At 73.0% G+C, this 48,154-nt stretch carries 33 protein-coding genes and 2 pseudogenes; 19 read left to right on the top strand and 16 right to left on the bottom strand.

What is annotated here, in order from left to right; translation table 11 throughout:
* Window positions 1-191 precede the first annotated feature (191 nt).
* Together IPZ69_RS31015 and IPZ69_RS31010 are read left to right on the top strand one after the other, a co-directional pair.
* Window positions 192-3,092: an AfsR/SARP family transcriptional regulator gene (locus tag IPZ69_RS31015; RefSeq protein ID WP_235457968.1), complete on the top strand. Its 2,901-nt coding sequence runs from the start codon at window positions 192-194 to the stop codon at window positions 3,090-3,092.
* A gap of 563 nt (window positions 3,093-3,655) precedes the next feature.
* A complete protein-coding gene (locus tag IPZ69_RS31010) occupies window positions 3,656-6,736 on the top strand; it encodes a BTAD domain-containing putative transcriptional regulator (protein WP_235457971.1) in 3,081 nt (1,026 codons plus the stop codon).
* A gap of 65 nt (window positions 6,737-6,801) precedes the next feature.
* Here the strand turns inward: IPZ69_RS31010 and IPZ69_RS31005 are convergent, their stop codons facing one another.
* From IPZ69_RS31005 to IPZ69_RS30995, 3 genes are all read right to left on the bottom strand, one after another.
* Window positions 6,802-8,007 carry an MDR family MFS transporter gene (locus tag IPZ69_RS31005; RefSeq protein ID WP_235457967.1) on the bottom strand — a complete coding sequence of 402 codons (1,206 nt, stop codon included), beginning with the start codon at window positions 8,005-8,007 and terminating at the stop codon, window positions 6,802-6,804.
* 59 nt (window positions 8,008-8,066) lie between these two features.
* Window positions 8,067-9,338 carry an ATP-grasp domain-containing protein gene (locus IPZ69_RS31000; protein ID WP_235457966.1) on the bottom strand — a complete coding sequence of 424 codons (1,272 nt, stop codon included), beginning with the start codon at window positions 9,336-9,338 and terminating at the stop codon, window positions 8,067-8,069.
* A 153-nt stretch (window positions 9,339-9,491) separates the two neighbouring features.
* A complete protein-coding gene (locus tag IPZ69_RS30995; RefSeq protein ID WP_235457965.1) occupies window positions 9,492-10,856 on the bottom strand; it encodes an aminotransferase family protein in 1,365 nt (454 codons plus the stop codon).
* A 245-nt stretch (window positions 10,857-11,101) separates the two neighbouring features.
* On the opposite strand from IPZ69_RS30995, the gene IPZ69_RS30990 reads away from it, so the two are divergent.
* Both IPZ69_RS30990 and IPZ69_RS30985 read left to right on the top strand, forming a co-directional pair.
* Window positions 11,102-12,286, top strand: coding sequence for an LLM class flavin-dependent oxidoreductase (locus IPZ69_RS30990; RefSeq protein WP_235457964.1), 1,185 nt, complete (start codon window positions 11,102-11,104; stop codon window positions 12,284-12,286).
* A gap of 26 nt (window positions 12,287-12,312) precedes the next feature.
* On the top strand, window positions 12,313-13,317 hold the full coding sequence (locus IPZ69_RS30985) for an alpha/beta fold hydrolase (protein WP_235457963.1): 1,005 nt from the start codon (window positions 12,313-12,315) through the stop codon (window positions 13,315-13,317).
* Window positions 13,318-13,413: 96 nt separating this feature from the next.
* Here IPZ69_RS30985 and argJ read toward each other — a convergent pair whose 3' ends face one another.
* The 5 genes from argJ to IPZ69_RS30960 all read right to left on the bottom strand — a co-directional run bounded on the left by argJ (window position 13,414) and on the right by IPZ69_RS30960 (window position 20,046).
* A complete protein-coding gene (gene argJ / locus IPZ69_RS30980; RefSeq protein WP_235457962.1) occupies window positions 13,414-14,595 on the bottom strand; it encodes a bifunctional glutamate N-acetyltransferase/amino-acid acetyltransferase ArgJ in 1,182 nt (393 codons plus the stop codon).
* Between the two features lie 159 nt (window positions 14,596-14,754).
* On the bottom strand, window positions 14,755-15,729 hold the full coding sequence (cs1, locus tag IPZ69_RS30975; protein ID WP_235457961.1) for a clavaminate synthase Cs1: 975 nt from the start codon (window positions 15,727-15,729) through the stop codon (window positions 14,755-14,757).
* Window positions 15,726-16,754 carry an agmatinase gene (gene speB, locus IPZ69_RS30970; RefSeq protein ID WP_235457960.1) on the bottom strand — a complete coding sequence of 343 codons (1,029 nt, stop codon included), beginning with the start codon at window positions 16,752-16,754 and terminating at the stop codon, window positions 15,726-15,728. The genes cs1 and speB overlap by 4 nt, the downstream gene beginning before the upstream one ends.
* A 42-nt stretch (window positions 16,755-16,796) precedes the next feature.
* A complete protein-coding gene (locus tag IPZ69_RS30965; RefSeq protein ID WP_235457959.1) occupies window positions 16,797-18,320 on the bottom strand; it encodes an asparagine synthase-related protein in 1,524 nt (507 codons plus the stop codon).
* Between the two features lies 1 nt (window position 18,321).
* Window positions 18,322-20,046 (bottom strand): thiamine pyrophosphate-binding protein, encoded by a 1,725-nt coding sequence (locus tag IPZ69_RS30960; RefSeq protein WP_235457958.1) that lies wholly within the window; start codon window positions 20,044-20,046, stop codon window positions 18,322-18,324.
* 395 nt (window positions 20,047-20,441) lie between these two features.
* Here IPZ69_RS30960 and IPZ69_RS30955 point away from each other — a divergent pair, with 395 nt between their 5' ends.
* The 5 genes from IPZ69_RS30955 (at window position 20,442) to IPZ69_RS30935 (ending at window position 25,616) form a co-directional block, all read left to right on the top strand.
* Window positions 20,442-21,437, top strand: coding sequence for an aldo/keto reductase (locus tag IPZ69_RS30955; protein ID WP_235457957.1), 996 nt, complete (start codon window positions 20,442-20,444; stop codon window positions 21,435-21,437).
* A gap of 170 nt (window positions 21,438-21,607) precedes the next feature.
* Entirely contained in the window at window positions 21,608-22,063 is a 456-nt protein-coding gene (locus IPZ69_RS30950) for a nuclear transport factor 2 family protein (protein WP_235457956.1), read from the top strand.
* A gap of 44 nt (window positions 22,064-22,107) precedes the next feature.
* Complete coding sequence (locus IPZ69_RS30945) at window positions 22,108-23,307, top strand: serine hydroxymethyltransferase (RefSeq protein WP_235457955.1); 1,200 nt, start codon at window positions 22,108-22,110, stop codon at window positions 23,305-23,307.
* Between the two features lie 76 nt (window positions 23,308-23,383).
* Window positions 23,384-23,998 carry a flavin reductase family protein gene (locus tag IPZ69_RS30940; protein WP_235457954.1) on the top strand — a complete coding sequence of 205 codons (615 nt, stop codon included), beginning with the start codon at window positions 23,384-23,386 and terminating at the stop codon, window positions 23,996-23,998.
* Window positions 23,999-24,068: 70 nt separating this feature from the next.
* Window positions 24,069-25,616: a reprolysin-like metallopeptidase gene (locus tag IPZ69_RS30935; RefSeq protein WP_235457953.1), complete on the top strand. Its 1,548-nt coding sequence runs from the start codon at window positions 24,069-24,071 to the stop codon at window positions 25,614-25,616.
* Window positions 25,617-25,688: 72 nt separating this feature from the next.
* On the opposite strand, the gene IPZ69_RS30930 is transcribed toward IPZ69_RS30935, so the two are convergent.
* Window positions 25,689-27,572 carry an ABC transporter ATP-binding protein gene (locus tag IPZ69_RS30930; protein ID WP_235457970.1) on the bottom strand — a complete coding sequence of 628 codons (1,884 nt, stop codon included), beginning with the start codon at window positions 27,570-27,572 and terminating at the stop codon, window positions 25,689-25,691.
* Between the two features lie 210 nt (window positions 27,573-27,782).
* Here IPZ69_RS30930 and IPZ69_RS30925 point away from each other — a divergent pair, with 210 nt between their 5' ends.
* Together IPZ69_RS30925 and IPZ69_RS30920 are read left to right on the top strand one after the other, a co-directional pair.
* A complete protein-coding gene (locus IPZ69_RS30925; protein WP_374294405.1) occupies window positions 27,783-28,757 on the top strand; it encodes a lysylphosphatidylglycerol synthase transmembrane domain-containing protein in 975 nt (324 codons plus the stop codon).
* Window positions 28,758-28,916: 159 nt separating this feature from the next.
* Window positions 28,917-29,681, top strand: coding sequence for a crotonase/enoyl-CoA hydratase family protein (locus IPZ69_RS30920; protein ID WP_235457951.1), 765 nt, complete (start codon window positions 28,917-28,919; stop codon window positions 29,679-29,681).
* On the opposite strand, the pseudogene IPZ69_RS30915 reads toward IPZ69_RS30920, so the two are convergent.
* Window positions 29,680-30,510 (bottom strand): annotated as a pseudogene (locus IPZ69_RS30915) (NAD(P)/FAD-dependent oxidoreductase); the annotation flags it as partial. The gene IPZ69_RS30920 and the pseudogene IPZ69_RS30915 sit on opposite strands and share 2 nt — an antisense overlap.
* A pseudogene (locus IPZ69_RS30910) lies at window positions 30,468-30,791 on the bottom strand (FGGY family carbohydrate kinase); the annotation flags it as partial. The pseudogenes IPZ69_RS30915 and IPZ69_RS30910, both read right to left, overlap by 43 nt.
* A 353-nt stretch (window positions 30,792-31,144) precedes the next feature.
* Between IPZ69_RS30910 and IPZ69_RS30905 the strand changes: the two are divergent.
* Together IPZ69_RS30905 and IPZ69_RS30900 are read left to right on the top strand one after the other, a co-directional pair.
* The gene (locus IPZ69_RS30905; RefSeq protein ID WP_235457950.1) at window positions 31,145-32,272 is read left to right on the top strand and encodes a mechanosensitive ion channel family protein; all 1,128 of its coding nucleotides are present in this window, start codon (window positions 31,145-31,147) and stop codon (window positions 32,270-32,272) included.
* 78 nt (window positions 32,273-32,350) lie between these two features.
* Complete coding sequence (locus IPZ69_RS30900) at window positions 32,351-32,683, top strand: DUF4186 family protein (protein WP_235457949.1); 333 nt, start codon at window positions 32,351-32,353, stop codon at window positions 32,681-32,683.
* Window positions 32,684-32,717: 34 nt separating this feature from the next.
* Here the strand turns inward: IPZ69_RS30900 and IPZ69_RS30895 are convergent, their stop codons facing one another.
* A complete protein-coding gene (locus IPZ69_RS30895) occupies window positions 32,718-34,292 on the bottom strand; it encodes a M1 family metallopeptidase (protein ID WP_235457948.1) in 1,575 nt (524 codons plus the stop codon).
* Window positions 34,293-34,587: 295 nt separating this feature from the next.
* Between IPZ69_RS30895 and IPZ69_RS30890 the strand changes: the two genes are divergently transcribed.
* The 3 genes from IPZ69_RS30890 to IPZ69_RS30880 all read left to right on the top strand — a co-directional run bounded on the left by IPZ69_RS30890 (window position 34,588) and on the right by IPZ69_RS30880 (window position 39,028).
* Window positions 34,588-36,807: an NADP-dependent isocitrate dehydrogenase gene (locus tag IPZ69_RS30890; RefSeq protein ID WP_235457947.1), complete on the top strand. Its 2,220-nt coding sequence runs from the start codon at window positions 34,588-34,590 to the stop codon at window positions 36,805-36,807.
* A gap of 134 nt (window positions 36,808-36,941) precedes the next feature.
* Complete coding sequence (locus IPZ69_RS30885) at window positions 36,942-37,739, top strand: N-formylglutamate amidohydrolase (protein ID WP_235457946.1); 798 nt, start codon at window positions 36,942-36,944, stop codon at window positions 37,737-37,739.
* A gap of 62 nt (window positions 37,740-37,801) precedes the next feature.
* Window positions 37,802-39,028, top strand: a complete 1,227-nt coding sequence (locus IPZ69_RS30880) for a cytochrome P450 (RefSeq protein ID WP_235457945.1) — start codon at window positions 37,802-37,804, stop codon at window positions 39,026-39,028.
* 35 nt (window positions 39,029-39,063) lie between these two features.
* On the opposite strand, the gene IPZ69_RS30875 is transcribed toward IPZ69_RS30880, so the two are convergent.
* From IPZ69_RS30875 to IPZ69_RS30865, 3 genes are read right to left on the bottom strand one after another with little or no spacing between them, the layout of a single operon-like run.
* On the bottom strand, window positions 39,064-39,600 hold the full coding sequence (locus tag IPZ69_RS30875) for a hypothetical protein (RefSeq protein WP_235457969.1): 537 nt from the start codon (window positions 39,598-39,600) through the stop codon (window positions 39,064-39,066).
* A gap of 5 nt (window positions 39,601-39,605) precedes the next feature.
* A complete protein-coding gene (locus IPZ69_RS30870; protein WP_235457944.1) occupies window positions 39,606-40,244 on the bottom strand; it encodes an RNA polymerase sigma factor in 639 nt (212 codons plus the stop codon).
* The gene (locus IPZ69_RS30865; RefSeq protein ID WP_235457943.1) at window positions 40,241-41,680 is read right to left on the bottom strand and encodes a S8/S53 family peptidase; all 1,440 of its coding nucleotides are present in this window, start codon (window positions 41,678-41,680) and stop codon (window positions 40,241-40,243) included. Before IPZ69_RS30865 ends, IPZ69_RS30870 begins: the two co-directional genes overlap by 4 nt.
* Window positions 41,681-41,812: 132 nt before the next feature.
* On the opposite strand from IPZ69_RS30865, the gene IPZ69_RS30860 reads away from it, so the two are divergent.
* The gene (locus tag IPZ69_RS30860) at window positions 41,813-44,416 is read left to right on the top strand and encodes a CHAT domain-containing protein (RefSeq protein ID WP_235457942.1); all 2,604 of its coding nucleotides are present in this window, start codon (window positions 41,813-41,815) and stop codon (window positions 44,414-44,416) included.
* Window positions 44,417-44,426: 10 nt separating this feature from the next.
* On the opposite strand, the gene IPZ69_RS30855 is transcribed toward IPZ69_RS30860, so the two are convergent.
* The gene (locus tag IPZ69_RS30855; protein WP_235457941.1) at window positions 44,427-46,289 is read right to left on the bottom strand and encodes a LuxR family transcriptional regulator AbsR2; all 1,863 of its coding nucleotides are present in this window, start codon (window positions 46,287-46,289) and stop codon (window positions 44,427-44,429) included.
* 76 nt (window positions 46,290-46,365) lie between these two features.
* Between IPZ69_RS30855 and absR1 the strand changes: the two genes are divergently transcribed.
* A complete protein-coding gene (absR1, locus tag IPZ69_RS30850) occupies window positions 46,366-47,493 on the top strand; it encodes a beta-glucuronidase AbsR1 (protein ID WP_235457940.1) in 1,128 nt (375 codons plus the stop codon).
* 226 nt (window positions 47,494-47,719) lie between these two features.
* Complete coding sequence (locus tag IPZ69_RS30845) at window positions 47,720-47,971, top strand: hypothetical protein (protein WP_235457939.1); 252 nt, start codon at window positions 47,720-47,722, stop codon at window positions 47,969-47,971.
* The last annotated feature ends 183 nt before the right edge of the window (window positions 47,972-48,154 follow it).

Below are 48,154 nucleotides of genomic sequence, written 5' to 3'. Positions count from 1 at the left end.
GAAGCAGGTCGACGACGCCGGTCTCGGCACCGAGTAGCGGCGACCCGAACCGACGGGTTCAGGACCGCACGACGGCCTGACGACATGCCCGTCGGTTCGGAGCGCCGGATTGCCGGGGCGTCTCCCCCACGCTCGAATGGCGGTCCAGGACGGCTTCAGTACCTCCCCGCAAGGGCCGGAGGAGTTCAGCCGTGAGCCACGGCCGGGGAGAGAACAGAGTGCGGGAGCAGTGGCGGTTCGCGGTGCTGGGGCCGGTCGGCGCGTGGCGCGAGGGGGCCGAGGTGGATCTCGGGCCGCCGCAGCAGCGCGCCCTGCTGGCGGTGCTGCTGCTGGCGGAGGGTGCCCCGGTGCAGGGCCACGAACTGGTCGACGCCCTGTGGGGAGGCGAGCCGCCCGCCTCGGCGGTGGGTTCCATCCGGACGTACGTGCATCGGCTGCGGAAGCTGCTGGGCCCGTCCGTGATCCGCTCCGCGGGCAACGGCTATCAGGTGCCCGTCGTGCGGGAGGAGTTGGATCTGGTCGCCTTCCGGGACCTGCTCGCCCGGGCGGACCGGGCCCGCGGCGCGGGGGACGCCGACAAAACGGCGCTGCGGCTCCGGGAGGCGCTCGCGCTGTGGCGGGGCACCGCGCTCGCCGACATCCGGGGCGAGTACGCGCAGGCCCAGCGCGAGCGGCTCGGCAAACTGCGGCTGTCCGCCCTGGAGCACCTGCTGACGGCCACGCTCGACCTGGGTCGCCACGAGGAGGCGGCCACGGAGCTGGCCTGGCTGGTCGCCGAGCATCCGTTGGACGAACGCTTCCGCGAGTTGCTGATGCTGGCGCTGTACCGGTGCGGCCGGCAGTCCGCCGCCCTGGCGACGTACCGCGAGGTGCGGACACTGCTCGCCGAGGAACTGGGCATCGACCCCGGCCCCGGACTCCAGCGCATGCACGAGCGCATCCTGCGCGCCGACGCCGGGCTCCTGGTGGCCCCGCGCCCCGGCGCCGCCGAGCGGATCCCGGCGTGCACCGCCCCGTCCGCTCCCCCGCTGCCCGTCCCCGCGCAACTTCCGGGCGCGCTGGCGGTGTTCGTGGGCCGCCGTGATCAACTGGCCCTGGCGGACGAGGTGCTCCCGCGGGCCGACGAGCCGCCCGTCACGGTGACGATCAGCGGCATGGCCGGGGTCGGCAAGACGACCTTCGCCGTGCACTGGGCCCGGCAGGTCGCCGCCCGCTTCCCCGACGGTCAACTCCACGTCAATTTGCGCGGGTTCGACCCATCCGGCCTGCCGGTCGGGCCCGAGCACGCGTTGCGCACCGTACTGCGGTCGCTCGGCGTCGCCCAGCACAGCCTGCCGCACGACGTGGACGCCCTGTCGGCCCTCTACCGCACCCTGCTCGCCGACCGGCGGGTGCTGATCCTGCTGGACGACGCCCGCGACGCCCAGCAGGTACGGCCGCTGCTGCCCTCGGCGCCCGGGTGTCTGGCGATCATCACCAGCCGCAACCTGCTCTCCGGCCTGATCGCCATGGAGGGCGCCCACCCCCTCCGCCTCGACGTGCTGTCGGTGGACGAGGCCCATGCCTTCCTCGCCCGCCGCCTCGGCCACGAGAGGGTGGCCGCCGAACCGGCGGCGGTCCGGGAGATCGTCGAGCGCTGCGCGCGGCTGCCGCTGGCCCTGGCGGTGGCATCGGCCCGCGCGGCCGCCCGGTGCACCTTCCCGCTGGCGACCCTCGCGGCCGAACTCCGCGACAGCCAGGGCAGCCTGGACGCGTTCGACGACGCCGAGCCCGACGCCGCCGCCGACGTGCGCGCCGTGCTCTCGTCGTCGTACCACGATCTGACGCCCGCCGCCGCCCGCCTCTTCCGGCTGCTCTCGCTGCATCCCGGCCCGGACACCTCGCTGCCGGCCGCCGCGAGTCTGATCGGGCTCCCCCCTGCCGACACGCGCCAGTTGCTCGCCGAACTCCTGCGGGCCCACCTCGTGGACGAACCCGTCGCGGGCCGCTACGGCTCGCACGACCTGCTGCGCGCCTACGGCTCCGAGCTCGCCCGCACCACGGAACCGCCCGCCGAGCACCACGCCACGCTCCGCCGTGCGCTCGACCACTATCTGCACAGCGCTCGGGCGGCGGTCGCCCTGCACTCCCCCGAACGGGCCCTGATCCCCCTCGCGCCCGCGGCGGCGGGGGTGTGCGCCGAGGAGTTCGCCGGTGACTCGGCGAAGGCGGTGGCCTGGTTCGCCGCCGAGCAGTCGGTGCTGCGCGCGGCCGTCGAGCGGGCCGCGGCCCACGGCTTCGACGTCCACGCCTGGCAGCTCGCCTGGGCCCTGGACATCCATCTGAACCGGAGCGGTCTGTGGCGGGACGCCGAGGCCGTCCACCTCACGGCCCTGGACGCGGCGCGGCGCCTGGGCGACCCGATCGCGCGGGCCCACGCCCACTCCGGTCTCGCCAAGGCCCTGACGACGCTGGGCCGCGTCGACGAGGCGCGGGCGCACATCGAACGGTCGGTGGAACTCTTCACCGCGTCCGGCGACTTGAGGGCCTGCGCGGAGAGCCACCACGTGCTGTGCTGGGTGGCGGAGTGCCAGGGCGATCTGGAATCCGCGCTCGGCGCCGCGCAGCGGTCGCTCGCGATCCGCCGCGCCGTCCACGACCCCGAAGACCCCGGATCCGACGACGAGCGGGGCAGCAGGGCGACGGCCGGGGCGCTCAACGCGCTCGGCTGGATCCACGGCCTGCTCGGACAGCACCAGGAGGCACTCGACCACTGCCGGCAGGCACTGGCCCTGCACGAGGAACGCGGCCTCGGCTACGGCGTGTGGCACATCTGGAACAGCATCGGCTCCGCCCACCACCACCTCGGGCAGTACGACGAGGCCGTCGCGAGCTTCCGCAAGGCCCTCGCCGGCTACCGGCAGACCGGCTGCCTTCCGATCGCCGAGGCGGGGACCCTGCGCCGGCTCGGCGACACGTACGTGAGCATGGGCCGTCCGGGCGCCGCCCGCGCCGAATGGACGGCGGCCCTGACGATCCTCGAACGGCTGGGCCACGCCGACGCCGAGACCCTGCGCGGCGGCCTCCGGCGGCTTCCGGCGCCGGGCCCGTGACGGTGCGCCCCGGGTCGGCGGGCCGACCGTCTATCGGATGTTGATCGGGCGCTGATCGCCGGCCGCGAGCATGGCGGGGTCGACCGGTACTCGGACCGAAGGGGATCGACAGTCGAGGACTTCGTCCAGCCGATGTGGCAGAGGAGCATGTCCAAGGGGTCATCGACGCCCGGCCGGGGGGCCGGTGGTGTCGGGAACGGAAGGGCAGCGAAGGGGACTTCACGGACAGACTTCGGGGCAGAGGAGAACTCGGGCACCCGTGCCGTTCGCGTCAATGTCCGGGGGGACAAGTATGTGGACGCCCATGCCAGGGGCACGGACAACGGCGCAGGGCACCAGCTGTGGGGATGTTGTGGTACAGACCACCGGCAGTGGAGCACCGGCCGACATCGATCGCGCCACCGCCCTTTCGGAGCCCCCGTCCCGGCCGCATAGGTCGATACATCTGTGAGAAGGATGTGGATCGCCGTGCAGAAAACAGGTACCACTCAAGTTCGGGTGACATGATGAACGATCAACTTCGTGCTGCTGGCCTCCGCTTCGAAACGCTCGGCCCCTTGAGCGTGAGCCACGACGACATACCCGTCGATCTCGGCCCGCCCAGGCAGCGTGCCCTGCTCGCCATACTCCTGATCCATGTGGGCCGGGTGGTTCCCCTCCCCACGATCATCACCGCGATCTGGGGGGCCGATCCGCCCCGCCGGGTCATGGGGACGCTCCAGGCCTACGTCTCCCGCCTGCGCAAACTGCTCCGGCGCCATGACCGGTCCGTTCAGCTCGTCCACCGTCTCAACGGGTATCTCCTGGACGCCGACCCGCAGTTGGTCGACGCCGCGGTATTCGAGGCGCAGGTCCGGGACTGCCGCGAGGCGCTCAAGTCCGGCGATCTGACGGCCGCCCGCGCCCTCGCCTGGTCCGCCCTGGAGTTATGGAACGGCAAGCCCATGGGCGAGCTCTACGAGTACGAGTTCGCGGTCATGGAGGCGGACCGGCTGGAGCAGGTACGCCTGCGTGCGCTCGACGTATGGGCGCAGGCGTGCCTGGGGACGGGAGCCTACGAGGAGGTGGCGGTCCGACTCGGTGAGGAGCTCCGGCTCAATCCCGCGCTGGAGCGGTTGGGCGGGCGGCTGATGAGGGCGCAGTACCACTCCGGGCAGCCCGCGGAGGCCCTGCAGACGTACGAGCGCATGCGCACGGCCGTGGCCGAGGAACTCGGCGTCGACCTCAGCCGGGAGCTGCAGATGCTGCACGGCGAGATCCTCAGGCAGGAACTCGCGGCGTCGCCGGTGGCGGATGCCGAAGTCCCCACGCCTCCTGCGCCCGAGACCGCCGTGACCCCGCCTCCCCCGGCCCCGAACCCGCCGTCGGCGCCCGTGCCGTCGGGCGAGCCGCAGAGCTTCCGGCTCGTGGGCCGCGGCGCGGAACTGGAGCGGCTGGCGGGCCTCATGGAGGAGATCCGCGGCGGCAGCGGCCACGTCGTGCTGGTCTTCGGCGAGCAGGGCATCGGCAAGACCCAGCTGCTGCGCAAGGTGACGCGCTGCCTCGTACCGGCCGAGGCCCGGGTGGTGCGCTCCTACTCCATCTACGCCCCGTCCACCCCGCCCTACTGGACGTGGGAACAGGTGCTCCGGCAGGTGGGTTCCGGGGACGGCGGGCGCGCGCTGACCCCCGCCGATGCGACGGCCCGTGCCGCGTGGACGCCCGAGCAGCACTTCGCCCACCAGATACGGATCTGTCAGGCCGTGCTCTCGGCCGCGGACGAGGCGCCGCTGGTCCTGATCCTGGAGGACCTGCACGCCGCCGACGTGCCCGCGCTGGAGGTGCTCCACGTGCTGGCCAAGCAGATCTGCCACGCCCCGGTCCTCGTGCTGGCCACCCTGCGCGACCACGAGCTGGCGAAGGACGCGGCGATGCGGCGGATGGTGGGGCGCATCCTCCAGGAGAGCACCGCCCGCACGCTCCGGCTGAAGGGGCTCACGCGCGGCGAGAGCCGGGAGTTGATCGCCTCGGTCCGTGGGGTGACGCCCTCGCCCGAGGAGGCGCGCGAGCTGCAGCACGCCTCCAACGGCAATCCGTTCCTGCTCCTCAGCCTGCTGTCCGCGCAGACGACCAGCGGGTACGGGGAGCAGCGGGCGATCCCCTTCGAGGTGCGCGAGGTGCTGCACGAGCGGCTGAGCACCTGTTCGCCGGACACCCGCGAAGTGCTCACCCTGTGCGCGGTGATCGGCACGGAGGTCCGCCGGCCGCTGCTCGCCGAGGTGCTGTCCGCGCGCGGGCTGCCCCAGACCCTCGTCAACGACGCCTTGCAGACCGGCCTGTTGCGCACCGATCCCACCGCCGAGAACCAGCTGTCCTTCACCCACGGTCTGGTGCGCGAGCTCCTGGTCGAGGACGCGCAGCCGCTCACCCGCGCCCAGTGGCACCGGGACGTCGCCGACGTGCTGGCCGCGCAGTTCCGCCCGGAGAACGACACCGCGCAGATCCGCCGCCACTGTCTCGAATCCGCCCGGGTGCTCGGCGCGCACGTGGGCGTGCGTCCCCTGGTCGCTCTCGCGAACCGGGCACAGGAACGCTTCTTCCATGCCCAGGCCCTGCACCGCCTGGAGGACGCCGCGTCCGTCATCGCCGAACTGCCCCGGGACGAGACAACGTTGGCAGTCGAGCTCCACCTGCGTAAACGCATGATGTGGCTGCGGGCCCAGCTGGAGGGCTACAGCTCGCCGCGGGTGGCGGACGCCTTCGGACAGGCCCAGCTGCTGGAGCGGGCCGTCGACAACACTCAGCCCACCGAGCTGATGCACACCCGGGCCATCATGGCGCTCGCCGCCGGCGAGTACGCCCTGGCGGCCGAGACCGGCGGACTGCTCTACGAGCTGGCCGAGCACGGCGGCGGTCAGGAGGCCAGGGCGGCGGCCTGCTACACCGAGGGGGTCACCCTGCACGTGAGCGGCCGCGCCCAGGAGGCGCTCGCCACGCTCAACCGGGGCATGGACATCATCGACGGTCTGCTGGGCGCCTCGGACGGGCCGTCGCGGTCGAGCGCGCTGCTCAACGACCAACGCATCGACTACCGGGCCTATCTGGCGCTCACCCACTGGATCAACGACGATCGCGACCAGGCACAGCACTACCGTGCGGAGCTGCTGCAGCTGACCCAGTCCGACCGCTACGACCGGCCATGGGACCGGGCCTTCGCCCGGTACGTGGACGCCCTGATCGCCGTGTCCGAAGGTGATGTGGAGGGTGCCTGGCGGGCCGGCCGGGCGGGCGTGGACCTCGCGGCCCGCTGCCAACTCGCCTACTGGCACCGCATGCTGGCCGTCCCGCTCGGCTGGGCGGAGGTCCACCAGGGCACGACCGAGACCGGACTGAACCGGATCCGCCGCGCCCTGTGCGAGGCCGCCCAGCACCGGACCCTGCTGCGCCGCACCCTGCACCTCGGCCTGCTGGGCGACGCCCTGCGGCACGTGGGTCGCGCCGACGAGGCCCAACTGGCCCTCCGGTGCGCCGCCGAGGAGATCGAGAAGCGCGGCGAACACGCCTACGCGCGGCCGCAGTGGCCGTACGCCGCACTCCTCGGGGAACACACCAGCGGATCACCGACCGACCCATCGACCGCCGGCGCGTCGCCGGTACTGCGCTAGAGGGGCCGGACGTAGCAACGGGGGAACGTCCGTCCGGTGAGGTGCGCGGCGCCTGCGGCCATCGGTCAGGTCACGGACGCGTCGGCGCTCTCGGACTCCTCGGGGGAGCGCTCCGCCCGGCGCAGCCGGGCCAGCAGCAGATGGGCCGCGGCGGCCACGAGCGACAGGCCCAGACAGGCCACCCAGACGGCGGCCGTGCCGGACACCTGCATCAACTGCCCGCTGAGCAGCGGCGCGAGGGCCACGGACAGGCTCCACACCGACAGGAACCAGCCCTGATAGCCGCCCTGGCCGTCGGGTGGCGCCACGGCGGCCACCAGAGCCATGCAGGTGGGCCAGACCACGATCTCGCCCAGGCTCCACAGCACGACGGTCCCGGCGTACCCCGGCAGGGAGTGCACGACCGGGGTCAGCCCCATGCCGATCCCGGCGGCCACCGTGGCCGCGCCGAGCGCGAACTCGGGCCGTATCCGCCCCGCCAGTCGGCTCAGCGGCAGCTGGAACACGGCGATGACCAGCCCGTTCATCATCATGGCCGTGCCGTAGTCCGCCGGGGACAGCCCGTCGGCCGTCATCGTCAACGGCAGTGCCACCAACGGCTGTTGGAACACCAGCCCGAGCAGCAGCACCGAGCCCAGCAGCACCAGGAACGGCCGGTCACGGTGGACGGACCCGTTCGGCCGGGCGGTGGACCCCACCTCCCCGCCGGCAGCCTCGGGCCGGGTCTCCGGCACCCACCGGTAGACCATGATCCCGGCGACGAGGTTGGCCAGCGCGTTGACCACGAACAGCGTCAGGAAGCCGTGCTCGGCCGCCGTGCCCGCGGTCACGGCGGCGGCGGAGAACCCCAGGTTGGTGGCCCAGTAGATCAGCGAGTAGGCGCGCGGCAGGTCGGCCCGGTCCACCAGGTCGGCGACGGCCGCGGCCCGGGCCGGCCGGGTGGCGTTGAGGCCCACGCCCACCACCAGGGCGCCCGCCAGCACGAGGGCCTTGGTGTGCGCCACGCCGAGCCCCACCATGCCGGTCACGGTCAGGACCTCGCTGGACAGCAGGACCACCCGGCGGCCGAGCCGGTCCGCGAGGATCCCGCCGAGCAGCGAGGCGATCCCGCTGCCGATGCCGAACACGGCGAGCGTCAGCCCGGTGAAGGAGACCGAGTAGCCGAGCTCGCGGGTCAGGTAGATCGCCAGGAACGGCAGCACGAAGCCGCCGGCCGAGGTGATGAGCGTCCCGGCCCACAGCCACCAGTACGGGCGCGGCAGGCCGCCCACGGCGCCGCGCAGCGCCTTCGTGAGCCGGTCCGAGCCGCGTCGCGCCGTGCCGTGCGTGCTCAGTTCCGCTCCTCGTACTCGACGTGCAGCGTCCGGGCGAGGTGGTCGCGGAACTCCACGGCCTCGGCGTCCGACGCGTGCTGGGAGAGCACGATGGCCGGGTACCCGGACCAGTCCGGGTAGGGGCGCAGCACGTCGCCGGGTCCGACGGTGCGCACCACGTAGTCCACCCGCGGGTCCGCCTCCACCTCGTCCAGGCCGTGCACCCGGACGATCCGTCCGCCGCTGCCGACCGGCACCAGGTAGGAGGCCGCCACCCGGCCGTCGGGCTCCGGCTCCCGGCTCCAGCAGTCGGGTTCCTGGCCGAGATGGATGCGCAGCGCCTCGGCGGCCAGGTCGACTCCGCCGCCGACGTGGACGATGTGGTGCATGAAGCCCCCGCCGCCGATGCGCGCGCCCATCTCCAGCACCACCGGGCGCACCCCGCCGACCAGGCGCAGTTCGGTGTGGGTGGTGCCCTCGGTGATGCCGAACGCGTGGTGCGCGCCGATCACTTCGGCCTCGACGGCGGCCAGGATCTCGGCGGGCAGCCGGGCGGGGGCCCGCAGGGTGGACTCCTCGAAGTACGGCCCCGTCAGCTCTCCCTTCCAGCTGATGGCGCCGATCCGCACCCGGCCCCGGTGGACCAGGGACTCCGCGGAGATCTCGGGTCCGTCCAGGTACTCCTCGGCCAGGATGCCGACCTCCCCGGCCGGTTCGTCCCCCTGGCGCAGATGGGTCTCGACGAGGTCCCAGGTGCGGGCGACCTCCCGCTCCAGCCGGTCCTTGTCGTCGACGCGGATCACGCCGAGGCTGGAGAAGCCGTTCGCCGGCTTGACCACCACGGGGAACTGCAGGGTCAGCGCGCTCGTCCAGCTGTCCCGGCGGTCCAGTTCGACGAAGCCCGGCGCGCCCAGGCCCGCGTCCCGCAGCCGCCGCCGCATGCTGCGCTTGTCGCGCACGACCGCGGCCGCCTCCTCGGACAGTCCGGGCAGCCCGAGCCTGCGCGCGGCGCGCGCCACCCACGGCACGACCTTCTCGTTGCCCGCCATGATCCCGCCGAAGGGTCCGCGCCCGTGGCGCTCGACGAGCGCGGCCAGCGCCGCCTCCGGGTCCCCGTCGATGTCCAGGGGCAGCACCTCCACCACCGCGCGGGCACGCCGGGCGGACTCCTCCGTGTCGTCCCCGCGGGGCACGAGGATCAGGTCGACACCGGCGCGCTCGGCGGCCTCGAACACGAAGGGGAGCGTGGACAACTGTCCGACGAGGACGAGTTTCGGGCGCTGGGGCATGGCGGTCTCCAACGGTGCGGGCTGTGTGGACGGGGCTCCCGGCAGGCGCGCGGCCGGCGGGACGGCCCGCGCCAGCCTGTCCCGCCGGGCTTGGCACCCGCTTGCAGAGCATTTGACGTCCCGCCGCCCGGGCCGACGGTCCGTCCCGGGCGGTCAGCGCACGTGCCCGTCCGGACCGGTCCGACCGAGCACCGACCGCAGCCCGTCGGCGAGTTCGTCCGCCTCCTCGCGGGTGAAGACGAGCGGCGGGTTGATCACCAGGGCGTACGGGTTGGTGCGCAGAATGATGCCGGCCTGTTCGCGCAGCGCGTCGGAGACCTCGACGGTGCCCTTCGGCAGCGGCCGGCGGCTCGCCCGGTCGGACGTCAGCTCCACGGCCAGCATCAGGCCCAGCCGGCGCACCTCCCCGACGACGGGCAGCTCGGCCAGTTCGGCGAGCCGCCGCCCCAGGTGGTCGCCGACCGCGGCGGCGTTGGCCGGCAGTCCCTCGCGCTCGATGATGTCCAGGTTGGCGAGCGCCACGGCGCAGGCCGTCGGGTGCCCGGTATAGGTGTAGCCGACGGGGAAGCCCTGGTCGCCGGTCACCCCGGCGGCGATCTCGTCGGTGGTCAGGACGGCACCGTGCGGGATGTACCCGGAGGTGAGGCCCTTGGCCGTGACCATGATGTCGGGAACGACGCCGAAGTGCTCGGCGGCGAACCAGTGCCCGGTGCGCCCGTAGGCCGTGACCACCTCGTCGGAGATCAGCAGGATGCCGTAGGAGCGCAGGAGTTCGGCGACGCGCGGCCAGTAGTCGGCGGGCGGCACCACCGCGCCGCCGCCGCCCATGACGGGCTCGCCGATCATCGCGGCGATCCGCTCCGGGCCGATCCGCTCGATGGTCTCGCGCAGTTCGGCCAGGCAGAAGTCGCTCACGTCGGCGCCGGAGAACAACTCCTGGCGGTAGGGGTGCGGCGGGGTGAGGAAGTGGACGTCGGGCAGCGAGGGTCCGAACCCGTCGTGGTAGACGGGGAATCCGGAGACGCCGCCGCTGCCGTAGCCGATGCCGTGGTAGGCCATCCGGCGGGAGAGGATCGCGGTCCGTCCGGGCTCGCCGCGGCGGTGGTGGTAGAGGCGGGCCATGCGCAGCGCGATCTCGTTGCCCTCGGCGCCGCCGCTGGTGAAGTAGACCCGGCGCAGCGGCTCCGGGGCCAGTACGGACAGCCGCGCGGCCAGTTCCACCGCGCGGTCGTTGCTGAGAGTCCCCCAGGTGTGGAAGTACTCCAGCCGGGTCATCTGCTCGGCCGCGGCGCGGGCGAGTTCGGCGCGCCCGTGGCCCACCTGGGTCACCCCGAGCACGGCCGAGGCGTCGAGGTACTCCCGGCCGTCGGCGTCGCGCACCCGGCTGCCGGAGCCGGAGACCAGCAGGGTCCGGTCGGTGCGGTGCGCGGGCAGGGTCGGGTGGATGAGCGTGGCGCGGTCCGCGTCGGCGAGCGCGGCGCCGACGGCACCGGACGCTCGGGAGATTGCTGAGGTCAAGGCGGGCTCCTTCGCAGCGGCTGGGGCTCGTTCCCAGGGTCGCCACGGCGGCTTGGCGCCCGCTGGACGTCCCGCTGCCGCCTCCGGGGCCGCGCGGCCCGACGGGGCGAGCCGGCCGGGCCCGGCGGACAGGCGGCACGTCAAGCGGTCAGGCGGCACGTCAAACGGATGCCAAGAGCCCGGTGACACCGTCGGGTCGCCGTCCGCCCACGACTCGCGTCGGCGCTGCGACCGAAAGGACCACGGTGAAGTCCATCCTCTTCTACCTGCCCACCGCCGGCAGCCACGACCAGATCCTCCGCGGCATGTCGGGCGTCAACCCGCAGAACTACCAAAACATGCTCTGGCAGCTCACCCGCCAGGCCCAGGCCGCCGACGAACTCGGCTACTGGGGCCTGTCGTTCACCGAGCACCACTTCCACGTCGAGGGCTTCGAGGTCTCCAACAACCCGATCATGCTGGGCCTGTACCTGGCCATGCAGACCAAGCACATCCGGGTCGGACAGATGGCCAACATCCTGCCCTTCCACAACCCGCTGCGGCTCGCCGAGGACCTGGCGATGCTGGACCACATGACCCGCGGCCGCACCTTCGTCGGCATCGCGCGGGGCTTCCAGAAGCGCTGGGCCGAGGTCATGGGCCAGGTGTACGGGGTGGGCGGCGCGCTCTCCGACGCGAGCGACAACGACCGGCGCAACCGCGCGCTCTTCGAGGAGCACTGGGAGATCCTCAAGAAGGCGTGGACGACGGAGACCTTCTCGCACTCCGGGAACCAGTGGACGATCCCGGTGAAGGACCTCGAATTCCCCTACGAGGCGGTGCGGAAGTACGGCCGCGGGGTGGACGAGAACGGCGTGGTCCAGGAGGTCGGCATCGCCCCCAAGCCGTACCAGCGGCCCCATCCCCCGGTGTTCCAGCCGTTCAGCTTCAGCGAGGACACCTTCCGGTTCTGCGCCCGCGAGGGTGTCGTGCCGATCCTGATGAACACCGACGACCGGATCGTCGGCCGTCTGATGGACCTCTACCGGGAGGAGGCCGAGGCCGCCGGGCACGGCACGCTGCGGCGCGGCGAGCGGATCGGCGTGATGAAGGACGTGCTGGTGGCCCGGGACGCCGACGAGGCCCACCACTGGGCGTCGCGCGGCGGCGGCTTCATCTTCGAGAACTGGTTCGGCCCGATGGGCTTCACCGAGGCGCTGCGCAACGTCGGCGAGACCGGCCCCATCGGTTCGGACTACGGGACGCTGGTCGAGCGGGGCCTGGAGTGGGTCGGCACCCCGGACGACATCAACCGCAAGATAGAGAAGCTGGTGAAGACGCACGACCCCGAGTACCTGCTGCAGTGCCAGTACTCCGGCCTGATCCCGCACGACGTGATGCTGCGCAGCCTGGAGCTCTGGGCCACCGAGATCGCCCCCAACTGGCTCTGATCGAAAGCCACCGAAGGAGGCTCGCGGTGGATCACCGCATCTTCGAGATCGCCGAACTGCCGCTGCTCGGCGGCGGGATCCTCGATCACGCCAGGATCGGCTACGCCGTGCACGGGAAGCTGGACGCGGACGGCGCGAACGCCGTGCTGTGCCCGTCCTTCTTCGGCGGCGACCACACCGGCTACGACTGGCTGATCGGGGACGGCCTGCCGCTGGACACCGAACGGTACTGCGTCATCGTCGCCGGACTGTTCGGCAACGGCGTGTCCAGCTCGCCCAGCAACCACCCCTCGGGGGCGGACTTCCCGCTGATCACGCCGCAGGACAACGTGGCCGCCCAGTACCGGCTGCTCACCGAGCACCTGGGCGTGCGGGAACTGGCCCTGGTCACCGGCTGGTCCATGGGCGCGGCGCACACCTACCAGTGGGCGGTGTCGCACCCGCGGACGGTCCGCCGGATCGCCCCGGTCTGCGGCTCCGCGGTGACCAGCGAGCACAACCGGGTCTTCCTGTCCGGGCTGGCCGCCGCGCTCACCGCCGACGGCGGCGCGGAGCGCGGGAAGCGGGCCGCCGGGCGGGTCTTCGCCGGTTGGGGGGCCTCGCACCCCTTCTGGGCCCGCCAGGCCTACCAGGACCTGGGATTCGACTTGCGGGAGGGCTATCTCGCCGGATTCTGGGAGCAGTTCTTCGTCGGCGGCCCGGCCACCGAGGATCTGCTGACCATGGTGCGCACCTGGGAACACTCCGACGTGGGCGCGACCCCCGGCTTCGGCGGCAGCGCCGAAGCCGCGCTCGCCTCTGTCACGGCCGAGGCCGTCCTGCTGCCGGGTGCGCTGGACCAGTGCTTCCCGGTGGCGGACGAGGAGCGGGCCGCGAGCCTGCTGCCGCGCGCCGCCCTGGAGGTGATCCCGGGCGTGTGGGGCCATCTGGCCGGAGCCGGCGCGGACGCCGCCGACCGGGACTTCGTCGGCGGGGCGCTGCGACGGCTGCTGGCCCGCCGGACGGCGGACGCCGCCGTGGGCCGAGCCTGAGCCCACCCCGGTCGACAAGGAGGCGGACGGTGCCGGTCGCACCGTCCGCCTCCGTCGTCTTCGTCGCCTTTGTCGTCGTCGTGTCCCGCGCCGCGCTCAGGTCGAGTAGTCGGCGTTCAGCCGGACGTAGCCCTCGGTCAGGTCGCAGCCGTACACGGTGAACGCGCCGTTCGCGATGCCGAGATCGACGCCGATGACCACCTCGGCGCCGGCCATCTCGGCGGCCACGGCGGCCCGCACCTCGTCCTCGCTCCGCGCGTCCGACGCCCCGGGCGGGTAGACGGCCGTCTCGCCGAAGCGGATGACCACCCGCTCCTGCTCGATGTCCGTGTCGTCGGAGCACTTGCCGATCGCCATGGCCACCCGGCCCCAGTTGGGGTCGCCGCCGTGCACCGCGGTCTTGACCAGCGGCGAGTTGACGACGGCCTTGCCGACCCGCTTGGCCTGCGCGTCGTCCCGGGCCCCGGTGACGCGGACCTCGATGAGCCGGCCGGCGCCCTCGCCGTCCCGGGCGATCTCCTTCACCAGCTCCAGCGCCACCTCGTACAGCGCCTCCTCGAAGTCGGCCGGATCCACCTCGCCGGCCAGGCCGTTGGCGAACAGCGCCGCCGTGTCGCTGGTGGAGGTGTCGGTGTCGATGCTGACCGCGTTGAAGGTCCGGTCCATCACCCGGCGGAAGACCCGGTCCTGCTCCGTCGGGTCCAGCCGGGCGTCGGTGGCGAAGAAGGTCAGCAGGGTGGCCATGTCGGGCTCCATCATCCCGACGCCCTTGGCGATGCCGACCAGGACCGCGTCGCCGATCCGCCGCCGGGCCAGCTTGGGCCGGGTGTCGGTGGTCATGATGGCCCGGGCCGCCCGCTCGAAGCCGCCCTCGGGCCCCGGCACGGTCAGCGTCTTCAGGTGGTCGCGGAGGGCGGGCATCGGGTACTGACGGCCGATCACGCCGGTGGAGGCGATGAGCAGTTGCTCTTCCGGCAGGGTGGCCGCCTGCGCCACCGCGGCGCGCACCTCGCGGGCGTTGCGCTCGCCCTCCGCGCCGGTGGCGACGTTGGCGTTGCGGGCCAGCACCACCACTCCCCGCGCGCTGTGGTCCGCAGCGGCGGCGCGGCTGAGCACCACGCTGGGTCCCGCGAAGCGGGACCGGGTGAAGACCGCGCTCACCGTGGCCGGGACGGTGGAGAGCAGGACGGTGAAGTCGTCTCGTCCGTCGTCCAACAGGCCCACCGGCGCGGTGTGTACCGCGAAGCCCCTCGGTTCGTAGGCTTCCGTGTCCGTCATGCTGGTTCGTCTCCCGGGGTGCCGAGTGTCGGGGTGCGCCGAGGCGCGGTCCCGTTGATCCATACCACGTTCCGTGGCGGTGACAAGCGCGCGGAGCCGGGCGGCGAGGGGATACGGCCACTCCCCTCGCGCGCCCGGCTCCGGGAGCGGTGCCGCGGCTCAGGCGCGCGGGGTGAAGGCGACCACGTCGCCGGCCCGCTCGCCGCCGGAGAGCTGCTCGCCCCGCTCGGTGCGGATGTAGACGCGGTGCAGCCACCGGTCGTGGCCGTCCCAGCGCGGGGTGAAGGGCGTACGGGCGTGCGTGGTACGGAAGTTGTCGACGATCAGCAGGTCACCCGGCGTCAGGTACACCGCCTCGGTCACCTCGTCCAGCGCCTTCGACAGCGCGGCGACCGCCTCCACGTCGTCGGGGTCCTTCGGGCTGAGCAGTTCGCGGTCGTAGCCGAGGAAGGGGTCCCGCGGATCTCCGTACAGGGGCTTGACCCGGGCGATGGCACCCGGGTCCGGGTCGCCGCCGCGGAAGGCGACGTCCACGCAGCAGGGCATCTTCCGGTCGAAGAGCCGTTCGCGCACCTCGGCCGTGAGCAGCGGCAGCGCCTTGCGGACCGAGGCGACCAGGGTGGCCGCGCGGTGTTCGTGGTCGGCGCGGGAGCAGGCCAGCATCACGTAGTTGGGCTGCAAAAGGTGGTAGGCCATCTCCGTGTGGAACTCCAGCAGCGTCTCGGAGGTCTCGGAGGAGAGGTGGTGCGCGTTCGGGGAGGGGTACACGTCGTGGTAGACGGTGGCCGAGCGCAGCTCCTGGTAGCCGGTGTGCAGGCCCAGGCGGCGGCCGACGAGGCCGAGCATGCCCTCCATGGTCAGCAGCGGGCGGTCCGCGGGCGCCGGGGTGCTGCTCGGGGTGGGCGGCAAGGCCGCGTCGTCCTCCACCGGCAGACCGCGCAGCAGCAGGTGACCGTCCTGGCTGCCCTCGGCGTTGAAGGTGTCCAGCGCGCTCGCCAGGGGACCCGGGAGGGCGGTGGCCGCCGTGCCCGCGGAGTCCAGGAAGGCGTACAGGTCCGCGCGCGGGATCTGTGGCAACCGCGCGCTGAGCTCGCGCAGTTCACCGGCGTACTGGGTGCAGTCCACGACTGTCACGAGGATGTCCTTTCGTCGACGTGGTCTCGGGCGTGGTCTTGGGCCTGGTCTTGGGCGGGGCCCCGGGCGTCGTCCGGGGCCTGTTTCTCGGCGTGCTGCCGGGCGCGGGCGTACTGGTAGAGGAGTTCCGCGCCGATTTCGGTGGCCAGGATCGACGTGATGCCGCCGTGGTCGTAGAGCGGCGAGACCTCCATGACGTCGAACCCGACCGGGCGCAGGTCCCCGACGCCGCGCAGCAGTGCCAGCACCTCCCGGGAGGTGGGTCCGCCGGGGGCCGGCGTCCCGGTGCCGGGGGCGAAGGCGGGGTCCACGACGTCGACGTCCACCGACACGTAGACCGGTGCGTCGCCGACGATGTCCCGGACCAGCCGGGCGGTGGCCTCGCTGCCGAGGTCGGCGAACTCGTCGGAGGTGACGATGCGTACGCCGTGTCCGCGGGCGTAGTCCAGCGATTCGGGCTTCGGGTTGTGCCCCCGGATGCCGATCTGCACCATGCGCTGCGGATCGACCAGCTTCTCCTCGATGGCGTGCCGGAAGGGTGTGCCGTGGTGGTACTCACCGCCGTAGAAGGCGGGGTTGGTGTCGCTGTGGGCGTCCAGGTGCAGCACGGCCAGCGGCCCGTGCTCGCGGGACACGGCCCGCAGCGCGGCCAGGGTCAGCGAGTGGTCGCCGCCGAGCATGAGGAACGCGGCGTTGTCGGCGAGCAGTTCGGTCAGGCGCCGCTCGGCGGTGTCCATCGCGATGTGCATGTTGAACGGGGTCAGGTCGATGTCGCCCGCGTCGACGCAGCTGATCAGGTCGAAGGTGCCCGGTCCGCGGTCGATGCCCATGCCGTGGATGAGCCCGGACTCGTTGCGGATGGCACGGGGGCCGAAGCGCGCCCCGGGCCGGTAGCTGGTGCCGCCGTCGTACGGGGCGCCGATGACCACGACGTCCCGCCCGCGCGGCGCGGGGTCGTGCGGCAGGCGCATGAAGGTGGGTATCTGCGCGTAGCGGGGGGAGACGTTGATGTCGATGCGTTCCACGCCTGGTGGCTCCTTGGGTGTGAGCGGGGTGACGGATCGTCACTAGGCGGGCTGCGCGGTGCGCTCCAGACGGTCGACGACCTGGTGCACCGTCCGCTCGGTGTCGACGTCGTCGGGGTGCCGGCCGGCCGCCACCACGAGGTCGAACAGCTCCTGGACGACCAGGCGTTTGGCCTGGTGCACGCGTCCTTCGGACACCCCGGCGGCGGCGAGCAGCCGGCTGAACGACGAGGTGGTTCCCGACCCTTCGTGCACCCCGAGCTTGGGGCGGATGACGGTCTGGGCCGGCAGCAGGTCGCCCATGGCGGCCCGCAGCACCCACTTGTCCTGCCCGTAGCGGCGCTTCAGCCCGGCCTCCAGGCAGACGAGGACGTCCAGCACGTCGCGGTCCCAGTAGGGGTGGGTGGACCAGTGGCCGGCCACGCCGGAGAGCACCGGCGACATCTCGTTGAGGCCGTCGAAGGTCTCCATGTCGTGGGCGAGGGCGGTGTCCAGGGCCGGCAGCCGGTCCTCGCGGTGCATGCCGCCCAGCGGGATGTCGGCCCCGTACCCGGTGAGGATGCGCCGGCCGGGGCCGTCCAGCCTCAGGTACAGGGCGGTCAGCGGGAGCAGGTACTCGATGATGTCCGGGTCCAGGGACTCCGCCGCCCAGACCGCGTGCGGCAGACGGCGCAGCAACTCGGCGGTGGGGACGGTGATCTCGCGGTGCGCGGTGCCGAGGTGCTCGGCGACGATCCGCGCCTGCGGGAACTCGTCGGCCTCGTCGGTGCCCATCGACACGGTGTCGACGCGGCCGCTGGTCAGGCGGTCGGCCAGGGCCGCGACGCTGGAGGAGTCGATGCCGCCGGACAGCACCACCAGCGGCGCCTGGGCGCCCAGGCGGACGCGGATCGCGTGCTCCAGGCTCCGCCGGACCGTCTCCACGGCCTCGCTCTCCGGCAGGATCCGCCGGGACAGGACCGGCGCCCAGGTGCGGTGGGCGGTGCCGGTCCCGCTGCCGAGCGCGAGGTCCAGTACCGTCCCGGCCGGGACCTGGTGGACCCCGGGCAGCCGGCGGACCGGGCGGGCGGCGGGCAGCGGCCGCCCGGCGGGCGCGGTGCGCAGCGCCTTGGCCTCGGTGGCGGCCAGCACCCGGCCCGGTGCGGCACTCGCGTAGAGCGGCACCGAACCGGCGTGGTCGGTGGCGAGCAGGACCCGCCCCCCGGTGTGCACCAGCGCGGCGAAGCGTCCGTTGAGCAGCCGGAACGCGTGCAGGTCGTAGCGGTCGAAGAGGGCGAGGACGAGCTCGGCGTCACCGGCGGGTTCGGTGCCCGGGGGCAGCAGGGACCAGAGCTCGGCCCGGTTGTACAGCTCTCCGGCGAGCACCACGGCCACGCCCCCCGCCCGGGCCCGGGCGCCGTCCGGCGCCCCGGAGTGCAGCAGGCTGGTGTGCAGCGTGTGTCCCCCGTGTTCCTCCCGTGCGTCGGCGAGGGCCCCGAGCGTCGCGAAGACGGGCCGCGGGACCTGGCTCCCGTCCTGGTGGACGGCGGCCAGGAATCCCGTGGCCGCAGGCAGCGTGTGGGTCATGTCAGATGCTCAGCGCCCCGAAGCCGCCGGCCTGGAAGTCGTAGTTCACCGGCACCTCGATGAGGTAGGGACGGCCGAGGCCGGCGCCCTTGCGCAGCGCGGCGAGCAGTTCCTCGCGGTCGGCGGCGCGGACCGCCTCCACGCCGTTGGCGCGGGCCAGTTCCGTGAAGTCGACGCCGGTGAACTTCACCGCCGGGTCGAAGGAGCGGTGGTGGCCGAGGTTCTGGTACAGCTCGATCAGCCCGTTGGTGTCGTTGTTGACCACCACGGTGACGATGGGCAGGTTGAGCCGGGCGATGGTCTCCAGGTCGGCGCTGTTGGAGTGGAAGCCGCCGTCGCCCGCGATGAGGAAGGTGGGCTGTCCCGGGCGGGCCATCTGGGCGCCCATCGCCGCGGGGATGCCGTAGCCGAAGCTGGAGCAGCCGGCCGAGGTCAGGAAGCCGAACGGCTGGTCGGCGCGGGCGAACAGGACGCCGTAGTGCCGGAAGAAGCCGATGTCGGAGACGATGGTGCCCTCGCCCTCCTCGGCGGTCTCGGCCATCACCGTGTTCATGCAGTCGATGACCTGGTGGACCCGCATGCCGTCCGCGTACTGCTCCGGGTCGGAGAGGAAGTGGGCGACCCGCTCGCGCAGCGCGGTGACGTCGTGCGGGGTCTTCGGCGCGAGTTCGGCGGTGTGGGTGTCCAGGTACTCGACGAAGGCGAGGACGTCGGTGACCACGTCCACGTCCGGCCGGTAGACCCGCGGGATCGGGTTGACCGTCGGCGAGACGCGGACGGTCTTCTTCTCGCCGCCGCGCTGCCACATCGACGGGCGCAGGTCCTCGGCGTAGTCGTAGCCGACGGTGAGGATCAGGTCGGCGGGACCGAAGAGGGTCTCCAGCGCGGGGAAGGACAGGATGCCGTCCATGTAGCCGGTGACCGCGCCGTAGTTGAGCGGGTGGCCCTGCGGCAGCACGCCCTTGGCGATGTACGTCGTGATGACCGGGATGCTCAGCCGCTCGGCCAGGGCGCGGATCGCGTCCACCGCACCGGAGCGGATCGCCGCGGCGCCGACCACCAGCACCGGGTGCTCGGCCGCCGCGAGCAGCTCGGCCGACTGCTGGGCCGCGGCCTGCCAGCCGTCCGCGACCGCGCCGACCGGCTTCTCGGGGGTGATCGCCGCGGGGCGGTTCGCCGCGGCCTCGCAGGCGCTGCCGAGCAGGTCGACCGGAAGGGAGATGAAGCTCGGGCCGACCGGCTCCGTCATCGCGGCGGCGACCGCGGAGTCCACCAGGTCGGTGATGTCGTCGGGGCGCTGCAGCTCGACCGCGTACTTGGTCATCGGGCGCATCACCGCGACCGAGTCCAGGCACTGGTGGGTGTCGTTCGGGAAGATGTCGTGCGACTCGGACTGGGCGGCCAGCGCGATGACCGGCGAGCGGTCCAGGACCGAGGTGGCGACACCGGTGGAGAGGTTCGTCATGCCGGGGCCGAGCGTGGCCCAGCAGGCCTGCGGCCGGCCGCTGATCCGGGCCAGTACGTCGGCGGCGACCCCGGCGGTGAACTCGTGCCGGGTCAGCACGAAGTCGATTCCCTCCACCTCGTCGAAGAGGATCGAGGCGGCTTCCCGGCCGACCACTCCGAAGACCGTCCCCACCCCGTGGTCCCGCAGGCGCTGGAGCAGTGCGTGGGCGGTCGTCGGGTTGTTGTCGGAGGTTCCAGGGGTTACGGACACGCGCGACATGACAACTCCTTGTTGCGTACGGATGTGGGGGCGTCGGCGCCGGGGCGATTGTGCTGCCCCGGGCCGGCGCACCGCCGGAACGGGCCGGTCGGCACGCGATGCCCACTGTGCGGAGCGTGTCTTGCACGGCTGTGGACGTCCCACTTGCAGGGGCCGGACGCGACCGCGCCCGGGTGCCGGGCCGTGTGCCAGCGAGTCGTCAAACCACGGGGAAGGGCGCCGTTGTGGACGACGGGCGGGGGTGCCTACTGTGCTGCGGGACGGATGCGCGCGGCCCCTTGATCCGTGCCTTCCGCATGCCGCGCGCCGCCCGCTTGCCGCGCGCTGTCCGCTTGTTCCCCCGTCCTTCGTCCTTCGCCGGTTCTCGGCTTCCGTCCTTCGCTGGAGGTTTCGTCATGCCCTCGTCCTTACGTCCCCCGGTCCGTCGGCTGCGCGATCTGCGGGTCAGCGCCCAGGGGCTGGGCTGTCTGCCGACCACGGCCTTCTACGGCCGCCCCGACCCGGCCCGGTCGATCGCCACGATCCGCGCCGCCCTGGACGCCGGGGTCACCCTGCTGGACACCGCGGACGTCCAGGGCCTGGGCGCGGGCGAGGAGTTGCTCGGCAGGGCGCTCGCGGGCCGCCGGGCCGAGGCCGTGATCGCCAGCAAGTTCGGCATGGTGCGGTCGGCCGACGGCGCGTTCCAGGGGTTGTGCGGTGAACCCGCGTATGTGCGCGCGGCCTGCGAGCGCTCGCTGCGCCGCCTGGGCGTGGACCACATCGACCTGTACTACCAGCACTGGATCGACCCGGCGGTCCCGGTGGAGGAGACCGCCGGCGCGGTGGCCGAGCTGGTACGGGAGGGCAAGGTCCGGTACTTCGGACTGTCCGAACCGTCCGCGACGACGCTGCGCCGGGCGGACGCGGTGCACCCGGTGACCGCGGTGGAGAGCGAGTGGAGCCTGTGGTCGCGGGAGATCGAGGCCGAGGTGGTACCGGCCTGCCGCGAGCTGGGCATCGGCATCGTCGCGTACGCCCCGCTGGGCCGCGGCTTCCTGACCGGCCGGATCCGCGGCACCGACGACCTGGCCGCCGAGGACTTCCGGCGCGGTCAGCCGCGGTTCAGCGCCGAGAGCCTGGCGCAGAACGCCTCGCTGCCGCGCCGGCTGCGCCCGGTCGCCGACCGGCTCGGCCTGTCCCTGGCGCAACTCGCCCTGGCCTGGCTGCACCACCGCGGCGCCGACGTCGTCCCCATCCCGGGCACAGGCGACCCTGCCCACCTGGCCGAGAACCTGTCCGCCGCCGCGGTCCGGCTCGACGAGGCGGACCTGGCCGCGGTGGAGGAGGCCGCCGCCGTACCCGTACGGGGAGAGCGCTACGCGCCCGCGCTGCTCGCCATGACGGGCAACTGACCCCGGTACGGACGGGCGATCGCCCTCGGTGCAAGCGAGGGAGCAGAAGGACGTCAAGCCCGCGCCAAGCCCACCTTGCGACGGTGGGCACCGCCCCCGGGCGGCCCCGCCGCCGTCGAGTGCGGGCGACGTCCCTTCCGCAGATTCCCGGCACCTTCGGAGGTCGTCACATGACCGTGGCACCGGCTCCTATGACGGACGAACAGCGAAAGGCGGTCATCACCGCGTACTTCAAGGCCTTCGACAACGGCGGAGTCGGCGCCGACGGGACCCCCGTCCTCGACTTCTTCGCCGAGGACGCCGACTTCTTCTTTCCGAAGTGGGGACTGGCCCGCGGAAAGGCCGAGATAGCCAGGATGTTCGGCGACCTCGGCACGACCATCAAGTCGATCGAGCACCATGTGTGGTCCTTCAACTGGATCGCCACCGGGACCGACCTGCTCGCGGTGGAGGGCACCACGCACGGAGAGCACCGTGACGGCCCGTGGCGGGTGGGCACGCCCGAGTGGGGTGCCGGACGCTGGTGCGGCGTCTTCGAGGTGCGCGACTTCCTCGTCCAGCGGGCCTTCATCTACCTGGACCCCGACTACGCGGGCAAGGACGTCACCCGTTACGCGTGGCTGTGAAGCCGCCCCGGACCATCCCGCCACTTCCCAGCCGAGGAGCACCCATGGACGTCCTGGCCACCTTGCAGCGCAAGGACAGCCTCAACCTCTTCCCCATCGAGAACCGGCTCTCCCCGCGGGCCGCGGCCGCCCTCGCCAGTGACGCGGTCAACCGCTATCCGTACTCGGAGACGCCGGTGGCGGTCTACGGCGACGTCACCGGGCTCAACGACGTCTACGACTACTGCGTGGACCTCACCAAGGAGTTCTACGGCGCTCGGCACGCCTTCGTGCAGTTCCTGTCCGGGCTGCACACCATGCACACCGTGCTGACCGCGGTCACCCCGCCGGGCGGCCGGGTCATGGTGCTGGCCCCCGAGGACGGCGGCCACTACGCCACCGTGACCATCTGTGAGGGCTTCGGCCACCAGGTGGACTTCGTGCCCTTCGACCGGCAGCGCCTGGAGATCGACCACGCGGCGCTCGCGGCACGGGTCGCGAAGCAGCCGGTCGACGTCATCTACCTGGACGCGTCCACGGCGCTGCGCTTCCCCGACGCCCGCGCGCTGCGGGCCGCCGCGCCCGACGCGACCATCTGCCTGGACGCCTCGCACCTGCTCGGCCTGCTGCCCGCGGCCCCCGACACCCTGGTCCTGGACGGTGGCTTCGACAGCATCTCCGGCAGTACGCACAAGACGCTGCCCGGCCCGCAGAAGGGCCTGCTGGTGACCAACAGCGACGCCCTCGCGGAGAAGGTCGGCGCGCGGATCCCCTTCACCGCCTCCAGCTCCCACTCGGCGTCGGTCGGCAGCCTGGCGATCACCCTGGAGGAACTGCTGCCGCACCGGGTGGAGTACGCGCGTCAGATCATCGCCAACGCCCGTCGGCTGGCGCACGAGCTGGTCGAGCGGGGCTTCGACGTGGCGGGCGCGCACTTCGGCCACACCGACACCCACCAGGTCTGGGTGCACCTGCCCGAGGACAGCACCCCTCACGCCTGGGGCCGGCTGCTGACCAGCAGCGACATCCGTACGACCACGGTGGTGCTGCCCAGCAACGCCCGTTCCGGCCTGCGGCTGGGAACGCAGGAGCTGACCCGCTGGGGCATGAAGGAGGACGACATGGCCGCGGTGGCCGAGCTGCTGGCCCGGCTGCTGCTGCGCGGCGAGGACTCCGCCAAGGTCGCCGCGGACGTCGCCGACCTGGCCCGTGCCTTCCCCGGGGTCGCGTATGCCGAGCGGTCCGCCCCGGTGGCCGTCGGCTGAGCCTGCGCGGGGAAGCGCCCCGGAGGCGCCCCGCGGCGCTTCCCCCGGCCGGAACGGAAATGGAGGAGACCTCCCGATGTCCCTTTCCACGCAGAGCAGTTCGCCGCAGAGCGGTTCCACGCCGAACGGTTCCCCGTCGAATGGTTCCCCGCACAGCGGCCAGGCGTCGGTGAGCCCCGACCGGTTCCGTCGGGTGGCCGGCCACTACCCCACCGGGGTGGTCCTGGTCACCGCCCCGGCCCCGTCGCCGCGGCAGCCCCCGCCCGCCATGGTCATCGGCACCTTCACCTCGGTGTCGCTGCACCCCCCGCTGGTGGGCTTCCTCCCCGCGCGGACCTCGACCACCTGGCCGCGCATCCGGGCGGCCGGCCGCTTCTGCGTCAACGTCCTCGCGGCGGACCAGCAGCACGTCTGCCGCAGCTTCGCCACCGCGGACCCCCGCCGCTGGGAGGTGCCCCACCACGAGACGGGCACCGGTTCCCCCGTGCTGCTCGACGCCCTCGCCTGGTTCGACTGCGAGCTGGCCGACGAAGTGGACGCGGGCGACCACTGGTTCGTCACCGGTGCCGTCCGCGACCTCGGGGTCCGCCGGGTCGGGCCGCCCCTGGTCTTCCTGCGCGGCGGCTACAGCCACTGTGCTCTCCACGCCGACACGTCCGGGGCGGGGGCGGGCGCGGGGGTGACCGGGTGAACCTCACCGCGAGATGGACGCGTGCGCGCGCGTTCGACACGGCTGTGCGTGTGATTTGTCGAATTATGAGATGAATCGCCCCACAGAGAGGCTCAGCTCCCTCATGCGCCATTCCTCGATCGCCGCCTGCGCAGCGGCATCCGCTCTCCTCACCACCGTACCTTTGGCCCTGACCTCACCCGCCGCGTCCGCCGCGACCGGCGGCGGCAACGAGCCCTGGGTGGTGCGCAGCGCCGTGCTGCGCGCCGACGCCAAGGAGTTCGCCGGGTTGTGCGGCGAACAGAAGGAGGGCACGCCCGAGACTCGTACGTTCCGCCTGTTCAAGGACGGCCCGACCATCACCGCGGAGCGCGACTTCCTGCGCCAGGACCCGGACGGCACCGTCTACTGGGACGGCCACGACCCGAAGTCACCCGAGGACACGGTCTCCCTGTCCATCATCGGACTGTGCAACGGCGGCCCCATCACCCTCGACGGAGTCATCGAGATCGGCTTCAAGGACTATCTGTTCACCCCGTTGCCCAAGCAGCCGGGCAAGTACTGCCTGGAGGAGATCGACACCCTCAAGCTGCCGCCGAGCGGACACGGGGACGACACGGTCACGGAGCCCACGCCGTCCCGCTCCGGGCGGCCGAAGCCGAAGGCCGCCGACATCTCGAACCCCGTCGCCATCGACATGGTCGTCCCGTACACCCCCGCCGCCCTGCGCGAGCTCGGCGGGCTCAACGAGGTGAAGGCCCGCATCCGCTACGGCGAGAGCCAGCTCAACAAGGCCCTCGCCGCCAGCCATGTGCCGGCCAGCGTGCACGTCGTCAACTCCTACGAGACGGAGGAGTCCGGCGTACCCGACGAGGACGCCCCCACCATGCGGGCGAAGCTCAAGGACCCCAACGACCAGGAGATCGGCGCCACGGCCCACGCCAAGCGCGAGGAGTTCGGCGCCGACCTGGTGGCGCTCCTCGCCTCCATCCCCATCCAGAACAGCTCCGGCCAGGCCGACCTGCCGCTGCCGCCGTCCACGGACACCGCGGACGAGGCCTACTCCGTCACCAGCGTCCTGTCGGTGAAGGAGTGGGACAACCTCGCCCACGAGATCGGCCACAACTTCGGCCTGCAGCACGACCGCCAGACGATCATCGGCAACGGCGGAACGCCGCAGCCGGGCGCCACGAACTTCGGCTGGGTCACCGCCGACAAGCTCCACCACACGCTCATGGCCTACTCCTCGGCCTGCGCGCCCGAGAACTGCAAGGTCGTCAACCAGTACTCCAACACCGAGAACACGATCAACGGGCAGGCGCTGGGCGACGCGAACAACAACAACGCCGCCGCCGCACGGATCAGCACCCCCATCGTGTCCGGCTACCGCGCCTCCAAGGTCGTCGACCGGCACACCCTCGGTCTGTCCACCAGCCCGGCCAACGGCGGCACCATCACCATCAGTGAGTTCGGCCCCTACGACCCCGGCACGCAGGTGACGGTCAGCGCCCACCCCGCCGCCGGCTTCCAGTTCGACGGCTGGACCGTGGACGGCCAGCAGAAGAACGTCACGACGGACTACCAGCTCACCATCAACGCCAACCGCAACATCGTCGCGCGGTTCAGCAAGACCTTGTGACCGTCCCCGGTACGCGGCGGGGTCCGGACCGTCCCACGGCCCGGACCCCGCTGTTCCGTTTCCCGCCCCCGGTCAGTTCGCCGGCGCCGGCGCCTCCGCGTCCTGTCTCTCGAACTGGGTGCGGTGCAGCTCCGCGTACCGGCCGCCCGCCGCCAGCAGTTCCTCGTGGGTGCCCCGCTCCACGATGCGGCCGGCCTCGACGACCAGGATCAGGTCGGCGGCGCGGACCGTGGACAGGCGGTGGGCGATCACGACGGCGGTCCGGCCGGCCAGGGCCTCGGTCAGGGCCTCCTGGACGGCCGCCTCCGAGGTGTTGTCCAGGTGGGCGGTGGCCTCGTCCAGGATGACCACCTGCTGGCGGGCCAGCAGCAGCCGGGCGATGGTCATGCGCTGGCGCTCGCCTCCGGACAGGCGGTAGCCGCGTTCGCCGACCACCGTGTCCAGGCCGTCGGGCAGGGACCGTACGACCTCGTCGAGGCGGGCCCGGCCCAGGGCGTCCCACAGTTCGTCGTCGCTCGCCGACGGCCGGGCGAGCAGCAGGTTGGCGCGGACGGTGTCGTGGAACAGGTGTCCGTCCTGGGTGACCATGCCGAGGGTGGCGCGCAGGGAGGCCGCGCTCAGGTCCCGGACGTCGACGCCGCCGATCCGCACGGCGCCCTCGTCGACGTCGTACAGGCGCGGCAGCAGCTGGGCGATGGTCGACTTCCCGGCGCCGGAGGAACCGACGAGGGCGACCGTCCGCCCGGGTTCCGCGCGGAAGGACACCCCGTGCAGGACCTCGGCGCCACCGCGGGCATCCAGGGTGGCGACCTCCTCCAGGGAGGCCAGGGAGACCTTGTCGGCGGACGGGTAGGAGAAGCGGACGTCCTCGAACTCCACCGCCACCGGTCCCTCGGGCACCGCGCGCGCGTCCTCCTTCTCCTCGATCAGCGGCTTGAGGTCGAGCACCTCGAAGACGCGCTCGAAGCTCACCAGGGCGCTCATCACCTCGACGCGGGCGCCGGCCAGCGCGGTGAGCGGCGCGTACAGCCGGGTCAGCAGCAGGGCGAGGGACACGACGGCGCCGGGCTCCAGGGTGCCGCGCAGGGTGAACCAGCCGCCGAGGCCGTAGACCAGCGCGAGGGCGAGGGAGGAGACCAGGGTCAGCGCGGTCATGAACACCGTCTGCGAGGTCGCCGTACGGATGCCGATGTCCCGGACCCGGGCCGCGCGGGCCGTGAACTCGGCCGACTCCTCCTCCGGGCGGCCGAACAGCTTGACCAGCGTGGCGCCGGGGGCCGAGAAGCGCTCGGTCATACGGGTGCCCATCGCCGCGTTGAGCGCCGCCGCCTCCCGCTGCATGCGGGCCATCCGGCTGCCCATCCGGCGGGCGGGGATCACGAACACCGGGAGCAGCACCAGCGCCAGCAGGGTGATCTGCCAGGACAGGGTGAGCATGACGGCGAGCGTGAGCAGCAGCGTGACCACGTTGCTGACGACGCCCGACAGGGTGTTGCTGAACGCCCGCTGCGCGCCGATCACGTCGTTGTTGAGACGACTGACGAGCGCTCCCGTACGAGTGCGTGTGAAGAACGCGACGGGCATGCGCTGCACATGATCGAACACAGCCGTCCGGAGGTCGAGGATGAGTCCCTCCCCGAGCGTCGCCGAAAGCCGTCTGCCGAGGATGCCGAGCGCCGCCTCGACGACCGCGATCAACGCGATGAGCAGGGCGAGGCGGACGACCGTACCCTCGTCGCCGTGCGACACGATCGCGTCCACGACGCGGCCGGCGAGCACGGGGGTCGCCACGGCGAGCAGCGCGGTCACCACCCCGAGCAGCACGAAGTACGCGATGCGGCGGCGGTGCGGGCGGGCGAACGCGGCGATGCGGCGCAGCGTGGCGCGGGCGAAGGGGCGGCGTTCCTGTTGCGCGGTCATCACGCTGTGCAGCTGTGTCCACGCTGTGGTCTCCATGCTCATGGGAGAGAAGGTAGAACCTCAAGCATCGTTGAGGTCAATGGCCGGACCACCGCCCGTCCTCCGCAGGACCGCCGCGTCGCCCGCCGGCGGTTCCCGATCCCGAAGGACTCGATGACCATCAGCCCTCAGCCGCTGCCCGTCCGTAAGCCTGTGTCCCCGATTCCGCTACCCGCAGTTGACGCGGCGCGGAAAACCTCTCCGGATGTGACAGCGGTACAACTCCCCCAGCTCCCCCGAGGACGATTCCCCCGACGCGTCCCCGTGCGCCAGATCCTGTGTCTGGTACCGCTCGTGCTGGTCGCCCTGGCGGCCGTCCAGCACCATTCGCTGCTCGCGGAGGGTTTCGGCCATCTGCGGACGGCGTCCTGGCCCTGGCTGCTGGTCGCGGCCGGCGCCACCTGTCTGACCTGGGTCGCGGCCGCCTTCACCCGGCAGGGCGCCGTGATGCAGCCGCTGCCCAAGCGGCGGCTGCTGCTCACGCAGTTCGCGGCGGGCGCGGCCAACCACCTGCTGCCCACGGGGCTGGGTTCGAGCGCCGTGAACCTGCGGTTCATGACCGTGTGCGGGGTACCGCTCGCCCGCTCGTCGGCCGCCCTCGCGCTGTACCTGCTCGCCGAGTGCGTCGGCCGGGTCGGTCTGCTGGCCGCGCTGCTGATCGCCTTCCCGGACGCGCTGCAGGTGGGCACGCTCCTCCCGCACGGGGCGCTCGGCCCGCTGCTGCTGGGCGTGGGAGTGCTGCTGCTGGTCGCGGCGGGCGTCCTGCTGCTGATCCGGCGCGTGCGCACGACCGTGTTCTCCTTCGTACGCACCGCGCTCGGCGAGGCACGCTCGGTGCACACCCGTCCGTCCCGGGCGCTCGCCCTGTGGGGCGGTTCGCTGGCCTTCCCCGCGCTGCAGGCCGCCGGTCTCGCCGCGGTGGGCGTCGCGCTGCAACTGCCCATACCGCCCGCCCACATGGCGCTGGCGTACCTCGCGGCGACGGTGGCGGTGGCGCTGGTGCCCACGCCGGGCGGGCTGGGCTCGGTCGAGGCGGCGCTGATCGTGGCCCTGGTCGCGGCGGGCGGCCCGGCCGCGGTCGCCACCGCGGTGGTCCTCGCCTACCGGATCATCACCGTATGGGTGCCGCTGCTGCCGGGGGCGCTGACCCTCGGGGCGCTGCTGCGCCTGAAGGTCATCTGACGCGGGAACCGCGTCGCGGGCGGGCGTGGCGACGATCACGGGCGGCTTCTCGCCGGCCCGTCCGTCCCGGCCGCGCTCCGGATGGCACAGTGACCTTCCGAGCCAACGCGTCGTGCCCGGACGGGGCCGGCGCCTCGTCGGACGGAAGGAGACCCGCTCATGCCGGTCCGCCTGGAACGCGCGGGACACGTCACCACGGTCGTCCTGTCCCGCCCCGAGGTCCGCAACGCCGTGGACGGCCGGACGGCGGCCGAGCTGGCCGCGGCCTTCCGGGAGTTCGAGGCCGACGCCGACGCCCGGGTGGCGGTGCTGTGGGGCGAGGGCGGCACCTTCTGCGCGGGCGCGGACCTGAAGGCGGCGGGCACGGAGCGCGGCAACCGGGTGGCCGAGGACGGCGACGGCCCGATGGGTCCGACCCGGCTGCGCCTGTCCAAGCCCGTGATCGCCGCGGTGGCCGGCCACGCCGTCGCCGGGGGCCTGGAGCTCGCCCTGTGGTGCGACCTCAGGGTGGCGGAGGAGGACGCCGTCTTCGGCGTGTTCTGCCGCCGCTGGGGCGTCCCGCTGATCGACGGCGGCACGGTACGGCTCCCCCGGCTGATCGGCACGAGCCGCGCGATGGACATGATCCTCACCGGCCGCCCCGTACCGGCCCGCGAAGCGTACGAGATGGGGCTCGCCAACCGCGTCGTGCCCACCGGCACGGCCCGCACGGCGGCGGAGGAACTGGCGGCCTCCCTGGCCCGCTTCCCGCAGGACTGCCTGCGCGGCGACCGCGCGTCGGTCCTGGACCAGGAGGGTCTGGACGAGCCGGCGGCGCTGCGAAGCGAGGTCCGGTACGGGACGCAGGTGCTGGCGGAGGCGTTCGAGGGCGCGGCGCGGTTCGCCGGCGGCGCGGGGCGGCACGGGTCGTTCACGGATCTGTGAGCGGGGGCGGCGGCGCGTCGTGCGCGAGCCACTCCAGCACGGCCCGGCCCACCCGTACACCCTCCCGGGCCGCCGTCCGGGCGTCCACGCCGGGCTGGAGCAGGCCGCCTGCCGCGAAGACGCCCGGGCGTGAGGTGCGCGGGCCGAGGGTGAGGGCGGCTCGGCGGGCGAGTTCGGTCTCCGGGACGAAGTCCCCGGTGAAGACCATCGTGTCGCAGCGCAGGATCCCCGTGCGGCCGTCGCGGTGACGGATGCGGACGCCGGACAGACGTCCGTGGCCCAGGACTTCCGTGACGGTCGTCCCGGTGAGCACGGGGTGGCGGGCGCCCAGGGCGCGGGCGGGGGACGTACGCGGGTGGCGCGACTCGGTGACCATCGCGACCACCTCGGCGCCGGCGGCCCGTACGGTGGCGGCGGCCGCGTACGCGACGTCCTGCGTGCCGACCACCACCGCCCGGTCGCCGATGTGCTGCCGGTGCAGGTGCACCGCCTGCTGCAACTCGCCCGTGGTGTACACCCCGGCGGGCCGGGTGCCCGGCACCAGGCGTGCGGCGCGCGGGCGTTCCCGGGCGCCGGTGGCCAGCACGACCGCCCGCGCGGTGAGCGTCCCGGGTCCCCGCGGGCCGACCGTGGTCACGGACAGCGGGCCGGGCCAGTCCAGGGCGGTGACGCCGGTGCGTACCGTCGCCCCCGCGCCGACGGCCGCCTCGACGAGCAGGCGGGCGTACGCCGGTCCGGTCAGCGGGCGCGTCCAGGTACCGAAGCCGCCGTGCGCGCAGTGGCGGGGCACACCGCCCGCCCGCCGGTCCCGCTCCAGGACCTCCACCCGGGCCAAGGGCGGCCGGTGCCGGGGTCCCAGGCGAGGACGGTCTCGCCCTGGTTCGCCAGCCCCAGCGCCGCCACCGGCTCGTCCGCCTCGGCGAGCGCGCGCCCTCCGGCGACCAGCACCGACTCATACAGTTCGGCCGGGTCGGCCTCCACCCGGCCGCCGGGCAGATGACGGGGGCGTACGGCGGCGAATCCGGTGCCGACGACGCCGCGTTCGGGACAGATCACCAGGGCCTTGGTGCCGGACGTGCCCTGGTCGACGGCGAGCACCGGACCTGTCATCGAGCCCCTCCCCTGGCGATCACTGCGCGACAGCCTGCCGCCCGCCCGCGCACGCCGTCAAGGAACACCGACCGGTCGTCAACTGGCCGACGGGGACGGTCTGTTCGGAGAATATGAGGACAGCGCGGATCGCGCCCCGGACCGGGCAGCCGGCCCCGCGGGTGCCCGGCGCCGGTGCGGGGTACGAACGCGCGCGCCGGATACGGCAGGATGAGCGGGCGCGCCGACCGACGACCCCGTACGGACCGGTGCGACCGCACATCCCGCAACACGAGCAGGTGACACGTGACGAGACTTCACATCCGGCCGTCGGCGGCCTCGTCCGCCGCAGCTTCCCGTCCCGGAGGTGAGCGATGAACCGCGACGTGACCGTGAACGACCTGATCATCGCCGGAATCGCGGTGGCGGCGGGCCTGGTGGCGGCCTTCCTGTCCCGTATGCTGCTGCGCTGGCTGGCCAAGCACGCCAAGCGCACCCGCTGGAGCGGCGACGACGTCGTCGTGGACGCCCTGCGCACCGTCGTCCCGTGGGCGGCGATCGCGGGCGGCGCGGCCGCCGCGGCGGCCGTACTGCCGCTGACCAGAACGGTCCAGAACCACGTCAACCAGACCATCCAGGTACTGCTCATCTTCGCCGTGACGGTGTCGGCGGCCCGGGTGATCGCCGGACTGGTGCAGAGCGTCACGCAGTCCCGGTCCGGTGTCGCCGGTTCGGCCACGATCTTCGTGAACATCACCCGGGTGCTGGTCATGGCGATCGGCTTCCTGGTGGTGCTGCAGACGCTGGGCATCTCCATAGCGCCGCTGCTCACCGCCCTGGGCGTCGGCGGTCTGGCCGTCGCCCTCGCGCTCCAGGACACCCTGGCCAACCTCTTCGCGGGCATCCACATCCTCGCCTCCAAGACCGTGCAGCCGGGCGACTACATCCGGCTGAGCAGCGGCGAGGAGGGGTACGTCGTGGACATCAACTGGCGTCAGACGACGGTCCGCCAGCTCTCCAACAACCTGGTGGTCATCCCCAACGGGGAGCTCGCCAAGACGAACATGACCAACTTCACGCGTCCCGAGCAGCAGTTGACGATCCTGGTGCAGGTGGGCGTGAGTTACGACAGCGACCTGGACCACGTCGAGCGCGTGACCACGGAGGTCATCGCCGAGACCATGTCCGATGTCACCGGCGCCCTTCCCGACCACGAGCCCGCCATCCGCTTCCACACCTTCGGCGACTCCCGGATCGGCTTCACGGTGATCCTCGGCGTGGGCGAGTTCAGCGACCAGTACCGCATCAAGCACGAGTTCATCAAGCGCCTGCACCGGCGTTACCGCGAGGAGGGCATCCGCATCCCGTCGCCCACCCGGACGGTGGCGTTGCAGCAGGGGGCGGTGGTGATCCCGCATCAGCGCGGCAGCGAGGACGCCGCACCGGCTCCGGCGGTCGTCGACGTCGACGTCGACCAGTCGACCGGGAGCGCTCTCCGATAGTCGACCGGGGCCCGCTCCGAAGGCCCCCGGAGCCTGTCCGGCGGGGTCCGCGGGAGGCGGTCGTATGCGCAAAGCGGCATGACGCCTCCCCCGGACCCCTCGCCTTCCGGTCCGGCGCCCGACCGGGCGGCCGGCTCGCCGGGCCGACGGCTGGACGAGATCGCCCGCCACCCTTTCCGCGCGAAGTTCCGTCTGCGCGGACGGGACCGGGCCACCACCGAGTCGACGGGACCATCGGCGCTCCGCCGGCAGGCCCATGACCTGATCGCCGAGCGGCCGACGCCGGCCGTCCCGTACCAGGACGGCGGGCAGACCCCGTACCGCGGCCACCCGGTCTTCGAGGTCGCCGTGATCTGCCGCTGGATCGAGTGCGAGGTGGCGGGCGGGGAGCCCGCCGGCCGCCACCGCTGACGGCGTTTCGCGTCAGCGGTGGCGGCACCCGGCGTCAGAGAGTCGCCGAGTTGTCGTGGTAGTGCCCGCCGCGCAGGCTGTGCGGCGCCGCGAAGGACGTGGCCACCGGGGTGACGGTCCAGTCCGGGTGCCCGGGCATCCGCGGGGTCCTCGTGCCGTACAGCCAGTCCCGCAGGAAGCCGGACTGGTCCTGGCCGGAGACCTCCGAGGCGACGGCGATGTAGTCCTCCGTCGACGCAGAGCAGCCCCGGAAGCGGTCCAGGAAGGCGCGCTCGACGGCGTGGAACACGTCCTCGCCCAGCAATTGGCGCAGCGCGTACAGGACCAGGACGCCACCGAGGTAGCGCTGACTGTCGAAGAGGTTGACCGCGTTGGGCGCGGCGACCGGACCCGAGTCGCGGCGCCACTGGTCGCCGCGGGCGTAGGTGTCCTTCATCCGGGCCTCCAGCGAGGTCAGACCCAGCGAGTCGGCCCAGCCGCGCTCGTAGCGGTACAGCAGCCCGTAGAAGTCGGCGTGGCCCTCGTTCAGCCACAGGTCGGCCCAGGTGGCGGGGCTGACCAGGTTGCCGAAGTAGGAGTGGACCAGCTCGTGCATCATGTGCGAGCCGATCTTCTTCTCCTCCTGGAGCAGGAAGTTCGGCTTGTAGAGGGTGAGGGTCTGGGTCTCCAGGCCCGTGAAGTCGAAGGCGTTCGGGTCGTCGGAGTTGCAGGGCAGCAGACCGTACGTCTCGAACGGGAAGGCGCCCAGCCGCGCCTCCAGCCACTCGACCAGGCCGGGGGTCAGGGCGAGCGCCGGTTCCAGGGCGGCGGCGCGGGCGGTCGGGACGACGTCGCGCAGCGGCAGTCCGTGCGGGCCCTGCCGGTCCTTGACCTGGTAGTCGCCGACGGTGATCTGCACGAGTTCCGTGGCTATCGGCGAGCGGGAGCGGTACGCGTAGGCGGTGCGGCCGTCGTCCAGGGGCTCGGTGTCGACGAGGGTGCCGTTCGCGACGCCGCGCAGCCCCTGGGGGACGGTGACGCGGAAGGTGAAGTCGGCCTTGTCCGAGGGGTGGTCGTTGCACGGGAAGACGGTGTGCGCCGAGTTCGGCTGGGGGCAGACCGCGAATCCGTCCGGGGTGGGCACCCAAGCGGTGTGCGGGAGCGCCCGACGCGGGTCGGCGGAGTACTCGACGCACACGACGGCGTGGGCCTTGGCCCGCAGCGGGGTCGCGGGCGTGACGCGCAGCTTCTCGTCCGCCTGCTCGAAGGCGGCGGTGCAGCCGTTGACGTGCACGGCGCGGATGTCCAGGCCGAGCGCGTCGAGGGAGATACGGGTGAGGTCGTCGGTGGTGCGGATGCGCAGGAGCGCGGTGGCGTCCACCAGCTTGGTCGTGGGGTCGTACGCGAGGTCGAGGTGGTACGAGGAGACGCGGTAGCCGGCGTTCCCCAGGGCCGGGAAGACGGGGTCGCCGAGGGTCTCGGGGCCCGGGGTGCCGTCGCCTTCTCCCCCGTCGCGGCCGGTGGCCCGGCCCGTGGTCGGCAGGGCCTGGGCCGTGGGGCCCAGGGTCAGTGCGGTCGCCGTGCCGATCAGTGCGGCCGCCGGGGCCGTCACTCTGCTGCGATATCTCATGGTCCGCTTTCGCTCGGGCGGCCGGGTGGTCAGATCCGGCCGCCGGTTCAGTGGGCGCTCGCTCGACATGACCACCTGAATCGCGGATTCGGTTGCACAGAAGTACGGATTCCGTACAAGCGGGCAGGAAGGCCCGGCGGAGCGGCGGGAAGGCCCGGGGATCCGGTCACGTGGCGACGACATTCGGTCGCCCCGGGTACGGGACGCTCCCGACTCGCGGACCCCTGTCGAGCGTGGGTCGATCACGAGATATCTTGATGTCGAGCAATGTTGCAGACGTGGAGCGGAGCACCCGGTGACTGACTCGACCATCATCTACACCTACACAGACGAGGCCCCGGCCCTGGCGACGCATTCGTTCCTGCCGGTGGTCCAGGCGTATGCCGCGCAGGCGGGTGTCACCGTGGACACCCGTGACATCTCGCTGGCCGGGCGCATCATCGCCGTCTTCCCGGAGTACCTGAACGAGGACCAGCGCATCCCGGACGCGCTCTCCGAGCTGGGCGAGCTGGCCAAGACTCCCGAGGCCAACATCATCAAGCTGCCGAACATCTCGGCGTCGATCCCGCAGCTGAAGGCCGCGGTCGCCGAGCTGCAGGGCAAGGGCTACGCGCTGCCGGACTACCCGGACGACCCGAAGTCGGACGAGGAGCGCGACATCCGCGCCCGCTACGACAAGATCAAGGGCTCGGCCGTCAACCCGGTCCTGCGCGAGGGCAACTCCGACCGCCGCGCCCCCGCCTCGGTCAAGAACTACGCCAAGACCCACCCGCACCGCATGGGCGCCTGGAGCTCCGACTCCAAGACCGACGTCGCGACCATGGGCGTGGACGACTTCCGCTCCACCGAGAAGTCCGCCGTGATCTCCGAGGCCGGCTCGCTGCGCATCGAGCTCAAGGGTGACGACGGCTCCACCACGGTGCTGCGCGAGTCCGTACCCGTCCTCGCCGACGAGGTCGTCGACGCCTCCGTGATGCGCGTCGCCGCCCTGCGCGAGTTCCTCACCGCGCAGGTCGCCCGCGCCAAGGAGGAGGGCGTCCTCTTCTCCGTGCACCTGAAGGCCACGATGATGAAGGTCTCCGACCCGATCGTCTTCGGTCACGTGGTGCGCGCCTTCTTCCCGAAGACGTTCGCCCAGTACGGCGAGACCTTCGCCGCGGCCGGCCTGACCCCGAACGACGGTCTGGGCGGCATCTTCAAGGGCATCGAGGCCCTGCCGGAGGGCGCCGCGATCAAGGCCTCCTTCGAGGCCGAGCTCGCCGAGGGCCCGGCCCTGGCGATGGTCGACTCCGACAAGGGCATCACCAACCTGCACGTGCCGTCCGACGTGATCGTCGACGCCTCGATGCCGGCCATGATCCGCACCTCCGGCCACATGTGGGGCGCGGACGGCCAGGAGGCCGACACCCTCGCGGTCCTGCCGGACTCCTCCTACTCCGGCGTCTACCAGGCCGTCATCGAGGACTGCCGCGCCAACGGCGCCTACGACCCGGCCACCATGGGCTCCGTCCCGAACGTCGGCCTCATGGCGCAGAAGGCCGAGGAGTACGGCAGCCACGACAAGACCTTCGAGATCCCGGTCACCGGCACGGTCCGCCTGGTCGACGCGGCCGGCAACGTGGTCCTGGAGCAGACGGTCTCCGCCGGCGACATCTTCCGCGCCTGCCAGACCAAGGACGCCCCGATCAAGGACTGGGTGAAGCTCGCCGTCACCCGCGCCCGCGCCACCGGCGACCCGGCCGTGTTCTGGCTGGACGAGACCCGCGCGCACGACGCCAACCTGATCGCCAAGGTCAACGCGTACCTGGCCGAGCACGACACCGAGGGCCTGGACATCCGTATCCTCGCCCCGGTCGAGGCCACCAAGCTGTCGGTCGAGCGCATCCGCCGCGGCGAGAACACCATCTCGGTCACCGGCAACGTGCTGCGCGACTACCTGACCGACCTCTTCCCGATCCTGGAGCTGGGCACCAGCGCCAAGATGCTGTCGGTCGTCCCGCTGATGGCGGGCGGCGGCCTGTTCGAGACGGGCGCCGGCGGCTCCGCGCCGAAGCACGTCCAGCAGCTGGTCAAGGAGAACTACCTGCGCTGGGACTCCCTGGGTGAGTTCTTCGCCCTGGTGCCGTCCTTCGAGCAGTACGCGAAGACCACGGGCAACGCCCGCGCCCAGGTCCTCGCCGACACCCTCGACCGCGCCACGGCGACCTTCCTCAACGAGGACAAGTCCCCGACCCGTCGCGTCGGCGGCATCGACAACCGCGGCAGCCACTTCTTCCTGTCCCTGTACTGGGCGCAGGAGCTGGCGCGGCAGACCGACGACGCGGACCTGGCCAAGGCGTTCGCGGCGTTCGCCGAGACCCTCGCGGCCAACGAGCAGAAGATCGTCGACGAGCTGATCGCGGTCCAGGGCAAGTCGGCCGACATCGGCGGCTACTTCCAGCCCGAGAAGGCCAAGGCGGACGCGGTCATGCGCCCGTCGGCCACCTGGAACGAGGCGCTCGCGTCCCTGAGCTGACGCGAGCGGCCGACGGCCGTTCCCCCCGTATGACCCCCGCCCCGGTCGGCAGTGCCCGACCGGGGCGGGGTCGTTCACCGGTCCGCCCGTCCACCCGTGCGCCCGTCCCCCGACACCACTCTCCGGAGCGGCCCGTGTCCCGTCCCGCATCGTCCTTCGAGGTTCTGCCCGGCGCGGACGACTCGCCCGTGATCCTGCACGTGCCGCACTCGGCGCGCGAGGTACCGGCCGCCGTGCGCGCGGGCATCGTGCTGGACGACGCCGCGCTGGAGCGGGAGCTTGACCACATCACGGACGCGCACACGGCGGAGCTCGCCGAGCGGGCCGCCGCGCTGTGCGGGCTCGTGCCCTGGCGGTTCGTCAACCGGCTGTCGCGGCTGGTGGTGGACCCGGAGCGGTTCCCCGACGAGCGGGAGGAGATGCTCTCGGTGGGGATGGGGGCCGTGTACACGCGGACCACCCACCGCGCTGAGCTGCGGCCCGCGGACACCGATCCCGAGCCCCTGATCGAGCGGTACTTCCGGCCGTACGCGCGGGCGATGACCGAGGCCGTGGCCGACCGGCTCGCGGCCACGGGCCGGGCCGTCGTGATCGACGTGCACTCCTACCCCACGGAGGCGCTCCCGTACGAACTGCACGGCTCCGGCCGCCGGCCGCCGGTCTGCCTGGGCACCGACGCCTTCCACACCCCGCCGGAGCTGACGGCACTGGCGCGGCAGGCCTTCGCCGGGTGCGGGGAGACGGGGCTGGACAGCCCGTTCAGCGGTACGTACGTGCCGCTGGAGTTCTACGGCCGGGAGCCCCGGGTCGGCGCCCTGATGATCGAGATCCGCCGGGACACCTACATGACCGAGCCCGGCGGCCCACCGGGGCCGGGCCTGTCCCGGCTGGCGTCGGCGCTGGCGGCCCTGGTCGACGGCGTCACCCGCTGACCTCCCCTCCGGCTGGAGCACCCCCGCAGGACACCCGACGGCCGCCGTACCAGGGTGAAGGCATGACGACCGAGGAGATAGGCACGCTCACCGGCCAGGCCGCGCCGCCCGTACGGGACTGGCCCGCCCTGGACCTGGAGGGCACGGACTTCGACCCGGTCCTCGCGGAGCTCATGCGCGAGGGTCCGCTGACCCGCATCCGCCTCCCGTACGGGGACGGCTGGGCCTGGCTCGCCACCCGCCACGAGGACGTCAGGGCGATCACCAACGATCCGCGGTTCAGCCGTACGGAGGTCGCCCGGCGTCAGGTGACCCGGCTCGCCCCGCACTTCAAGCCCCGCCCCGGCTCACTGGCCTTCGCCGACCAACCCGACCACAACCGGCTGCGCAAGCCGGTCGCGGGCGTGTTCACCCAGGGGGCGATGAAGCGGCTGCGGCCCCGCGCGCAGGAGATCCTCGACGACATGGTCGACGGGATCGTACGGGACGGGCCGCCCGCCGATCTCGTCGAGCGCGTGCTGGAGCCGTTCCCGATCGTCGTGGTCAGCGAGGTCATGGGCGTGCCGGCCGCCGACCGGGAGCGGGTGCACGCCTGGACCCGGCAGATCATCTCCACCTCCGGCGGGGCGGATGCCGCCGACCGCGCCAAGAACGGCCTGTACGACTGGATCACCGAGACCGTCCGGGCCCGCGCCCACGGCATCGGCGACGACGTGTACACGCTCCTCGGCGGCGCCGTGGCGCAGGGCGGGATCAGCGAGGAGGAGGCGGTCGGCCTGGCCGGTCCGCTGCAGATCGGCGGCGAGGCCGTCACCCACAACTGCGGCCAGATGCTGTTCCTGATGCTCACCCGGCCCGAGCTGATGGACCGGATGCGCGACCGCCCCGAGGCCCGCGACACCGTCCTCGACGAGCTGCTGCGCTACATCCCGCACCGCAGCACCGTCGGGCTGGCCCGCATCGCCCTGGAGGACGTCGAACTGCACGGCGTTCGCATCGCCGCGGGCGAACCGGTCTACGTCTCCTACCTGGCCGCCAACCGCGACCCGGACGTCTTCCCGGACCCCGACCGCATCGACCCGGACCGCACCCCCAATCCGCACCTCGCCTTCGGCAACGGCTCGCACTACTGCACGGGTGCGGTCCTCGGCCGCCTGCTGACCGAGCTGCTGATCAACACCCTGCTGGACCGGCTGCCGGGGCTGCGCCTGGCGGTTCCGGCGGACGAGGTGGCCTGGCGCCGCAAGACCATGATCCGGGGCCCGCAGACCCTGCCGGTCAGCTGGTAGCAGGGTCTACGGCCGGGCTGATAGCCGGACGGCTCCTAGGCCCGCAGCCACTCCGTGACGATCACGTCGCCGCCGGCGCGCAGCCGCAGCGCGAACGGCCCGGCGGGGGGCGTGTCGCTCATGAAGCGGCCCATGTCGTCCACCGGGACGGGAGCCGCCGCCTGCGGTCCGCCGAGGACCTCTATGCGGGCGGACTGGGGCGGCAGCACCTGCCCCATCAGGCCCTCACCGGTGACCTCGACGTCCACGGTCAGCTCGCCGGCCCGGAAGGTCAGCATCCGCGGCGGGTCCGTCGCCCCCCGCACCGGGATGGCGTCGACCAGGGAGTCGAAGGTCAGCTCGGCGATCCGCGCGTCGAGGTCGTGCAACGCGTACGCCTCCAGGGCGAGTTGGCGCAGCTCGGCCGGGACGGGGTCCAGGATGGCCGCGGCCTGGCGCAGTTCCTCCTCCAGGAGGCCGGCCCCGAAGTCGGCTTCGAACGCGGCCTCGTCGAAGGCCTCTTCGCCGAACTCGTCGCGGTCCGCGTCACGGCCCCGGTCCGGGCCGACGCCGTCGTGGTTCTGGTGGTTCATGTCGCTCACAGCGCCCCCCGTGCTTCCAGTCGTGCCTTCAGCCTGCGCAGACAGCGCTGCCGGAGCGGGCCGATGCTGCCGACCGCGATCCCCAGCGCGGCCGACACGTCGACATAGCTCGGCGGCGGCGAGGCCATCAGCACGCGCAGTAACTGGCGGCAGCGCTCGCCCAGTTCCTCGAACTCCTGCCACAGCCGGCGGATCCGCTCGGCCTCGGCGGCCGCCTCCTCCGAGTCGATCAGCGTCTGCTCGGGCGTCCGGTCCTCGCTGACCCGGTCCAGGACCTGCGGGTCGTCGGTCGGCATCAGCCGGGTCAGGCTCCTGATCACCTTCAGGCACTCGTGCCGGGCCGTGCTGGCCAGCCAGGAACCCGCCTTCTCCGGTTCACGGATCCGGCCGAGGTTCTGGGCGAAGCGGAACCACACGGTCTGGTACACCTCGTGGCCGTCCGCGTCGGAGAGCCGGTGCGCGCGCACCACGGACCACACCAGCGGGCTCAGCCCTTCCACCAGCGCCTTCCAGGCCGCCGCGTCACCGTCGACGGCGGACTGGACCAACACGCCGACCTCTGCTCGGTCCACGGCCTCACCCCTCGTGTACGGCCTGTCATCGTACGCCGTGGAGGGGGCCGTTCCGGACCTCATGCGGGAGGTGCCAGTCGCACGACGGGTACCGGGCGCCAGGTCGCCGGACGCAGCGCCGGGACGTGCGCCCCGCGCACTTCCGCGTACTCGGTGTTGGTGTCGAGCAGCTGTTTGCGCGCCGCGCGCGGGTCGCGCTCCTTGTGCGCCGTCATATGGGCGGCGACCAGCCCGGCGGCGACCGGCGTGGCGAACGACGTGCCGCTCCAGTGCGCGAAGCCGTCGAACATCACCTGGTCCGCCTTTCCGGGCGTGGTGATCCGCTGCTCGCTCAACACCCCGGTGTGGCGCGGGTACTGGCAGGTACAGGCGTAGGTGAAGCCGAACCGGCAGTGGTCGTAGGTGGTGTGCTGGTAGACGTACGGCACGGGCGCGTCGAAACCGGCCAGGGGGCTGGTCAGTTGCTCGCCGGGGGCGTAGACCTTCACCCAGCCGCCGTGGTTGGTGAAGCAGGCGCCGAACTCGCCGTCGCTGCGCAGCGCGCCGACGGACAGCACGACGTTCTCGTACCCGGGCACGTCGGCGTAGGCGGCCGGCCAGAACGGGGTGGCGCTGGCGTTGTTGCCGGCGGCCGCGACCAGCAGGGTGCTCTGCTCGTCGCGCAGGGCCTGCATGAAGCTCTCCACGCCGAGCAGTCCGTGCGCGCTGCCGTTCGGCGTGCCCGCGGAGAGGCTGATGATGTCCGGCCAGCCGTACCGGTCGACGGCGTCGAAGAGCTTCTCGCCGAACTCGGACTCCAGGATGGCGCCCGCGTCGTTGAGCGTGTTGCTCACGTTGATGTCGGTATTGGGCGAGAGGGCCGCCACGAGCCCGGCGATGAACGTGCCGTGGCCGACGTACTGCTGGAGGATGCCGGCCGCGTCGACCTCGTCGACCTGCGGGTCCCCCGTGACATGGGCCATGAGCGGGTAGGAGCCGAAGTCGTGCACCAGGCCGGTGTCGATGACCAGCACGCCGACCGCCGTGTCGGCGTCGTACGTCGCCTCGGCCGGGGCCGGGTTGGGTGTCTGCGTGAGCAGGGCCGGGACGGGCTCGGCCGGGTTGCAGGCGTTGACCGTGGTGGACACGACGTGGTTGCGGCTGATCAGCCGACGGCCCGCGCGTCCCTCCGGCTCCCGCAGGGCCCGCAGGGCGTGGGCGACGGCGCGGTCGCCCCCGCGGTCCCCGTGGCCGGGGTCGCCGACCTGGATGCGGGTGACGCCGGTCCGGTTGGTCTCCGGGCCCGCCCGGCGCACATGGTCCGCGACCAGGCCGGTGGCCGCGGTGAAGTGCGCGCGCACGGTGTCCTCGACGACCCGTGCCTCCTCTCCGTCCCGGGCGAGCACGACGCCCTTCTCGTAGAAGAACTCGGCGGAGTCGTCCGGCCCCATCGCGAGGGGGACGTCCGGCATCGAGCGCTGGATCTGGTCGAACTGCTCGTGGAATCGCTGTGGTGCCATGGCGTGTCCTCCCACAGAGGCGGCGGTCGTCAGTCAGAGCGGTGTGGCGTTGAATTGATACAGCGTCGAACCGACCCGATACCCCGTCAAACCCATATGACCTGTATGCGGAGGGCCACTACCATCCAAGACGTGACAGCGGGAAGCGACTCGGTTCTCGAACTGCTGCCGATGGTGTTCGCCGCCCCCAACGAGGCCGTGGCGCGTGCGGAGCTGGTGCTCGACACCGATCCGTCGCCCTTGCACGCCTCCGTCGCCCACCAGGTGATCGGCATCTGGCAGCGGGACTTCGGGGACCTGCGCATCGCCCTGCGGCATCTGCGGCGCGCCCGTGACCTGGCGGCGCGCGCACAGGAGCCCGAGCGGGAGGCGGACGTCCTCGCCACGCTGGGGGTCGCATTGGTGCACGCGGGGCGCACGAGGCAGGGGTTGGCGGCGTTCGAGCGGGGTGTCGCGCGCGGCAGCGGGCACACCCGGGCCCGCGTGCTGTACCGGCGCGCCTACGTCTGGTGGGTGCTGGGCCGTCATCGGGAGGCGCTGGAGGACGTACGCCGCGCGATCCCCGTGCTGCGGCAGCTGGCCGACGTGATCTGGACGGCGCGCGCGCTGACCCTGCGCGCCACCGTCCATCTGGCGCTGGGCGCGGTGGACCGGGCGGACGCCGACTTCGCCGCGGCCGAGCGGCTGTGGGAGACCACGGGCCAGGAGCACGACAAGGCCGACGCGGTGGAGAGCCGGGGGCTGGCCGCGTTCCGCTCGGGCGACATCCCGGCCGCGCTGCGGCTGCTGGACGAGGCCGAGGAGCGGTACGCCAAGCTCGGCACGCCGATGTTCATGCTGTACATCCGGCGCTGCGAGGTGCTGATGGCCGCCGGGCTGGCCCCGGAGGCGCTGGCCGAGGCGGACGCGGCGATCGCGGTGCTCGACGAGATCGGCGGACAGTCCACCCGAAAGGCGGAACTGCTGCTGGCCGCCGCGCGCGCCGCACGGCTGGCGGGCGACGCGCCCACGGCCATCGCCCGCGCGGCCGTCGCCGTACGGCTGTTCGCCGGACAGCGGCGCCCCTGGTGGGAGACCCATGCCCAACTGGTGCTCATAGAGGCCCGGGTGGCGGCCGGGCGCCGGTCGGGGCGGCTGGTCGCCGACGCGGCGGCGGTCGCCGAACGCCTGGCGTCCTTCGGTTCACCGGCCGCGCCGGAGGCCTCGCTGCTCGCGGGCCGGATCGCGCTGTCCCTGGGCTGGACGGCGGACGCGGAACGGCATCTGGCCGTGGCCGCGCGCAGCAGACACGGCGGGCCGCCGCTGGCCCGGATGACGGGCTGGGCCGCGCAGGCGCTGCGGGCGCGGGCGGCCGGCTCCGGACGCGGCGTCCTGGAGGCCTGCCGGCGCGGGCTCGACGTCCTCGACGACCACCGGACGACACTGGGTGCCTCGGAGCTGCGGGCCCGGGCCACCGCCCAGGGCGCGGAGCTCGCGGCGCTGGCCCAGCAGGCCAGCCTCGACCACGGCGGGCCGCGCCGGCTGCTGAGGTGGAGCGAGCGCTGGCGGGCCACCGTGCTGTCGGCGCCGCCGACCCGGCCGCCCGCCGACCCGGCGCTGCTGCGGGGCCTGACCGCGTTCCGGGAGATCGCGGCCCGCGCGGAGGCGGCCCGGATGGACGGACGTCCGGTGCCCGCGCTGGAGCGCGAACAGCGGCGCCTGGAACGGGAGATCCGCTCCCGCACCCACCACATGCGCGGTGACGCGCCCGGCGGCGGGGACCGCTTTGACCCGGCCCGGCTGCTGGACCGGCTCGGCGACGGGCGGCTGGTGGAACTCGCCGTGCTCGACGGCCGCGTGCAGGTGCTGCTGTGCGGGCAGGGGCGGGTACGGCGGTTCGAGGGCGGGGCGCTGAAGGAGGCGGTGGCCGAGGCCGAGCACGTACAGGCGGGGCTGCGGCGGCTCGCCCACCCGGGCGCGGAGGCCAGGCTGCCGCTGGTGGAGGCAGCGGGCCGGCGCCTGGAGGAGCTGCTGCTCGGCGGGGCGGTGGCGCACCTCGGCTCGGGGCCGGTGGTGGTGGTCCCGCCCGGCGCGTTGCACCGGGTGACCTGGGCGCTGCTGCCCTCGCTGCGGGACCGGGTGCTCAGCGTGTCGCCGTCGGCGGGCAGTTGGCTGCGCGCCCGGGAGACCGAGCCGCCGCCCCGCGGCGGGCACGTCCTGGTCCGCGGCCCGGGTCTGGCCACCGGCGGCGCCGAGGTCCCCGAACTGGCCGACCGCTACGGCACGGCCAAGGTCCTCGAACACGACGACGCGCAGGTCCCCCGGGTGCTGGACGAGCTCGACGGCGCCGCCCTGGCGCACATCGCCGCGCACGGGACGTTCCGCGCGGACAGCCCGCTGTTCTCCTCGCTGCGGATGGCCGACGGCCCGCTCATCGTGCACGACTTCGAGCGCCTCGCCCGCAGCCCGTACCGGATCATCCTGTCCAGCTGCGACACCGCCCGGCTCGCCTCGGTCGGCGCCGACGAACTCCTGGGCCTGGTCACGGCCTTGCTGCCGCTGGGCACCGCCGGGGTGGTGGCCAGTAGCGCGCCGGTCAACGACGAGGCGGTCGTGCCGCTGATGATCGCCCTGCACAAGGGCCTCGGCGCGGGACTGTCCCTGGCGGAGGCCCTGCGCGACGCCCGGGCCGCGCTCCCGGGCGACGCCGTGCATCAGGCGACCGGGTGGGCGTTCGCCGCGTTCGGGGCGGCCTGAGGCGACCCGGTCACGCCGACTGCTCGTCCGGCAGCTCCACCAGCCAGGGCAGGGCGCCCCGGTCGCCGGCGCCGAGGCGGGTGTAGGCGCCGTAGAGGTGGTTGCCGACCGTGCGGACCGAGAGGGTCAGCCGCTCGGCGATCTGCCGGTTGCTCAGTCCGGCCGCCGCGAGGGTGACGATCTGCCGCTGCCGCGCGGTGAGTTCACCGAGGACCAGGCCGGACAGTGCCGGGGTGCGGGCGCCCTGGCAGCGGCGGGCCAGGGCGAGCGCCCGGGTGCGGGAGGTGCGGGCGGCGCGCGGGTCGCGGTGGGCGCGTACGGCCTGGGCGTGCGCCTCGGCCGCGAAGAGCAGGAAGCCGCGCGCCTCCAGGGCCTCGGCGGCCCGGTCCAGGGCGGGGCCGTCGCCGCGGGCGACGGCGTCGGCGTGCCGGGCGAACGGCCCGCCGTCCGGGAGCCGCCCGGCGGCGGCACCGGGTGCGCCGAGTCGTACGGCGTCGTACAGGCCGTACGCGCCGTCCCCGCTGTCCGGGTCGAGCTGGTGCAGGGCACCGTCGAGGTCACCCCGGGCGGCCGCCGCCCAGACCCGAACCTCGACCGGCAGCGGCGAGACATCGGACTCGTCCGCCGCAGGCCGGCCGGCGGGCGCGACCACCGATTCCCCCATCTGCGCGGCGGCCAGGGCGAGTTCGGTACGGCAGGACGCGTCCCCCGGCGTCGTCCGCAGTCCCTCCCTCGCCCAGGCCGCCGCCTCCCGCAGCTCCCCCCGAAGCCGCGAGAACCGGGCGCGCACGGCCGCGTACCGCGTCGGCACCGGCGCGCCCTGCTCGGCCAGCCACTCCCCCACCGGAGTCGGCACGGCCCGTACGTCCGTCGCGTCGATCGCGCGGGCCAGCGCGGCCCGTTCGGTGTCCAGGGCCGGTGCGCACTCCTGTGGGGTGCGGGCCAGCCGCCGGGCCCGCAGCGTTCCGGCGGTGGCCCGCAGCGCCGGGCCGTGCAGCGGGTGGGTCAGCCGGACGCCGCCGCGCTCGTCGACGCGGATCAGGCCGTCGGCCTCCAGTCGTTCGAGGGCGTCCAGGTCGAGCTCGCCCAGGTGCGGCGGCAGGGGCTCGGCGAAGGCGAGGCGCTCCAGGGTGCCGCGTTCGGGCCGGTCCAGCAGGGGCGCCACGCGCTCGCGCACGGTGGCGGTCACGGGCAAGGGGCCGCGCCAGGCCCGTTCGTCCGTTCCCGGGACCGGGGTGAGCGGCCCGGACTCGCGCAGTGCGCCGAGCAGGTCGCGCAGCAGGCGCAGGTCGCCGTGGCACAGCCGGTGCAGGCGGTTGACGGTGAGCGGCTCCGCGGCACCGGCGGTGGCGATGAGGGCGGCCGTCTCCTCGCGGGGCAGCGGTTCCAGGGCGAGACGCGGCAGGAGTTCGCCGGTCCACAGCCGCAGGACCGCGCCGGGCACCGGGGCGCCGTCGGCGACGATCACGATCAGGCGGGTGCGTCCGTGCACGGCGAGCTGGTGGACGAGGCCGGCGGAGGCCTCGTCGAGCAGATGGGCGTCGTCGACGACGAGAAGGCGTACGCCGCACAGCAGTTGGACCGCGCGGTGCAGCGTGACCGTCTCGGGAAGCAGGTGCGCGAACGCGGCGAAGGAGAGCTCCCGGGTCTGCGGCGTGCCGGTCACCCGGGCGCAGTCGGTGCCGCGGACGGCCTCCGTGACGAGCCGGGTCTTGCCGCTGCCGGCCGGCCCGGTCACCACGATGCCGTGCCGTCCCGCCGTCAGGGACCGGCGGATCAGCTCCAGTTCGTCCTCCCGGCCGGTGAACGGCCAGGGCAGTTCGAGGGTGTTCGCGTCCCGTTCGTAAGTCGTCACGTCTATGAGAGCCCGCATACTCACCCCTGATACAGGGCGACTTGAGTAGCCCCCGACTCAGGCGCCGGAGCAGGGCCGACGGCAGGCTGTGCGCATGACCGCCCGCTACTGCTCACTCGCGCAGCGGCCCGCCCCCTCCTACGCGCCGGGGCTGGCCGCCGAACGGCTGAGCGCGCTGTTGTGCGGGCGGCAGATGTGGGTCAACGGCACAGTCCTGCACTACTACTTCTTCGACGCGGGCTCCGACACCGACGGCTCGGTGATCGCCGTACCGGGGACGGGTGAGACCCGCCGGGTGCCGTGGGGCGGCGCCAAGGAGCAGCAGGACGTGGTGCGGGAGTGCTTCCAGGAGTGGAGCGACCTCGGCCTCGGCGTGTCCTTCGCGGAGGTCTCCGACCGCCGGGAGGCGGAGCTGCGGATCGGGTTCCAGCCCGGCGACGGCTCCTGGTCGACGGTGGGCCGGGACGCGCTCTCGGTCGGTCTGAACGAGCGGACGATGAACTTCGGGTGGGACCTGACCGTCCCGGGGCAGCGCGGGACGGCCCTGCACGAGATCGGGCACGGGCTCGGCATGCTGCACGAGCACCAGAGCCCGTTCGCCGGCATCCACTGGGACGACGAGGCGGTGTACGCCGATCTGGCGGGCCCGCCGAACTTCTGGAGCCGGGACAAGACGTTCTTCAACATCCTGCGCAAGCTGCACCCGTCCGAGGTGAACGGCTCGGTCTGGGACCCGCAGTCCATCATGGAGTACCCCTTCGGATCGGGGCTGATCCTGGAGCCGGAGCAGTACCGAGCGGGTCTGCACCCGCCGGGCGGCCTGTCGCCGGCCGACAAGGAGTTCGTGCTCCGCTGGTATCCGCCCGCCGGTCCTCACCCGGTCTCGAAGCGACCGGACCGGGGGGACCCGCACCGGCCGGCCGCGCTGGCGCCCTTCCGCTCGGCGCCGCTCAGCCTCGGCCCGGGCGAGCAGGCCGACTTCACCGTCGAGCCGCCGGAGACCCGCGAGTACACGGTGGGCACGTTCGGCGACGGGGACAGCGTCGTGGTGGTCTTCGAGGAGCGCGACGGCGAGCCGCGCTATCTCGCGGGCCGCGACGACGGGGGCACACCGCACAACGCCGCGCTCAAGGTCCGGCTCGTCAAGGGCCGCCGCTATTTCGTCCGCGTCCGGCTGTACTCCACGTGGGGGTCGGGGGAGACAGCCGTCATGTGCTGGTGACAGCACGCCGACGCGGATGCCGGGACCACTGTCCGGCGCCGGGGGAGCGGTCGAGGACGTCGCCTTCGGGGGAGGGTGACGTCCTCGACCACGCTCGGCTCCACCGGCGGGGCGACGGACGGAATCCCGCCCCGCCGGTGATCTTCCCGAAGCGGTCGAGTTGCCGGGCGGCCGGTGTACCGGTGCGCTGAAGGTGGGCCGCCGCGCCGGGAAGGAGCCGGATCCCATGGCCGAGGACCCACGTACCGGAACCGGGGAGGTACCCGGAGCCGTGCCCGAGACGTTCGTGTTCGCGTGCCGCGGCTGCGGTTACGTCTGGCAGGCCGTCTTCCAGGTGGTGTTCTTCACCGACCCGACCTCGCTGTACACCCAGGAGTACGTCGACGAGGCCGGCCGGGCCATGCGCTCGCCCCTGACGGACGCGGTGTGCCCCCGCTGCGGCGGGCGGCGGGTCCGGGTGACGGCGCCCGGCGGGTAGGGGCGCTCACCCGAACGGCCCGGTGCGGTTGGTCGGTCGCCGCGCGTGGTGGTGACGTGGAGGGACCTGCCGCGCTTCGAGGAGGCCGTCGCGATGAACCGTCCGTCCCGCCCCGCGCGTGTTCTCGCCACCGCTCTGGCCGCGGGGACACTGCTGGGCACAGCGGCCTGCTCTCAGGACGGT

The sequence above is a fragment of the Streptomyces olivochromogenes genome (assembly GCF_021538895.1).
In the GTDB taxonomy this organism is placed as follows: domain Bacteria; phylum Actinomycetota; class Actinomycetes; order Streptomycetales; family Streptomycetaceae; genus Streptomyces; species Streptomyces olivochromogenes_A.
The sequence above is the reverse complement of the archived record's forward strand: the minus strand, read 5'-3'. Positions and strand labels throughout refer to the sequence as shown.

What these genes read in the sequence shown, in the direction of transcription:
- IPZ69_RS31000 (WP_235457966.1), bottom strand. Translation starts at nt 9,338, where the DNA reads ATGCCCCAGCGCCCGAAACTCGTCCTCGTCGGACAGTTGTCCACGCTC.
- argJ (WP_235457962.1), bottom strand. Translation starts at nt 14,595, where the DNA reads ATGACGGACACGGAAGCCTACGAACCGAGGGGCTTCGCGGTACACACC.
- IPZ69_RS30965 (WP_235457959.1), bottom strand. Translation starts at nt 18,320, where the DNA reads ATGACCCACACGCTGCCTGCGGCCACGGGATTCCTGGCCGCCGTCCAC.
- IPZ69_RS30960 (WP_235457958.1), bottom strand. Translation starts at nt 20,046, where the DNA reads ATGTCGCGCGTGTCCGTAACCCCTGGAACCTCCGACAACAACCCGACG.
- IPZ69_RS30955 (WP_235457957.1), top strand. Translation starts at nt 20,442, where the DNA reads ATGCCCTCGTCCTTACGTCCCCCGGTCCGTCGGCTGCGCGATCTGCGG.
- IPZ69_RS30950 (WP_235457956.1), top strand. Translation starts at nt 21,608, where the DNA reads ATGACCGTGGCACCGGCTCCTATGACGGACGAACAGCGAAAGGCGGTC.
- IPZ69_RS30945 (WP_235457955.1), top strand. Translation starts at nt 22,108, where the DNA reads ATGGACGTCCTGGCCACCTTGCAGCGCAAGGACAGCCTCAACCTCTTC.
- IPZ69_RS30940 (WP_235457954.1), top strand. Translation starts at nt 23,384, where the DNA reads ATGTCCCTTTCCACGCAGAGCAGTTCGCCGCAGAGCGGTTCCACGCCG.
- IPZ69_RS30935 (WP_235457953.1), top strand. Translation starts at nt 24,069, where the DNA reads ATGAATCGCCCCACAGAGAGGCTCAGCTCCCTCATGCGCCATTCCTCG.
- IPZ69_RS30930 (WP_235457970.1), bottom strand. Translation starts at nt 27,572, where the DNA reads ATGGAGACCACAGCGTGGACACAGCTGCACAGCGTGATGACCGCGCAA.
- IPZ69_RS30920 (WP_235457951.1), top strand. Translation starts at nt 28,917, where the DNA reads ATGCCGGTCCGCCTGGAACGCGCGGGACACGTCACCACGGTCGTCCTG.
- IPZ69_RS30905 (WP_235457950.1), top strand. Translation starts at nt 31,145, where the DNA reads ATGAACCGCGACGTGACCGTGAACGACCTGATCATCGCCGGAATCGCG.
- IPZ69_RS30900 (WP_235457949.1), top strand. Translation starts at nt 32,351, where the DNA reads ATGACGCCTCCCCCGGACCCCTCGCCTTCCGGTCCGGCGCCCGACCGG.
- IPZ69_RS30895 (WP_235457948.1), bottom strand. Translation starts at nt 34,292, where the DNA reads ATGAGATATCGCAGCAGAGTGACGGCCCCGGCGGCCGCACTGATCGGC.
- IPZ69_RS30880 (WP_235457945.1), top strand. Translation starts at nt 37,802, where the DNA reads ATGACGACCGAGGAGATAGGCACGCTCACCGGCCAGGCCGCGCCGCCC.
- IPZ69_RS30875 (WP_235457969.1), bottom strand. Translation starts at nt 39,600, where the DNA reads ATGAACCACCAGAACCACGACGGCGTCGGCCCGGACCGGGGCCGTGAC.
- IPZ69_RS30870 (WP_235457944.1), bottom strand. Translation starts at nt 40,244, where the DNA reads ATGAGGTCCGGAACGGCCCCCTCCACGGCGTACGATGACAGGCCGTAC.
- IPZ69_RS30865 (WP_235457943.1), bottom strand. Translation starts at nt 41,680, where the DNA reads ATGGCACCACAGCGATTCCACGAGCAGTTCGACCAGATCCAGCGCTCG.
- IPZ69_RS30855 (WP_235457941.1), bottom strand. Translation starts at nt 46,289, where the DNA reads ATGCGGGCTCTCATAGACGTGACGACTTACGAACGGGACGCGAACACC.
- absR1 (WP_235457940.1), top strand. Translation starts at nt 46,366, where the DNA reads ATGACCGCCCGCTACTGCTCACTCGCGCAGCGGCCCGCCCCCTCCTAC.
- IPZ69_RS30845 (WP_235457939.1), top strand. Translation starts at nt 47,720, where the DNA reads ATGGCCGAGGACCCACGTACCGGAACCGGGGAGGTACCCGGAGCCGTG.